Genomic DNA, 56117 nt, shown 5'->3' with positions numbered 1-56117 from the left:
GGCGACTTACTGGGCCATCCCGTCAGGATTCCTCACCGGGCGTGCCGCCGCGGGCGGCCTCGCGCTGATCGTGTCGGTCGGCAATCTCGGCGGCTTCGTCGGGCCGTCGATGATCGGCGCGCTCAAGCAATTCTCCGGTGGCTTCACCGCGCCGCTCATCGCCGTGTCGGGTGTGCTGCTGCTCGGCGCACTGACCATCGCATGGCTCGGCGATCCGGGCTCGGGCGCCGGCGAAGCGCCCGCAGCCCGCCAGCCGTGAATTTTTCTTCGTAAGACCAACCCACAAAAAACAGTTTGGAGACTCCATGTTGTTGAATCAGCCCAGCCAGAATGCCCGTCCGACATCCCGCCTCGTGCTCGGCGCCGTCACCGTCGCGAGCGCGACCTTGGGATGCGGTGCCGCGCATGCGCAAAGCAGCGTCACGCTGTACGGCATTGCCGACGTCGGCATCGAACACATCAACAATGCGAGTAGCGGCGGCGCGCAGACGCGCGAAGCGTCGGGCAATCTGTCCGGTTCGCGCTGGGGACTGAAGGGCGTCGAGGATCTCGGCGGCGGCATGAAGGCCATTTTCCAGCTGGAAAGCGGCTTCAACATCAATGACGGCACGACTGCGCAGTCGACGAAGGGCCTCGGTGCGAACGCCGCCACGACGTCGCGAATTTTCGGCCGGCAGGCGTGGGTCGGGCTGTCGTACCGAGGTCAGCAGCTGACCTTCGGCCGCCAGAACTCGCTCTTCTACGAACAGGCCGTGGCGTTCGACCCGATGGGCGCGTCGTCGCGATACTCGGTGCTGTCGCTCGACTACGCGGCGGCCGCGCGTATCGACAATGCCGCGAAGTACACCGGCGTGTTCGGTCCGCTGACGGCGCAGGCGATGTATAGCACGCGCTACGACACCGGGTACGGCACTGAGGTGCCGGGCGCGCAACTCACCGGGCGCTTTTTCAGCGGGGCGCTGACTTTCGCGCAAGGACCGTTCGCCGCAAGCGTGTCGTACGAGCAGCGCAACAGCAACACCGTCGCGACCAACACGGGCACCGAGCGGCGCGCCACGGCCGCCGCGTCGTATGCGATCGGACCGGTGAAGGGGTTCGCCGGTTATCGCTATCTTCACGCGTCGAACGCGTTCCTGCCGGCAAACCCGATCCGCATCGCGAACGGCTCCGAAGCCAGCGCGGCGAACCTGTACTGGGCCGGCGCGCAATACGCGGTGTCGCCGGCGTTCGTGGTCACGGCAACGGCCTATTACCAGGACGTGCATTCCACCAGTGCCGATCCGTGGCTCGCCGTGCTGTGCGCGGACTATCTGCTGTCGAAGCGCACCGATATCTACGCGACGGCGGGGTTCGCGCGCAACAAGGGCGGCTCCGCGCTCGGCGTGAACGGCTATGGCACGGTCGCACCCGATCACAACCAGACGGGCGTGGTGATCGGCATGCGCCAGAAGTTCTGACGGCGAGCGCGATGCAGACCGTTCACGCGCCCCATCTGCCCGTCAGGCCCGAGTGGCTCGCGTTGCGCGACGAGCCGGTGCTCGAACCCGAGCTTGCGATCGTCGACGCCCATCACCACCTGTGGGACCGACAGACCGGGCGCTATCTCGCCGACGAGTTCGGCGCGGACGTGCGCAGCGGGCATCGGGTCGTGTCGACGGTCTACGTGCAGTGTCGCTCGATGTTGCGTGCAAGCGGGCCGGAGGCGTTCAAGCCGGTCGGCGAAGTGGAATTCGCGAGCGGCGTCGCCGCGATGTTCGCAAGCGGCGCATACGGGCCCGCGCGGTGCTGCGAGGCCATCGTCGGCGGCGCCGATCTGTCGCTCGGCGCGGAACTCGATGCGGTGCTCGACGCGATGCTGCAGGTGTCCGGCGGGCGGCTGCGCGGAATCCGCAATCCGCTCGCGTGGCATGCGAGCCCCGACGTGCGATCGAGCCCGGTGACGCCGCCGCGCGACCGGATGTCGGATCCGGCTTTCCGGCAGGGCGTGACGACGCTCGGCCGCTACGGGCTGTCGCTCGATGCGTGGGTCTATCACACGCAGCTCGACGACCTGTACGAGCTCGCGCGTGCATGCGAGGGCGTCACCATCGTCATCGACCATTTCGGCGGTCCGCTGGGCGTGGGCCCGCATGCCGGCCGGCGCGCGGAAGTGCATGCGCAATGGACGCGGCAACTCGCGCGTCTCGCCGCGTTGCCGAACACGCGCATGAAGCTCGGCGGCGCCGGCATGACCGTGTTCGGTTTCGACTTCGCCGCGCGCGACCTGCCGCCGTCGTCGCCCGAACTGGCGGCGGCGTGGCAGCCGTATTTCGACGCTTGCGTCGAATGCTTCGGCGTCGATCGCTGCATGTTCGAAAGCAACTTCCCTGTCGACAAGGGGATGTTCAGCTATCGCGTGCTGTGGAACGCCTTCAAACGACTCGCGTTCGCGATGTCGGCCGACGAAAAGGCCGCGCTGTTCAGCCGGACGGCCGCATCGACGTATCGCATCGCGCTTCCCGGAGACAACCCATGAAGACGAGTGCAACCGTGGCGACGCAGGACCTGGAGTCCGCAGCCGCGCAAGAAGGGTCCACGCGTATGACCGGAATCGAGTGGCGATCGCTGTCGCTCGCGGGGCTCGGCTGGACGTTCGAGAGCTACGACTCGTTCCTGCTGTCGCTGCTGCTGCCGACGCTCGCGCTGCAGTTCGGGCTGAGCAAGGCGCAGCTCGGCATGTTCACGAGCGTCACGGCGGCCGGACAGATCATCGGCGGCATTCTGTTCGGCTTCGTGTCGGACCGGATCGGGCGCGTGCGCACCGCGCTGCTCTGCGTCGGCATCTACTCGCTGTTCTCCGGCCTGATCGCATTTGCGCCCGACGCGCACTCGTTTGCCGCGTTGCGCTTTTGCGGCGCGCTCGGCATGGGTGGAACCTGGACCGCCGGCGCGGCGCTCATCGCGGAGACCTGGCATCCGAGCCGGCGCGGCAAGGGCGGCGCGCTGATGCAGATGGGCTTGCCGATCGGCGCGATTCTCGCGATCGCGATCTCGGGCATCGTCAGTGCCGCGCATGGCGGATTGGGCGGCGACAGCTGGCGTCTGCTGTTCCTGATCGGTGCATCGCCGTTCTTCATTCTGTTCTGGGTCGCGCGCAAGACGCCGGAATCGCCGATCTGGCTCGAACGCCGGCACGCGAAGTCGCAGGCCCGCAAGCCGGACACGGCCAGTCACGAGAAGCTGAACGTGCGCGGCCTGCTCACCGCCTTCTGCTTCATCTTCTTTCTGCAGTACCTGTACTGGGGCGTATTCACGTGGACCCCGACGTTCCTCGTCACGGTGAAGCATCTCGACTTCGTGCATAGCCTGAAGTTCGTGCTGGCGCTGCAGTTCGGCGCGATCACCGGGTTTCTGCTGTTCTCCGCATGGGTCGACCGGCTCGGCCGGCGGCCGATGTTCCTGGCCTACCTGCTGGTCGGTGCGATGGCCGTCGGCGTGTACATCGTGTCGGCGAATCCGTTGCTGCTGATGACCGCGATCTTTCTGACCGGCTTCAGCGTGAACGGCATCTTCGCGGGTGCCGGGCCGTTCCTCGCGGAGATCATCGGCAACACGGCATCGCGCGGCTTCTTCATGGGCCTCGCGTACAACGGCGGCCGGCTCGGCGGCTTCATCGCGCCGTTGATCATCGGTGCGCTGGCGTCGACGTCGGGCGGCTTCGTGCTCGGGCTCGCGACGACGATCGTCGCGTTCATCGCCGCGGCCGTGGTCGTGCTGTTCGCGCCCGAAACGCGCGGAAAGGCGCTGTCATGAACGTCGCAACGCAAGCGGGGTGGGTGAGCAGGCTGTTTCCCGCGCTGTCGGAGGCATCGCTGCGGCGCTATCTGAGCGGGCAGGTCGCGTCGGTGCTCGGCAGCTGGACGCAGAACGTCACGCTGAATCTGCTGATCTATCACCTGTCCGGCTCGGCGGCGATCCTCGCGCTGCTCAACTTCCTGCTGTACGGGCCGCAGCTGATCGTCGCGCCGGTGGCGGGCTCCCGCATCGGCTCGGCCAACGCGCGCCGCGTGACGCTCTGCGTGCTGACGACGTCGCTGCTGCTGACGGGCAGCCTCTTCACGTTGTCGCTGCTCGGCCTGCTCGGCGTGAAGCTGATTCTCGCGCATGCGCTGGCGATCGGCGTGTCGAGCGCAGTGGAAACGCCGGCGCGGCAGGTGCTGCTGCTGACGAGCCTGCAGGAGGCGACGCACACGTCCAACGCGGTCGCGATGAACACGATGGTCTACAACGTCGGGCGCATGGTCGGCCCGACCATCGCCGGATTCGTCTATCCGACGCTCGGGCCCAGGACGTCGTTTGCGATCTATGCGCTCGCGCTGTGCTTCATGGCGGCGTGCGTGCGGTCGATCCGGACCGCGACGGCGAAGCGGCCGTCGCGCGCCGAGAGCGGCCTGCGCGACGCGGTCGGCTACGTGCTGTCCGATGCGTTCTCGGCCCGCTATCTGCCGATTCTCGCGTGCATCGGCCTGTTCGCCGGCAGCTACCAGACGCTCGTGCCGCTGCTCGCGGACCACGGCTTTCACGACGCGGCGCGCTTTACCGGCGTGTTCTTCGGGTGCGCCGGCGCCGGCTCGTTGAGCGCGGCGGTGCTGCTGTCGTCGGCGTTCGGGCCGCGCGCGTCGCGCCGGTTCATCGCGTACGCACCGTGGGCGGCAGTCGGCGCGCTGTCCGTGCTCGCCGCGACGACCGATGTGGCGGGATCGATCCCCGCGTTCTACGCGCTCGGTTTCAGCCTCACGTTCGCGGCCACGTCGACGAACGCGACCATTCAGCGCCAGTGCCCGGAACACGTGCGCGGCGGGCTCGTCGGCATGTACGGCATGGCCTACAACGGCACGATGCCGTTCGGTTACCTGCTCGTCGGCAGCGCATCCGAGGCGCTCGGCGTGCGACACACCTTCGCCGCCATGGCCGCCGTGCTCGCGTGCGGCGTCATTGCGGTCATCGCGTGGCAACGGTTCACAAGTTCGCGCTCAGGCGCACAATAAACGGAGACAACATGCAAACGGGTTTCATGGAAGCGTCCGCGATCGAGCGCCGGACCATACGAAAGGTCGTCTGGCGACTCATTCCCTTTTTGATGATCTGCTACCTCCTTGCCTTCATCGATCGGGGCAACGTGGGGATGGCGTCGCTGCAGATGAACGAGGACCTCGGGATGTCCGCGAAGGTCTTCGGCTTCGGCAGCAGCCTGTTCTTCATTTCGTACTTCTTTTGCGAAGTGCCGAGCAACCTCGCGCTGCAGAAATACGGCGCGCGGATCTGGATCGCCCGGATCATGATCACGTGGGGCATCGTGTCGGCGGCGACCGCGCTGGTGCACAACGCGACGACGTTCTACGTGCTGCGCTTCCTGCTGGGCGCGGCCGAGGCCGGCTTCTTCCCCGGCGTGCTGCTTTATTTGTCGTACTGGATTCCCGCGCAGTATCGTGCGCGGATCGTCGCGACGTTCATGGTCGCGATTCCGGCCGCGAGCTTCATCGGCTCGCCGATCTCCGCGCTGCTGTTGCAGATGGACGGCTTCTGGGGCCTGCGTGGATGGCACTGGCTGTTCATTCTCGAAGGCGTTCCGACCGTGCTGCTCGGCATCGCGTGCCTGTTCATGCTGACGAACAAGCCGGAACACGCGAAGTGGCTCGACGACGACGAGCGCGCGTGGCTCACGAGCGCGCTTGCCGCCGGCCACAAGACCCACAAGAAGGTGCCGTCGTTGCCGCTCACGCAACTGTTCCGCAACCGGTACGTGCTGTGCCTTGCGCTCGTCGACACGTGTGCTTCCGCGGCAGGCAGCACGCTGTCCGTGTGGCAGCCGCAGCTGCTGAAGTCGTTCGGCTTGACCGTCATGCAGACCGGCCTGCTGAATTCGGTGCCGTACGCGGTGGCTTCCGTCCTGATGGTCTACTGGGGCCGGCGCTCGGACCGCGTCGGCGAACGGCGCTGGCACACGGTCGTGCCGATGCTGCTGATCGGCGTGGGCCTGTTCGCGACGTCGCTGAGCGGATCGCTGCTGCCGACGATCTGCATGCTCTGCGCGGTGCTGGTCGGCGCGTATTCGTTCAAGGGCCCGTTCTGGGCGCTCGCGACCGACATGCTGTCCAACAGCACCGTGGCGGCCGGACTCGCGACGGTCAATGCGATCGCGAACCTGCTCGGCGGCGGGCTGATGGTGAACGTGTACGGGTGGGTGAAGGCGGCGACGGGCAGCTACGCGCTCGCGTTGATGCCGCTCGCGATCCTCACGCTCGTGAGCGTCGCGACGCTGCTGCTGCTCACGCGCAATCATGCGGCCGGCAAGCTGGTCGGCAAGACGGGGGCCATCTGATCATGGCGCGGATGGCAAGACGCGGGTTCCTCCGGATCGCCGGTGCGACGCTGGCTTCGGCTGTATTGCCGAGGCCGGCCGCTGCCGAGGAAACGTGGTCGAGCGGTATCGCGCGGCCGGTGTTTCGGCTGCCCGAAGGGGCGATCGACTGTCACATGCATATCTACGACGACCGGTTCCCGGTCGCGCCGGGCACGACGCTGCGCCCGCCGAATGCGACCGTCGCGCAATATCGGAGCGTGCAGACGCGCATCGGTGTGAAGCGCAACGTGGTCGTGACGCCGTCGACGTACGGGACGGACAACCGCTGCACGCTGGCCGCGCTCGCGCAGTTCGGCGACGCCGCGCGCGGCGTGGCCGTCGTCGACAGCACCGTGAGCGACGACGAACTTCGGGCGCTCGATCGCGGCGGCATCCGTGCGATCCGGTTCAACCTGAGCTATCCGGGCGCGACGACGCTCGACATGCTCGCGCCGCTCGCCGCGCGTATCGCGAACCTCGGATGGCATATCGAGTTGGTGGTGCAGGGCGCGCGCCTGCCGGAGCTGGAGCGCCATCTTGCGGTGCTGCCTTGTCCGCTCGTCATCGACCATATCGCGCATGTGCCGCAGCCCGGCGGGCTGTCGTCGGCCGCGTTTCGTAGCGCGCAACGCCTCGTTGAAAAAGGCAATACGTGGATCACGTTGTCGGGCCCGTACGTCGACAGCAAGACGGGGGCGCCCGCCTACGACGACGTCGCGCCGGTCGCGAAGGCGCTGATCGACATCGCGCCGGAGCGCATGCTGTGGGGCACCGACTGGCCGCACCCGACGCAGAAGACGGACAAGCCGGACGACGCAAGCATGCTGGATGTGATCGCCGGCTGGATCGGGCGTCCGGACTGGCAGCGGCTGATATTCGTTGCCAACCCCGCGAAGGTGTACGGGTTTGCGTAGCGCAGGCAGGGTGTCGCGAAAGGACGTCATCCCGTGCAGTCTTGTCTAACTGGCCGACGGGCACTAGCCTGGTCAGTAAGCGTCGGCTCGGATCGCGTCGCCCCGATGTCGGGACGCAAACGGGGCGAGCCCGGATGGAGGCATGACATGGAACAAGACGAATTCAGTGTCTTTGAGCGTCGGGGGTGGGAAACAGTCGCGCAGCCATATCACTCGTATTTTGGCGAACTGACGACGCAGTCCAATGATGCGCTGCTCGATGCGCTTGACGTCCGTGCCAACGTGCGGTTCCTTGATGTCGCGTCGGGCCCTGGCTATCTAGCGGCAGCGGCGGCGCGTCGCGGGGCCGATGTAGTTGGCGTCGATTTCGCGGACGCAATGGTCCAGCAAGCGAGACGGCTTTTTCCCGCCCTCACGTTCCGTGCAGGGGGCGCCGAAGACCTGCCTTTTGAGGACATGAGTTTTGACGCAGTCGGTATCAGCTTCGGAATGCTCCATTTTGCTCGTCCCGAGGCTGCGCTCACCGAAGCGTTTCGCGTGCTGCGCCCGGGCGGCAAAATCGCTTTTACTGTTTGGGCACCGCCGGACCAGTCCGTTGGATTCCGGATGGTGCTCAAGGCCATTGAGAAGCACGGTCGTACGGAGGTCCAACTACCAGCTGGGCCTCCGTTCTTTCGCTTCAGCGATTCGCACGAGTCGGAACGCGCGCTGCTTGAAGCGGGCTTCGTTGAGCCTCGCATTCAGGAAGTCAATCAGACGTTGCGTATTCGCGCACCCGAAACACCTTTCGACGTCCTGATGCGCGGTGGCGTGCGCGTCGCCGCGATCTTGAGGGCACAGTCACCAGAGGCGCTGGCCGCGATCCAGCAAGCCGTGTCCGACGATGCGGCACCGTATACGAACGACGGTGACGTGCGAGTCCCGATGCCGTGTGTACTTGCATCTGCCAGAAAGCCCTGAGCAGCCGTCGGCAACAGCCACAGAGGCGAATCGGAAGCCGGTAACCAGCGGTTACGTCCGACCGTGTAGCATTGCGTCTTGGAAGCGATCGTCGCAGCGGTGGAGGCGCGAATGATGGCAGTGGGCCGGCTTCTGCCAACCGCGTCGGGCGTCGTGCGGCCAAGCTTCGGCCGCTTGCAGCCGCTCTCGGACGGACATTCATGCGGCCGATGCGCTCAAACAATCAGCAAGTCCTCGATGCCCGGCATGATGTTCGGAAACGCGTCGCGACCACGGCACCGCTGCCGTCGCAGCAACGCCGCCGCGATCCGCTTTCACTTCACCGACCTCGTCACCGATCGCGCGGATGTGGGGTTCCGTGTTGGATCGCCCCCTTCCGAAGGCGCGATTGCCCGGCGCCTGCTCCCGATTCAACTGATCGTATGCGCAGCGCCAGCCTACATCGAGCAGCATGGCAAGCCGAAAACCATCGACGACCACGATGCCCATCGCTGCTCGGGGTACCGACGCGCGAACATGGGTAAGCAGGCGCCGTGGGAGTTTCTGATCGGTAGCGAGATCGTGTATCGGGAGATCGCAGCGTCGCTGTGCGCGAACGATATCGACGCGGAAACGGAAGCTGTCGTGGCCGGCCTCGCGATCGGTCAGCTCGGCAGCTTTTCGGCGGTTTCCCACATTCGCGCTGGGCGGCTCGTACCGCTGCTCACGCAATATATGACCGAGCGCGAGTCAATTTACATCTACTACCGTCATCGAACCGAGCAACCGGTGCGTGTGAGAACGTTTATCGACTTCATGATCGCGCGACTCGCAGACAACCGTGAATTCTTCCTCACGGCGCCGTAGAGGTACCACGGAGTCAAGGTCCGGAGCGGGTCGATGCCGGCCGTCGACTTCGCGCGCAAGCGCCTCGTTCGATGCGCGTCGCGGACGAAGCCGCATCGATAGACACCAGACTTGAATCCCGATCTTGGTCGAAACGGCGGCCGTCTAGTCGTGGAGTAGTATTCCCCCATGTCCAGGTGATTGCCGGGCCTCTACGGCGCACAGCCGACCCTCCGTGACGGCGGCCGCAAGCTCGTCAAAGAGTTTGGAAACTGCTTCAGCGATACGTGTGGTGGCGTCGGCCGTAACGACGGCATTGATGGGAATGCATCATGTCAACCGAGTGGAAGCACCGCGTCAGACTGTTTGTCCAGCGTTTCTGGCAGCCGACCAGTGCGTGCATGACATGCATGCCGGGGAGCTGGGGAAATATCATGAGCATTGCCCACTGGACTATCGCATTTCAGACGGGCGTGCTTACAGGACTCCTGGCTGTACTTTTGACTTTCACGCCTGTGGAGAAACTCTACGCGCATCGATACGGCAATGCGCTCGTCGTTGGCGTGCTGACGACGGTGGGCGACGCCTACTCGCACACGAGTCATTACCGTATCCCCTATGTCGAGCACATCTTGACGGGTGTAATCTCAGGTGTCTTGACGCTTGCGGCCTCATACCTCCTCGAAGACCGCGCGCGACGCCTTCGGGCGGTGTGGGCTCGGGTTTTCGGACAGCTAATTCGCTGACTTTCCGAGCAACGTGTCGATAAGTGACCACGCGGGGGCGGAAGGCGACGTCCACGGAAATCTGCGAAGAATTTTTATTGCTGCGTGCGTCGCAACTAACGGTCAATTCCGCCCGGCACCTTCCGATGGTGCGGCGGCGTCCTGCCGCACGCACCGTCTGCTTATCCACGCGCCTTCTTCCCGATCTTCACGTTCGCGTACAACTGGTCGTTCGACAGCGTGTTCGGGTTGCCGGATGCGGTGACGCGCAAGGCGGAACCCGCTGCATGATGTAGACGGATGCGAAACGATGCGAGGATCCGCGCCGTTTCGTTTCGGCAGGAGAGGGAGAAGCCGGGCGGCGTATACCGCCCGTGAGCGTTACGCTGCGATGAACTCGTGCACGTAACGGTTGAACACCGCGGGGCTTGCCGCGTTCATTCCGTGCGATGCGCCGGCGACGGTCTGTCGTTGCGCATTGCCGATCCACTGCGACAGCGTGTCGACGTTGTTGCGGAACATCTTCGGGCTGCGCTGGCCGTCGATCAGCAGCGTGCGGCATCCGATATCGCCGGCCGTGTGCGCCGAATACGCGGGCAGCGGATCGCGCAGCTGCTTCGGCAGCGTGCTTGCGTTGTCGATCGCCATCGTGCGGAAGCGCGACGTGCTCTTCTTCCATGCGCCGGGCAGGCTCACCGAATCGACGAACATCTCGAGGCCGGCTTCGACGTCGCCTTGCTCGATCAGGTTCACGGCCTTCGTGCGCAGCGCGATCGCGGCGGCCGGCAGCGCGGCTTCGCGCACGCCCGGCTGTTGCAGCGGGCCGCCCGGATCGGCGAGGGTGAGCGTGTCGACGAGATGCGGATGCTGGCGCGCGACGTTGAACGCGACGCTGCCGCCACGCGAGTGGCCGACGAGATGCACGGGGCCGAGATCGAGCGCGTCGATGAACTCGGCGAGCTCGTCGACGTGGTTCTGCCAGCTGAATTCGTCCTGAATGCCTGCTTCGACGGCCGGCCAGTAGTGGCTGAGGCTCGGCGCGATGCAGCGGTAGTCGGACGACAGCGATGCGAGTTGCGGATCCCAGTAGCGGTAGTCGCACAACGATCCGTGTACGAAGACCATCGGCGCGCCGCTGCCCCGCTCGACATACGGCAGGCTGATGCCTGACGAAAGCGTCGCAAATTGCAGGTCGGGGTTCGCGAGCACGGACGGCTCGATTCGCATGTTCATGACTAAAGACTCAAAGGTGCGTCAACACGACGCAACTATGCATCACGGCGACCTGCAAGGAAAACGCATAATTTTCATCGTGACGATCAATTTTATTGATGGATCGGCTGAAAACCCTTGTCGTAGCGTGGTCGATATGTCGAATCCTTCAATCGTCTGACGGTTTGTTTGGCGATTGAAAGCATGGGTGAGCGCCTGCGCACGTGCGCCGCGCAGCGGGAAAGAGGGAAAAAGGCCGCTGGATGCGGCCTGCGCATCAGCGCACCGGGCGCGCGGGCGTGACCTGAAGATTGCGTTACCGACGCCCCGTCAACTCGGCAGCGGTTCGGACGCCCGTGTTGCACGAGACTTTCATCAGCAACGCGGCAAGTTGCGCGCGCTCTTTTGCTGTCAGGTTGGCAAACAAGCCGCCGATCCACCGGCTGTGCTGATCAAATATCTTCGTGGCGAGCCGTTTGCCTTTGCGCGTTAGACGAATCAGAAGCGCACGGCGATCCGTTGGGTCAGCCGTGCGCTCGATCAACGCGTCATTCTCCAACCCGTCAAGCAAACCGGTCACGGTCGCGCGCGTGACTCCGGCCTGTTCGGCCAGCACGTTGGGTGCCAGCCCATCCCCGGCCGCGTCAAGCAAGAAGAGGATGACAAAACGACCTTCGGAAAGACCATGCGGCGCGAGCAGCGACGCGCAGTCACGATCGATGGCCGAGGACAGAGAAAGCACCTCGAAGCACAAGCGAATCCCGTCAAGGTTCGGGACATTGCGGCGTGTCGCTTCATGCAGCAGCGCCAGATATTTCTGTTCCATATACACGATGGTGAAGCCCCTTATTAGATGGCGCCAAACTGTAGAGAGTGTGATGCAGGTGGTCAAGTTGTAAGCGGCACGTGCGCGGTGATTTGAGGCCGCCGAAACAGTCTCTGACATTTGACGAATATCCGCTCTCATGTGGGCATTCCCTGAAGACGCCCGCCTCGTCTTGTGGAGTCCGAGTCGATCGTCAATAAACCACGCGCTTGACAAGATTCAGTACCGTTGAGAATGTGATTAGGCGCCGTACAATTTGTTGACGAACTATACCCTCGTAGAAAACATGGTGATGCGATTCGCCTTCGTCTCTTTCCACCGCGCGATGGGAGCCGGCGGCCGAATGGTGTCGCTACACCACTAGCACGATAGAAATGGAGTGATGCTGTGTCCGGTTTAGTACTGAGAGAAAAGCCGCACTGAATAGCGGGCTGGCTGCGACGACGAATTTGACTGAATGCCTGGCGGTCGACCAAGCGGCGCTGGCGGCAGCGGTGCTGCCTTCGATGGGGCTCGACGTAGCGCTTGACAGCGTTCTCATCGCGCAGAAGAAAGTCGCTTCCAAGGGGATCAGCCATCAGATGGCGGCTATCGGGTCGGCGATTGGTGATGCCGTTCTCAATATGCCGGCACGGAAGGCGACAGTCGCACGTGACGGTCTTCGTCATCACATCTCGGACACCGTGAGATCGTGGGCGGCATTCGCGGTCACACGCGCGGCCGCTGACTTGGGGCTCCGCGCACGATTGGACGCTGTCCGGCCGTACGCGGCGGACAGTCACTTTGGCGTGCGAGAATGGGCGTGGATCGCTGTTCGCCCGTACGTCGCTACGGACGTGCAAGGTGCCATCTTCATATTGCACGCTTGGACGGCGTCGCCGGATCCGAACGTTCGGCGGTTCGCATCGGAGAGCATTCGACCACGCGGGGTTTGGTGCGAGCATATCCCGCTGCTCAAGACCCATCCGGAAATTGCGGAGTCGCTACTTGAAGCACTCAAGGCGGACGATGCGCGATATGTTCAGGATTCGGTCGCCAATTGGTTGAACGATGCCAGCAAGACCTCGCCCGAATGGGTGCTTGAACTTTGCGAACGGTGGGGACGTGACTGCATACCTGCTACTGATCGCATAGTCAGTAGAGCCCTAAGGACTCTGCGGAAGGAAGGTCGCGTTGTCAGCGGCGTTGAACATAAGCGTTAGCCAGTTATCGAGGAGATTCTCATCATGTCACTGTCGGCTCAAATCGATGCGCTCAAGGCCGGAATCGCCGATCAGGTGCCAGCCGAGGCACTGCAGGAAATGAATAAGGCGGCTGCGGATCTTGCAGCCTCTGGAATTGTGGAAACGGCATTGAAGGCAGGCGCTCGCGCCCCGGTCTTTGAACTGCCCAATGCCGAAGGTCGCCCGGTGCGGTTGAACGAATTGCTCGAGACGGGCCCGGTCGTCCTGGCCTTCTATCGGGGACAGTGGTGTCCGTTCTGCAACCTGACCTTAGCGGCGCTTCAGCGTGCGCTCCCGAAAATCCGGGAGGCAGGCGCAACCCTGGTGACCGTTTCGCCGCAGACCGTGCAGTCGACGGCGGCCACGGTGAAGGCAGGCGCGCTCGACTTTCCTGTGCTGAGCGATACGGGGAACCACGTAGCACGATCCTTCGGCCTTGTGTTTTCCTTGGCCGCCGACATGCGGCCGATTTATCGGGACCTTGGCGTCGATCTGCCGGAATTCAATGGCGATGTGAGCTACGAGCTGCCACTCGCCGCGACGTATGTCATCGGCAAGGACGGACGCGTCGCGTATGCCTTTGTCGACAGCGACTATACGCGCCGACTGGAACCTGAAGAGATCGTGCGTATCGTCGAAGTGCTCTAATCGAGCGAGGGGAGACGCGTTCGATATCACCATCGAGTCGGCCGTCGAGTTGCCTACTCATTTTTTCAAGGGGCTGGGACTGTCCCAGCTCCTTGAATAGCGCCAGCACCACAAGTACCGGTCGACTTACTACTTCAAGAGCGTGTGACGGGCTAACGGCCCCGCAACTCAATCGCGTTGGAGTTTCCAAGCCGCCGCACGCCTGCACATCAACCCACCGTCAACGCCGGCGCCGCCTGAAGCTCGACCGGAAGATCATTGTCGGCCGCGAACTGCATCGCGAACTCGAATGCATCGGCGCACACGTCCCGCAATTCATCCGACACGACAAGGCATTTGACGCCACCGTCGACGACCGGCATCGCCAGCCGCGACAGCGCGCACGGATAACCGGGCCGTCGTTCGCCGACGAACAGTGTGATGACGCCCGCGAGCCGCTCGGGCCAGTCGCTCGGTCGGAAGGTTTTCTGCGCGCGGGTGACCCCGCGTATCAGATGGCCACCGGGCCGGCCAGTGACGCGCCCGTGTGCGGCGATATCGATGATGCGATCCATACTGTTGTGCGTATCCTCGTTCGCGTCATTCGCCGCCGTCGGCCGCCGCGTCGCCGCGCGCGGGAATCCGCAGGTTGCGCAGCTTGTGATAAAGCGTTTTCTTCGGCATCCCAAGCGACTCGCTTGCGTCCGCAACGTTGCCGTTGTGACGCCGCAGCATGTCCTCGATCAGCATCCGCTCGAAATACGCGAGCTGTTCCGCGAGCGTGCCGCCTGCCGTCGGCGTGCCGCCGGACGACAGCAGGCTGTCGCCGGTCAGCCCGAGCACGAAGCGATCGGCGACGTTCTGCAGCTCGCGCACGTTGCCGGGCCACGCGTGCGTCATCAGTTCGGACACCTGCGCAGCGGTGACGACGGGCGCCGGCTGCCCGAAGCGCCGCGCGGCCGCGAGCACGAAATGCTCGAACAGCAGCGGCACGTCCTCGCGTCGCTCGCGCAGCGGCGGCAGCTCGATCTGCGCGACGTTCAGGCGATACAGCAAGTCCGCGCGGAAGCGTCCGTCGGCCGCGAGTTCGGCGAGATCGGCCTTCGACGCGGCGATCACACGGCAGTCGACCGGGATCAGCTCGTTCGCGCCGAGCCGCTCGACCACGCGCTCCTGCAGCACGCGCAGCATCTTGATCTGCAGCGGAATCGGCATCGTCTCGATCTCGTCGAGGAACAGCGTGCCGCCGTGCGCCCATTCGATCTTGCCGATGCGCTTCTTGATCGCGCCGGTGAACGCGCCGGCTTCATGCCCGAACAGCTCGCTCTCGAAAATCTGCTCGGGCAGGCCGCCGCAGTTCAACGCGACGAAATGCGCATCGCGCCGCCCGCCGAAGTCATGCAGGCTGCGCGCGATCAGCTCCTTGCCGGTGCCCGTCTCGCCGGTGATCAGCACCGACACCGACGTATCGGCGAGGCGCAGGATCTTCTTGCGCACGTCGGCCATCGCGGGCGACTTGCCGAGCACGAACGCCTCGATGCCGTGCCAGTTGTTCAGCGCCGCGCGCAAGCCCTGCACCTCGAGCGTCAGGCGACGCTTCTCGACCGCGCGCGCGACGCGCCCGGCGATCACGTCCGACGAAAACGGCTTCTCGATGAAGTCGTACGCGCCGTCCTGCATCGCGCCGACGGCCGTCGAAATGTCGGCGTGGCCGCTGATCAGCACGACCGGAATCTGCGCATCGACGGCCATCACGCGCTCGAGCAGCTGCAGCCCGTCGATGCCCGGCATCCGCACGTCCGACACGATCACGACGGGGGCGCCGGGGGCGACGTGCGCGAGCGCGTCGGCCGCCGACGCGAACGCGTCGACGGGGAACCCGGCGAGCTCGACTGCCTGCTCGACGCCGATGCGGACGTTTTCATCGTCCTCGACAACCAGCACCCGAATCTCATCTTCCATGCTCTGTCCTCAGTTGCGGCGTGGCCGCCGCGAATTCGATGGTGAACTGTGCGCCGCCTTCGTCGCGGTTCGTCGCGGCGATCTTCGCGCCGAACGCCTCGACGATGCGCGACGTGATCGCGAGCCCGAGCCCGAGGCCCTGGCCGCGCGGCTTGGTGGTGACGAACGGCTCGAACAGGTGCGGCAGCACCTCGGGCGCGATGCCCGCGCCGCTGTCGGCGATCGTGAAGTGCACGCGGCCGTCGTCGTCGGGCCCGGCCGCGTCGATGACGATGCGGCGCACCGGTGCGTCGTGCACGGCGTCGAGCGCGTTGCCGAGCAGGTTCACGATCACCTGCTGCAACTGGCTCGATTCGGCGGACACGGCCGTGCCGGGCGCGATGTTCACGTCGAGCTGCACGCCTTCGTCGCGGATCCGCGCATCGTAGATGAGCCGCGCATGCGCGACGGCCTCGTTCAGCGACACGGCGACGCGCTCGACGTCGGGCTTGCGCGCGAAGGTCTTCAGCTCGCCGGTGAGCACGGCCATGCTGTCGACGAGCTTGCCGATCCGTTCGAGATTGGCGTAGGCCGGTGCCGGCTGGCCGCGCTCGAAGAACGTGCGCGCGTTGTCGCACAGCGTGCGGATCGCGACGAGCGGCTGGTTCAGCTCGTGCGTGAGGCCGGCGGCCATCTGCCCGAGCACCGCGAGCTTGCCCGCGTGCACCACTTCCTGCTGCGAATCGCGCAGCCGCTGCTCGGTGCGCTCGCGTTCGACGATCTCGCGCTGCATGCGTTCGTTCGCGGCCGTCAGCGCGGCGGTGCGCTGCGCGACGGTCAGTTCGAGCCGGTCGTTCGCGCGGCGCAGCGCGTCCTGCGCGTTCAGCCGCGCGACGATCGCCCGGCGCCGCTGGATCGCATAGCCGGCGAGCAGCGCGACGATCAGGAATGCGCCGGTGACGAACACGAACGCGGTCTGCTGCTGGCGGCGCGCGCCGGCGATGTCGAGCAGCACCATCAGCGAATCGCCGGCCTGCGGCGCGGGGCGCGACATCACGAGATAGCGCGTGTTGCGGCCAGGGCGGCGCGGATCGGGAAACGTGCCGAACCACGCGGCCGTGCTGCGATCGCCGATGCGGCGGTACGGCAGCGCGTCGACCGTGCGGCCCGCGTACTGCCGCGACGCCTGGATGTCGCGCTGCTGCTGCGCGGTGATCGGGCGCAGCGCGGTGAATTTCCACGCCGGTTCGGTCGAGATCACGACCACGCCGTTGCTGTCGACCACCATCGCGGCGACGCCCGGCGCGCGCCACGCGGATTCGAGCGAGTCGACGCTGATCTTCACCGCGGCCGCGCCGATCGGCACGCCGCCGTCGCGCACCGCGCTCGCGAAATAGACGCCCGGCACGCCGGTGTTGGTGCCGATCCCGAAGAAGCGGCCGCTGCCGTGCGCGAGGGCGTCCTTGAAGTACGGCCGGTACGACACGTTCGTGCCGACGAAGCTGACCGTCTCGTTCCAGTTGCTGGCGGCGATCACTTCGCCGTGCAGATCGATCACGTCGACCGCGCCGCTGCCCGCGTCGCGGTTCACGGCTTCGAGGTAGGTGTCGACGGTGCGCACGAGCGGCGGCGCGTCGTGCGGTGCGGCCTTCAGCATCGCGCGCACGCTGTCCTGGCGCGCGACGAGGCCCGGCAGGATCTCGAAGCGGCCGAGTTCGCTCTTCAGGCTCGACGCATACAGGTCGAGCCGGTGCGCGCCGGTTTCCTCGAGCGCGTCGATCGCGCGTTCCCACGCGAAATCGACGACCGCGCCCGTCACGCCGACATACAGCGCGGCGGCCGACGCCCAGCCCCACCACGGGATTCCCTTGAAGCTCTTCTGCACGTTCGTCCTCATCGAAGCCCGCCATCGGGGCCTGTTGCCAGCGCTCAGCGTGAACAGGCCCGGGCCCGGAACGACGCGCGCCGCGCGCCGGCAGAGCCGGCGGCGGCGCGTGCGAAGCAGCCTGCGCGACGGTGCGCGCGGCCGCGCATCATCCGAAGTGCGCGACCAGGATCAGCGTCACCGTGACGACGATCGCACCGCCGATGCGGGTGGCGATCTGCGCGAACGGCATCAGCTGCATCCGGTTCGCGGCGGTCAGGATCGCGACGTCGCCGGTGCCGCCTTGCCCGCTGTGGCAGGCGTTCACGATTGCGGTGTCGATAGGGTACATCTTCAGCAGGCGGCCGACCACGAAACCGGTGCCCATCAGCGTCGCGACGGTCGACACGATCGTGACCACGTTGACGATCGTGAACGCGGCGGTCAGCTTGTCCCACGGCGTCATCGCGACGCCGATCGCGAACAGCAGCGGATACGTGACGGCGGTCGAGAAGAACTTGTAGACGACGAACGCGCCCTCCTGCAACGGCGGCGACACCGCGCGCGCGAGCTTCACCAGCACCGCGAGGAACAGCATCGCGACCGGCGCGGGCAGGCCGAACAGCTTGTGCGCCATCAGGCCGACGAGGTACAGCGTGATCGCGGTGATGCCGGCGCCCGCGATGTGCGTGACGTCGACGTGCCCGCGGATCTCTTCGTTTTCCGGCGTCATGTCGCCGCTTTCGCCGACCTGCAGGCGGCCGTTGCCGGTCAGGTGCGGGAGGCGCTTGCCGAGCATGTCGAGCGCGCCCGACAGGATGATCGCGGTCAGGCTGCCGAGCATCACCGGCGGCAGCACCATCGCGAACATCTCGCCTTGCGGCAGGTGCATCAGTTCCGAATAGCCGATCGACAGCGGAATCGCGCCTTCGCCGACACCGCCCGCCATGATCGGCACGACGATGTACAACAGCGTGTGGCGCGCGCCGAGGCCGAGCGCGGTGCCGACCGCCGTGCCGACGATCGCCGCGGCGACCGAACCGGCCGCGAGCGGGATGAAGATCTTCACGAAGCCCTGGATCAGCACGCGGCGATCCATGCTCAGGATGCTGCCGACGATGATCGACGCGATGAACAGGTACAGGAAGTTGGTCGACTTCGTGAATTCGACCGTCAGGTTCAGCACCGGCTTCGGCAGCACGTGGTAGTACGTGAGCGCCGACGGCACGAAGGTCGCGAAGATCGCGGCCGCGCCGATGTTGCGCAGGAGCGGCAGGCGCTTGCCGAGTTCCGCGCAGGTGAAGCCGAAGAACGCGAGGACGGCGATCGCCATCGAGATTTCGCCGGGCACCTTGCCCGTCACCGCAAAGCCGACGATCAGCGCGAACAGGATCACGTAGACGGGCAGCGGGATGATGCCGATGCGGATTTCCATCAGCTTCCACCAGCCTTCAGGCCAGAAGCGCTCGCGCGTGGCGGGACCGGTTGCGGCAATCGGCTCGGGATGGGACGGGGTTTGGATAGAGGTCTGCAAGACGTGTCTCCTGATGTTTGGAATGCCTGCATTGCTTCGCGGCATCGTGTGGCGTCTATTACGCAACCCCCGTGCCAGAATTTCCGGCCCGCCGTAATGTTTCTAATTAATTGATTCATAACGGATTTATTTCGTCTGCGGAAAGGTACGTCGCCGCGCCCTGGCTGAGATCTCGGAATCGGCCCGGCGCCCAGGCCGAGATTTCGGCCAGATGGCCGGCCGGGCGCCCCCATGGAGCGTGATCACGCCCCGGTCGTCCGCCGATCGCGCGTCGATTTGCGCGCCATATCGCCGCGCGCGATTTTCTTCGCACAATCGCTTCGTAGACCGCCCTCCCGCCGCTCTCTATCATCGGCTGATCCTTTTCCGATGCGACGACGACAGTCCGGAGAACGCCCGCGCGTTCGCCGCGGCGTCGCTCATCCGTCGATACCGTCTTTGCACAGGAGAGTGGTTCCATGCTGCATCCCGTTTTTACCGCCCGCTTTTCCTCCGGCCGCATTGCACGACTGACCCGGCCGGCCCGTCTGCTGGCGGCCGCATTGCTCGCCGTGTCGTTCGGCTTCGTGCTGCCGAACGGCGCGCGCGCCGACACCGCGCCGCTGAAGGTCGGCATCTCGACCAGCCCGCAGATCGACGCGCTGAAGATCGCCGCGAAGGAGGCGAAGGAGCAGGGCCTCGACGTGAAGATCGTCGAATTCACCGACTGGAATACGCCGAACGCGGCGCTCGCGAACAAGGACATCGACGTCAACTACTTCCAGCACATCCCGTTTCTCGAGAACGCGAAGAAGCAGGGCGGCTACAACTTCATCTCGATCGCGCCCGGCACGATCATGAAGATCGGCCTCTATTCGAAGAAGGTGAAGAGCTTCGCCGAGCTGAAGGACGGCGCGCGCGTCGCGATCGCGAACGATCCGGTGAACGGCGGGCGCGGGCTGTTGCTGCTGCAGCGCGCGGGGCTCATCACGCTGAAGCCGGGCGCCGACTACCGTGCGACCACGCATGACATCGTGTCGAACCCGAAGCACCTGAAGATCATCCCGCTCGAAGCGTCGCAGCTCGCGCGTTCGCTCGACGACGTCGATCTCGCGCAGGGCTACCCGAGCTTCATCAAGCTCGCCGGCACGACGGACCCGAACAGCGCGCTGCTGTTCGACGGCACCGAGAACAAGAACTTCGCGATCCAGTGGGTCGTGCGGCCCGAGAGCGCGAACGATCCGCGCATCCGCAAGTTCATCTCGATCTACCAGCACTCGCCGGCCGTGCGCCGTGCGCTCGACAACGCGTTCGGCTCGCTGTATGCGATCGCGTGGTGACGGAGGCGGCATGACGACGGCGAACCGCAAGAAGATCCTGCTCAACGCGTTCAACATGAACTGCGTCGGGCACATCAACCACGGGCTGTGGACGCATCCGCGCGACCGCTCCGCGCACTACACCGATCTCGACTACTGGGCCGATCTCGCGCGGACGCTCGAACGCGGCAAGTTCGACGGGATCTTTCTCGCGGACATCGTCGGCGTGTACGACGTGTTCGGCGGCGGCCCCGACGCCGCGCTGCGCGAGTCGGTGCAGGTGCCGGTCAACGATCCGCTGCTGCTCGTGCCGGCAATGGCGCAGGTCACGCGGCATCTCGGCTTCGGCGTGACCGCGAACCTGACCTACGAGCCGCCGTACCTGTTCGCGCGCCGCATGTCGACGCTCGATCATCTGACGAAAGGGCGCGTGGGCTGGAACATCGTGACCGGCTACCTCGACAGCGCCGCGCGCGGGATGGGCCTCGCGCAGCAGATCGGCCACGACGACCGCTACGAGCGCGCCGACGACTACATGGACGTCGTCTACAAGCTGTGGGAACAGAGCTGGGACGACGATGCGGTGATCCGCGACGCGCAGGCGCGCGTGTTCGCGCAGCCGGGCAAGGTGCGGCGCGTGAAGCACGACGGGCCGTTCTATTCGATCGATGCGATCCATCTGAGCGAACCGTCGCTGCAACGCACGCCGGTGTTGTACCAGGCCGGCTCGTCCGCGCGCGGCGTCGAGTTCGCGGGCCGTCACGCGGAATGCGTGTTCGTGAACGGGCAGAGCAAGGCCGCGGCGCGCGCGGCGGCGCTCGACATTCGCGCGGCGGCCGCGCGGCAGGGGCGCGACCCGGCGTCGATCAAGATCTTTGCCGGCGTGAGCGTCGTGACGGCCGAGACCGAATTGCTCGCGCGCGAGAAGTTCGACGAGTACCGGCGCTACGCGAGCCCCGAAGCCGGCCTCGCGCATTTCGCGAGCTCGACCGGCATCGACTTCGCGAAGTACGGCCTCGACGAGCCGATCTCGTACGTGAAGACCGATTCGATCCAGTCGGCCGTCGACGCGATCTCGCGCAAGAGCACGACCGGCACGTGGACCGTGCGCCGCATGCTCGAACAGATGTCGCTCGGCGGCCGCTATGCGCCGATCGTCGGTTCGCCGTCGCAGGTCGCGGACGAACTGCAGGCGTGGATCGACGAGACCGGGATCGACGGCTTCAACCTGACGCGCACCGTGATGCCCGAGTCGTTCGAGGATTTCGTCGACTGGGTCGTGCCGGAACTGCAGAACCGCGGCGTCTACAAGGAAGACTACGATCCGGCGCCGACGCTGCGCGAGAAGCTGTTCGGCGGCGGCGCGCGACTGCCCGCGTGGCATACGGGCGCGCAGTACCGGACGGCCGCCTCGCCGCAGGCCGAACCCGCGCATCCCGCGCATGCCTGAACGTGACGGAGCGAAGCGATGGCGCAATTGTTCGATACGCTGGGTTTCATCGAGGCATCGGCCGTGCGGGCCGGTGCCGGTTTGAGCGCGGACGCGCATGAGCAAGCGCACGCGCCGGCCGACGGCGCGGCCGTGTCGCTTGCGCACGTCGGCAAGGTGTTCGCGACGCCGCGCGGCCACGCTGCCGCGTTGCGCGACGTGACGCTCGACGTGCGGCGCGGCGAGGTGTTCGGCATCATCGGCCGCAGCGGCGCCGGCAAGTCGACGCTGCTGCGGCTCGTGAACGGGCTCGAACGCCCGAGTTCGGGCAGCGTGCGCGTGCAGGGCGTCGACGTCGGCGCGCTCGACGAGGATGGCCTCGTCGCGTTGCGGCGCCGCACCGGGATGGTGTTCCAGCATTTCAACCTGCTGTCCGCGAAGACGGTGTTCGAGAACGTCGCGCTGCCGCTGAAGATCGCCGGCGTGCCGAAGGCCGAGCGCATGCGCAAGGTCGAGGCGCTGCTTGACCTCGTCGGGCTCGCCGCGAAGCGCGACGCGTATCCGGCGAGCCTGTCGGGCGGCCAGAAGCAGCGCGTCGGCATCGCGCGGGCGCTCGTGCACGATCCGGAGGTGCTGTTGTGCGACGAAGCGACGTCGGCGCTCGATCCGGAGACGACGCAATCGATCCTCGCGCTGCTCGCCGACATCAACCGCCGTCTCGGGCTGACGATCGTGCTGATCACGCACGAGATGGAAGTGATCCGCGCGGTGTGCGACACGGTCGCGGTGATCGAACAGGGCGAGGTCGTCGAAATCGGCCCCGTGTGGCGCGTGTTCGGCGATCCGCAGCATGGCGCGACGCGCGCGCTGCTTAGCACGTTGCAGCACGACTTGCCGGCCGAACTGGCGGCGCGCGTGCAGCCGTTGCCCGACCCGGCCGCGCTGCCCGACGGCGCGCAGGTCGTGCTCGACGTCCGCTATACGGGCGAGAGCGGCGGCGAGCCCGATGTCGGCGCGCTCGCGGTGGCGCTCGGCGGCTCGGTGCGTTTCCTGCACGGCGGGATCGAGCGGATCCAGGGGCATGCGCAGGGGCGTCTGGTGATCGCGGCGTCGCCGCGCGCGGACGAAGCGGGCCCGTCGGCGGCACGCGGCGGCGCGGTCGCCGCGCTGCTCGAGCGCGCGCGCCGCCACGCGAATCACGCGGAGGTGCTCGGCTATGTTTGACCTCTGGTGGCCCGAACTGCTCGACGCGATCCGCGACACGCTGTCGATGGTCGCCGCGTCGGCCGCGATCGCCGCGCTGCTCGGCATTCCGCTCGCGGTGATCCTCGTGACCACCGCGCCCGGCGGCATCTACGCGCGGCGCTGCGTGAACGCGGTGCTCGGCGCGCTCGTCAACGTGTTCCGCTCGACGCCGTTCATCATCCTGCTGGTCGCGCTGCTGCCGTTCACGCGCGTGCTGATCGGCACGACGATCGGCGTGTGGGCGGCCGTCGTGCCGCTGTCGATCGCCGCGATTCCGTTCTTCGCGCGGATCGCCGAAGTGAGCCTGCGCGAAGTCGATCGCGGGCTGATCGAGGCCGCGCTCGCGATGGGCGCGAAGCGCCGCCACATCGTATGGCACGTGCTGTTGCCCGAAGCGCTGCCCGGCATGCTCGGCGGCTTCACGATCACCGTCGTCGCGCTGATCGGCTCGACCGCGATGGCGGGCGCCGTCGGCGCGGGCGGCCTCGGCGATCTCGCGATCCGCTACGGCTATCAACGTTTCGACACGAGCGTGATGGCGACCGTGATCGTGATCCTGATCGCCCTCGTTTCCGCCGTGCAAATCACCGGCGACCGCCTGGTCCGACACGTGACCCGGCGTACCTGAGCGGCGCCACGAGCGCCGGCTCTTTTCATCGAAGACCCTGAGAGAACGATACCCATGACCTTACCCATCGGCGCGCCGCGCGAGTGGAGCGGACAATTCGAGGAAACGCTGTTTCTGGAGGTCGCGCGACGCCATCGTCCCGACTTCCCGGACAAGCTCGCCACGCCGCCGCGCGAGCCGCGCAACGACGCCGAGCTGGCTGCCGTCGCCGACTACTACACGAAGATGGCGTCGCACGACCTGTTTATCGTGCAGGTCGTCGCGAAGGCGATCGACACGCTGTTTCGCGACGATCCGCATTTCCAGCTGATCCTGTCGCGCCAGCTCGGCGACGACGGCGCACACGCGGTGATCGGCCGCGAGCGCGTGACCGAGCTGACGGGCCGCGATCCGCTGCCGGAAGTCGAGCGGCTCGTCGCCGCGCACTGGGAACGCATCGGCGACATCGCGGTGCGCGACGTGGCCGGCTTTCTCGCGTTCGAATGGCATTACGAGCTGCACATCCTCGCGAAGCTGTGGATCCAGCGCAAGACCGGCCGCATCGCCGACGGCGCGATGCGCGAGCACGGCGAGAACCGGATCCGGCCGGACGAGGAGTGGCATCGCGTGCAGATCGTGCAGTGGTGGTTCGACACGTTGAACGCGCTGCCGGCCGCGGAACGCGATGCGCTGATCGACCGCGTGATCGCCGCCGACGAGGAAACGCAGGCGCGGCTCGACGGCTATCTGCACGACGAATACGCGCATACTGCGCAGGTGTTCGGCGCGGATATCGCCGAATATCGCGCGATCTACGACGACTGGCGGCGCGAGATCCTGGCGCGGCTGACCGGCCGCCGCGTCGACGCGCTCGTGCCGCTGTCACCCGCGGTCGTTGCGCACGAAACCATCGAACAGGAACCTGTCGCATGAACGATCCACGTGGCCCGGCAACGCTTGCGCCGGATACCGGGGCGCACGGCGTCGATGCCGCGGCGCTGGCGCGTGCCATCGACGCGCTGCGCGTGACGGCCGCCGAGCGCGATCGCGCGGGCGGCCACGCGGCCGACGAGAAACAGTGGCTCGCCGACGCGGGCCTGCTGACGCTCGCCGTGCCGCGCGAATTCGGCGGACAGGAAGCCGCGTGGCCCGAGATCTACGACACGATCCGGCGGATCGCGCGCGTCGACAGCGCGCTCGCGCACCTGGTCGGGTTCCAGATCCTGCAGGTCGTGAGCGTCGACGTGTGGGGCAGCGCGGCACAGCGCGAACGGTATCTGCGCGGCACGGTCGAGCATCGCTGGTGGTGGGGCAATGCGGTCAATCCGCTCGACACGCGGCTCGTCGCCACCGCGACGCCGGACGGCGGCTACCGGCTCGACGGCGTGAAGGGCTTCTGCTCCGGCACACGCGGTTCGCAGCGGATGACGGTGTCCGCGCACGATCCTGCAACCGGCCGCTCCGTGTTCGGCGTGGTGCCGACCGATCGCGACGGGATCGCCGTCAACCAAGACTGGGATCCGATCGGCCAGCGCCAGACCGACAGCGGCAGCGTGCGCTTCGACGGCGTGACGCTCGCGCCGGACGAAGTGCTGCATCGCTCCGAAGCGCCGCCGACGCCGCGCGCGACGCTGCGCACGCTGGTGTCGCAGCTCGTGCTGACGAACCTGTTCGTCGGGCTCGCGGAAGGCGCGCTCGCCGAGGCGCGCGACTACGTGCAGCAGCAGGGCCGGCCGTGGATACATTCGGGCGTCGCACAGGCGAGCGACGATCCCTATACGCTGCAGCGCTTCGGCGACATGCGCGTGCAGGCCGTGGCCGCCGCGTCGCTGGCCGATCGCGCGGCAATCGCGTTGCAGCACGCGTGGGCGCGGCAGGATGCGTTGACGGCCGACGAACGCGCCGAAGTTGCGCTCGCCGTGTCGGAAGCGAAGATCGTCGCGCAGCGCGCGGCGCTCGAGAATGGCGAGGCGTTGTTCGATGCGTGCGGCGCGCGTGCGACGGCCGCGACGCTCGGCCTCGACCGCTTCTGGCGGAATGCGCGCACGCATACGCTGCACGATCCGCTCGACTATCGGCTGCGCGACGTCGGGCGGTATGCGCTGACGGGCGAGTTGCCGGCGGCGTCGCTCTATACGTGAGTGAGCACGCGCTCCGTCATTGATCGCCGGGCGGCGGGCCGTCCGGCGCGACGGAGGCGGGCGCAGGGCCGCCGGCCAACGGTGCGCTGCGGTCCGTCCCGGAGCGCTTGTACGATTGCGCGCACGAACAATACGCTGGTGGTCGGCTACAAGCAGATACAGAACGAGTTCTGATCGATGGCCGAGCGCATTCGACAGCAAGCCGGCGGCGATGTCGGTCACGGTGACGCATTCGACGCGGCAGCGCGGCGGCATGCGGAGTTGCTCGTTCACGGCGGCACGGTGCTACTCGCGCTGCGCGTGAAGCCGGCGCTCGAGCGCCGCTGATCGTCCTTACTTCGCCGGCAACGCGTCCGCCAGCGCGCGCATCGCATCCGCCGTCTGCGGGTTCGCCGGGAAAAACGCCTCGATCGCCAGTTCCGACAGCGTGACGTCGACGGGCGTGCCGAACACTGTCGTCGTGCTGAAGAACGTCAGCTCGCCGGCCGCCGTGCGTAGCCGCAGCGGCACGGCGATATCCGCGAAATCGGTGCGCGCGTGCGAATCATCGGGCTGCCCGGCCGGCGCCGGGTACGCGGCGAGTTCGTCGCGCAGCGTATGCAGCGTGCGGTCGCCGCTCGCGTCGATCTGCCGTTGCAGCCGATGCAGGATATGCGTGCGCCATTCGTGCCAGTTGACGATCTGCGACGCGAGGCCGTCCGGATGCAGGCTCAGGCGCAGCACGTTGACGGGCGGCTGCAGCAGCGCCGGATCGGCCTGCGCGACCAGCGCGCCCAGCATCCGGTTCGCGGCGAGCAGCGTCCAGTGGCGGTCCACCGCGAGCGCCGGATAGGGCTCATGGCCGCGCAGCACCGCTTCGACCGCGCCGCGTGCCGCCTCGAGCTGCGGATCCGAAAACGGCCGCTCGCGAAAGAGCGGCGCATAGCCGGCCGCGACGAGCAGCGCGTTGCGCTCGCGCAGCGGCACGTCGAGGCGCTCCGCGAGATGCAGCACCATGTCGCGGCTCGGCTGCGCACGCCCCGATTCGACGAAGCTCAGGTGCCGCGCGGACACGCCCGCTTCGAGCGCAAGTGCCATCTGGCTCAGGCGCCGGCGTTGACGCCACGTGCGCAGCAGCGGGCCGATGCCGGACGCGCGGCCGGCGGACGGGGGAACGGAGTGAAGGGCGGTGGTCGAGTTCATGCCCACGATGATAGGCAATCCTGCGCACGCCGGGCATTACCTGCGAGGTAAGCATTCCGGTCCGGCCGGCGCCGCCCAGCGTGCCGGCGCGTGCCGCGCGTGTGTCCCGCTTCCAGGCCGTCCCCGGCGCTGCGCTACATCACCCCCGTGCCATCCCGACACATCCCGCCAGGCGGCGCCGGACCCGCCGCGCGCACGACATGCCGCGCGTTGCGCATTCGGTGCCCTGATCGATGCAAGAACGGCGGCCGCGCTCATGCGCGGCTCCCGTCGTCTTCTTCCCTTTCCCGCCGACACTCACGCGTCGCGATGACGCAGCTCGACGCGCTTGATGTCCTTCACGATCACGAGATAGCTGAACACCGTGACGAGCGCGTTCAGCCCGACGAACACGAGTGCGCCGTTGAACGAGCCGCTCGCGCCGACCAGGTAGCCGATCGCGATCGGCGCGACGATGCCGGCCGTGTTGCCGAACATGTTGAAGAGGCTGCCCGACAGGCCGATCGCCTCCTTCGGCGCGGTGTCCGCGACGACCGCCCAGCCGAGCGAGCCGATCCCCTTGCCGAAGAACGACACGGCCATCAGCACGATCACGAGCACTTCGCTGTCGACGTAGTTGCAGCCGATGATGACCATCGACAGCAGCATTCCGCCGACGATCGGGATCTTGCGCGCGAGCGTCAGCGACACGCCGCGACGGATCAGCGTATCCGACAGCATCCCGCCGAGCACGCCGCCGAGGAACCCGCAGATCGCCGGCAGCGACGTCATGAAGCCGGCCTTCAGCAGCGACATCCCGCGCGCCTGCACGAGGTAGATCGGGAACCACGTGAGGAAGAAGTAGGTGAGCACGTTCACGCAGTACTGGCCGAGATAGACGCCGAGCAGCATCCGGTTCGACAGCAGCTGGCGCACGTAGTACCAGCCCGCGACACGACTGCCCGCGGACGCCGTGCTGTTGCTGCGCGCCGCGGCCGGCCGGCTCGTCGTGCGCACGAGGCCGCCGCCCTGCTCGATATGCTCGAGTTCCGCGCGGTTCACGGCCGGATGGTCGGCCGGATCCTTCATCACGCGCAACCACAGGAATGCGAGCGCGATGCCGGCGAGGCCGAGCCACAGATACACCTGATGCCAGCCGTATGCATGCGTGAGCCACGCCATCAGCGGCGAGAACACCACGGCCGCGAAATACTGCGCGGCGTTGAAGATCGCCGACGCCGTGCCGCGCTCGGCGGTCGGGAACCAGCTCGCGACGACCTTCGCGTTCGCGGGAAACGCGGGCGCTTCGGCGATGCCGACCGCGAAGCGCATCACGAACAGCGCCGTTACCGCGAACGCCGCGCTGCCGCCGAGACCGATCGTGCTCTGCAGCAGCGTGAACGCCGACCACAGGAAGATGCTCGTCGCATACACGCGCCGCGCGCCGAAGCGGTCGAGCAGCCAGCCGCTCGGCAATTGCGCGAGCACGTACGCCCAGCTGAACGCGGAGAAGATGTAGCCCATCGTCACCGGATCGATGCCGAATGCCTTGCGGATCGGCGTTCCGGTGATCGACAGCGTTGCGCGGTCCGCATAGTTGAGCGTCGTGACGATGAACAGCATCGCCAGGATCCAGTACCGCACGGCGGTGCGGCGCGCGGTGCCGGCGAGATCGATCGGGAGATCGCGAGGGGTGGTTTGATTGGGCACTTTAATGTACGTCGTCATATAACATAACTGCGATTCTATGAGCAGCGCCCGGATGCAGAAACCTCGGGTTTTCCCTTTGGAGGATGACGCAAAAAGGGAAGAAAAGCGCGGCTACACCGGACATACAAGGCTTCCGCGGGTGGCGATGCCAGGTTCGGCGCACCGCGCGAATATCGAAATAGCGTCGGCAGACATCGTATCTGTTGAGCTACAATGAGCCCATCATTCCCGAACCACGGAGCACACCCCATGCAACTGACTGGAGAGATGCTGATCGGCGCCGACGCGGTGGCCGGCTCGGCCGGTACCTTGCGCGCGTTCGACCCGACGAAGGGCGCGCCGATCGACGCGCCGGCGTTCGGCGTCGCGACGCAGGCCGACGTCGAGCGCGCGTGCGCGCTCGCGCGCGACGCCTTCGACGCCTACCGCGCGCAGCCGCTCGCGGCCCGCGCGGCGTTTCTCGAAGCGATCGCCGACGAAATCGTCGCGCTCGGCGACGCGCTGATCGAGCGTGCACACGCCGAAACGGGCCTGCCCGTCGCACGCCTGCAGGGCGAGCGCGGCCGCACCGTCGGCCAGCTCCGGCTGTTCGCGCGCGTCGTGCGCGACGGGCGTTTCCTCGCCGCGTCGGTCGATCCCGCGCTGCCCGCGCGCACGCCGCTGCCGCGCTCCGACCTGCGGCTGCAGAAGGTCGGGCTCGGGCCCGTCGTCGTGTTCGGCGCGAGCAACTTCCCGCTGGCGTTCTCGGTGGCCGGCGGCGACACCGCGTCGGCGCTGGCGGCCGGCTGCCCGGTGATCGTCAAGGCGCACGAGGCGCACCTCGGCACGTCCGAACTGGTCGGCCGCGCGATCCGCGCCGCCGTCGCGAAATGCGGGATGCCGGCCGGCGTGTTCTCGCTGCTGATCGGCTCCGGCCGCGTGATCGGCGCGGCACTCGTCAGCCATCCGGCGATCCAGGCCGTCGGCTTCACCGGGTCGCGCCAGGGCGGCATGGCGCTCGTGCAGCTCGCGAACGCGCGCCCGCAGCCGATTCCCGTCTATGCGGAAATGAGCAGCATCAATCCGGTCGTGTTGTTCCCGTCCGCGCTGGCCGCGCGCGGCGACGCGATCGCAACCGGCTTCGTCGATTCGCTGACGCAGGGCGTCGGCCAGTTCTGTACGAACCCCGGCCTCGTGCTCGCGATCGATGGCCCCGATCTCGACCGGTTCGAATCCGTCGCCGCGCAGGCGCTCGCGAAGAAGCCGGCCGGCGTGATGCTCACGCGCGGCATCGCCGACGCGTATCGCAACGGCCGCGGCAAGCTGGCCGAACTGCCGGGCGTGCGCGAAATCGGCGCGGGCGAAGCGGCGCAGACGGAATGCCAGGCGGGCGGCGCGCTGTACGAGGTCGCCGCAGCGGCGTTCCTGGCCGAGCCGGCGTTCAGCCACGAAGTGTTCGGGCCGGCATCGCTGATCGTGCGCTGCCGCGATCTCGACGAAGTCGCGCGCGTGCTTGAAGCGCTGGAAGGCCAGCTGACGGCCACGCTGCAGATCGACGCCGACGACAAGCCGCTCGCGCGCCGTCTGCTGCCGATCCTCGAACGCAAGGCCGGGCGTCTGCTCGTCAACGGCTACCCGACGGGCGTCGAGGTGTGCGACGCGATGGTGCACGGCGGGCCGTTCCCGGCCACGTCGAACCCGGCCGTCACGTCGGTCGGCGCGACCGCGATCGCGCGTTTCCTGCGGCCGGTGTGCTACCAGGACTTCCCGGACGATCTGCTGCCCGACGGGCTGCAGGAAAGCAATCCGCTCGCGATTCCGCGTCTGCGGGACGGCAAGGCGGAGTGAGCGTGCGGCGGCTCGCGGCGCAAGCCCGGGCCGCTTGGCGGATCAGTGAAAGCGGAGGTGGCCGGGTGGCTTCCTCCGCTTTTTGCATTGATGGCCGGCTTGCACGCCGCTGGTCTCGCGCGGTCAGTGAGCGGGATGGGCGACGAGTTGCAGGCGTTCGGCTGCGGCCAGCAAGCGCCGGTCGCGTGTCCACAGCTTGCTGCCGGCGGTCAGTCTGACCGAGGCAAGCAGATGGGCGTCGACGTAACCGATGCCGAGTCCGTGAAGCGGCACGACATCGATCATGCGCTGGACTTCGTCGTCGTTTGCGGGTGCCGCGGTGGGAAGGTCCCGCAGCGCATCCAGTACGGTGTGGCGATTGCGCATGCTGCCGAGCGCGAGCTCGCCGATGATGAATGGATGGATCAACACCCGTTCAGCTTCCAGCAATGTCGTGAGCGTTGCATCGCCGGCCCGCAGGTGGTCGATCCACACTGAAGTGTCGACAAGAATCATGCGGGCTCCGATGGGCGGCGTGGAACGGATTCAAGGCCGGGCTCGGTGCCGCCGAGGCGGGCGAGTCGTCGTGCGCTTTCGCGCGCGATCAACGCGCGCAGCGCTTCTCTCACCAGCGCCGATTTTTCGGTGACGCCGGTTAATTGCTGCGCTTTGGCGAGCAGTGCGTCGTCGAGGGACAAGGTGGTACGCATGAGCAACTCCCCAGAAAGTCAATGCATCAATTATCGCATCAAATGATGCATTCGATGATGTGCCCTCCTTGGCGGGGTGGGCGCCGGCTTCCGCCTCCCCGCAATTTCTCCTACAGTAGCGAAGCCTCGGGCCGGCCGGCCCGCGGCCGAGCCTGAGAGCCTGGCACAAGACCAACAAGGAGCCACCCGATGAACATCAGCAAGCGCGGCGATCACCTGTTCGCCGCAGGATTATGGAAGGCGATCGGCGACGTCGCGCAGTCCGTGCGCAGCCGGATCGGCCAGTACAGCGAAGGGCGCGTGCTCGCGAATGCGCTGCTGGAATTCCAGCGCGACCTGGGCGGCAGCGAATTCGACGTGACGATCAACCAGGGGCGGCCTGTGACGGGCTCGGACGCGCATTCGCTGATGTTCGGCCTCGCCGTGCGCCGTTTCAGGCAGGACATGGAAGCGCTGGTGTTCGCGCTCGAGTATCGCCGCGGCATCGACGAGCGCGACCAGAATCTGCGCACCGAAGCGCTGATGCAGGCCAACGGCCAGCTCACCACCGCGAAGCAGTCCGCGACGATCACGGTCGGCCGGTTCTTCGATGCGGTCGTCGATCGCGACGTGCTGGGGCAGATTCTCGGCGCCGAGTCGAATGCACGTGCGCGTGCGGATGTGCAGGGACAGATCGAAGCGACCGGGATCCGGCTCGGCAACGTGCGTCACCGGATCATCGGCGTCATCGCGCAGATGTGAATTGAATGGCGCGCGGCACTGCGCGGCCGGGCGCGTCGCGCGACTGTCGCCACAAACGCGCGCGGCCGGCAAAAAGCCGGCCGCGATGCAAAACAGGCAACCCGATAGCCGGCCGCGCCGCCACAGAGGGCGCCGCGCCGGCCATGCCTGCTTACTGCGGGCCCATCTTCTTGATCAGCACGTCCAGCTCGGCCACTTCGGCGTCGGTCAGGTCGACGAGCGGTGCGCGCACCGGGCCCGCGTCGTGGCCGACCAGCTTCGCGCCCGCCTTCACGATGCTGACCGCGTAGCCCGCGCGGCGGTTGCGGATCTTCAGGTACGGCAGGAAGAACTCGTCGATCAGGCGGCCGACCGTTGCGTGGTCGTCCTTCGCGATCGCTTCGTAGAATGCCATCGCCGTCTTCGGGATGAAGTTGAACACCGCCGACGAGTACACCGGCACGCCGAGCGCCTTGTACGCGGCTGCGTAGACTTCGGCCGTCGGCAGGCCGCCGAGGTACGCGAAGCGGTCGCCGAGGCGGCGGCGGATCGTGACCATGCTCTCGATTTCGCCGACGCCGTCCTTGAAGCCGATCAGGTTCGGGCAACGGTCGGCCAGGCGCTCGAGCATGTCGGCGTTCAGCTTCGAATTCGCGCGGTTGTACACCACGACGCCGATCTTCAGCGCACGGCAGACCTGCTCGACGTGCTCGGCGATCCCTTCCTGGCTCGCTTCGGTCAGGTAGTGCGGCATCAGCAGCACGCCGCTCGCGCCGAGGCGCTCGGCTTCCTGCGCATATTCGATCGCGACGCGCGTCGCGCCGCCCGCGCCGGCGAGGATCGGCACCTTGCCCTTGCAGGTCTCGGTCGCGACGCGGATCACGTCCGAATATTCGCGCTGCGTGAGCGAAAAGAATTCACCCGTGCCGCCGGCCGCGAACAGCGCGGACGCACCGTACGGTGCGAGCCATTCGAGGCGTTCGGCATAGGTGGTCGGGCGGAAGCTGCCGTCCGCGTCGAAGTCCGTCAGCGGAAACGACAGCAGGCCGTGGGAGATGATCTGTTTGAGTTCTTGCGGTGAGGTCATGGTTGGTCGTCCGTCTAGCGCGAGTGCTGGGTTCGTCGGGAACGGCATACGAGCCACATTGGCGATGTCGTTGTATGTCATCGTACAACGAGGGGAAGCGTGACGCAAGCGGGTTGCAGGCGGATTGCGGGTAGGGGTCTTTCCGGATAAGGGTTTACGTACTACCCTGCATAGGTGTTGAATGTCGTATGATGACTAACGATATCACCGGTAGCTTCCAGGAATTCCGATGACTGCTTCCCCTCTCTATATCCGCGTGCACCCGGACGACAACGTCGCGATCGTCGTGAATGACGGCGGTTTGCCCGAAGGGGCGACATTCGCCGACGGGCTCACGCTGCGCGAAGGCGTGCCGCAAGGGCACAAGGTCGCGCTCGCCGATCTCGCGGCCGGCGACCCGATCGTCCGCTACAACGTCGTGATCGGCTACGCGCTCACCGAGCTGCGCCGCGGCAGCTGGGTCAATGAACGCACGATGCGCATGCCCGAGCCGCCGGGGCTCGACGATCTGCCGCTCGCGACGCGCGCCGCGCCGCCGCTCGAGCCGCTCGAAGGCTATACGTTTGAGGGCTTCCGCAATCCCGACGGCTCGGTCGGCACGCGCAACATCCTCGCGATCACGACCACCGTGCAGTGCGTGTCGGGCGTCGTCGAGCATGCGGTGAAGCGGATCAAGGAAGAACTGCTGCCGCGTTACCCGAACGTCGACGACGTGGTCGGGCTCGAGCATACGTACGGCTGCGGCGTCGCGATCGATGCGCCCGACGCCGACATTCCGATCCGCACGCTGCGCAACATCAGCCTGAACCCGAACTTCGGCGGCGAGGTGATGACCGTCAGCCTCGGCTGCGAGAAGCTGCAGCCCGAGCGCCTGCTGCCGCCCGGCTCGATTCCGGTCGCGGCGGACGGCGCGACGGACAACGGTGGCGTCGTGTGCCTGCAGGACGCCGCGCACGTCGGCTTCAACTCGATGATCGAGTCGATCATGACGATGGCCGAATCGCACCTCGAGCGGCTGAACCGCCGCCGTCGCGAAACCTGCCCGGCGTCGGATCTCGTCGTCGGCGTGCAGTGCGGCGGCAGCGATGCGTTCTCCGGGCTCACCGCGAACCCGGCGGTCGGCTTCGCGGCCGATCTGCTCGTGCGGGCCGGCGCGACGATCATGTTCTCCGAAGTGACCGAAGTGCGCGACGGTGTCGCGCAGCTCACGTCGCGCGCGGCGAACGAAGAGGTGGCGCGCGAGATCATCCGCGAGATGGACTGGTACGACCGCTACCTGCAGCGCGGCCGCGTCGACCGCAGCGCGAACACGACGCCTGGCAACAAGAAGGGCGGCCTGTCGAACATCGTCGAGAAGGCGATGGGCTCGATCGTGAAGTCGGGCAGCGCGCCGATCGCCGGCGTCGTGCGTCCGGGCGACCGCGCGCGGCAGAAGGGGCTGCTGTACGCGGCGACGCCCGCGAGCGACTTCATCTGCGGCACGCTGCAGCTCGCGGCCGGGATGAACCTGCACATTTTCACGACCGGCCGCGGCACGCCGTACGGTCTCGCGCAGGTGCCGGTGATCAAGGTTGCGACGCGCAGCGATCTCGCGCGCCGCTGGCACGACCTGATGGATCTCGACGCGGGGCAGATCGCGACCGGCGCGGCCACGATCGAGGACGTGGGTTGGGAACTGTTCCGGCTGATGCTCGACGTCGCGAGCGGCAAGCGCCGCACGTGGGCCGAGCAATGGAAGCTTGCGAACGCGCTGACGCTGTTCAACCCGGCGCCGGTGACCTGATACGCGCGGCGGGCATGGCTGACGATGCGGGCGCCTTCGGGCGCCCGTTTTGCATTGGCGTGGCCGGCGCGTTACGGCGATGCGTCGTCGGCCGGCAGGTCGAACAACGCGTGCGCATACTCGACGCGGCCGAAGTGATGTTGCCACAGGCGCACGCCGAGTGCGCCGCTGCGATCGAGCGACGAGCCGACCGTGAGATCCGCGAGCAGCGTCGGCTGCAGCCCCGCGTCGAACAGCGCGAAGCCGGCCGCGAGCACGCACGTATCGGTCTGAATGCCGCAGACGAGCACGCGTTCCGGCGCGAGCGCACGCAAGTGCTCGACGACTTCGGCGGGCAACCCGTAGCCGTGCTTGACGAAGATGCGATCGGCGGCGATCAGGCTGTCGTCGTCGCGGGACGGGCGCCAGCCGAGCTGGCGCTCGAACGGCACGCGCGATTCGTCGTGACGCTCGACGGTCGCGACGGTCGGCAGGCGGCCGACGAGCGCGCGCACGCTGGACACGAGCCGTTCGGGTGGCGCAAACGTCGGCTGGATGTCGACGATCAGGAGGGCTTGCTGCATGGCGAATGATGTCCGGAGACCAGGCACGCCGATTCTAGCGCGCGACGCGGCAGCGCGATTTCTCGTTACCTCGCACGTAATCGACCGTCCGCACGAGGCCGGCGACGATAGCGGCACGCGGACACGAAAGGTTCGCGACATCGTCACTCACCGACTCAAGGAGCCTCGCCATGAACACCGCCCAAACCGCCCAGTCCGCTCATGCCGACCTGATCGACCGCTACATCGATGCATGGAACGAATCCGACGTCGCGCGCCGTCGCGCGCTGATCGATGCGACCTACGCGAGCGACGCGGCGTATCGCGATCCGCTGATGGCCGGCGACGGCCACGCGGGCATCGACACGATGATCGCGGCCGTGCAGGAACGTTTCCCCGCGTACCGCTTTCATCTCACGACCGACGTCGACGGGTTCGGCCAGCACCTGCGATTCTCGTGGGCGCTCGTGTCGCCCGACGGCGCGGCGATCGTGAAGGGTTCGGATTTCGGCATCGTCGATGCGTCCGGGCGGCTGAAGTCGGTCACGGGTTTCATCGACGAAATGCCGGCCGCGGCGTCGTGACGCGAACGACGACGCCCGGCCGCCACCGGGATCGGGTAACGTTATGCGATTCGTTCCCGATCCCGGAGACTTGCCGACATGCTGAAGAATCTCGATCCGTTGTTGCACGCCGACATCCTGCACGCGCTGCGCGCGATGGGCCACGGAGATGAAGTCGCGATCTGCGATGCGAACTTTCCGGCCGAATCGGTCGCGCAGCACACCGTCGTGGGTCGCGCGCTGCGCATCGACGGCGCGGATTCGGCGCGCGTCGCGCGCGCGGTGCTGTCGGTGCTACCGCTCGACACGTTCGTCGACACGCCCGCATGGCGGATGGAAGTCGTCGGCGATCCGGGCGCGGTGCCGCCCGTGCAGCGCGAGGTGCAGGCCGAGATCGACCGCGCGGAAGGCCGCGCGGTGCCGCTCGCCGGCATCGACCGGTTCGCGTTCTACGAGCGCGCGCAGCAGGCGTATGCGGTGATCGTCACTGGCGAGTTGCGCGGCTACGGCTGCTTCATTTTCAAGAAAGGCGTGCTGTTGAGCGACGCAAGCTAAACGCTTTTTTCGTCGCGCCGCCAGCCCGCCGCCCGCGCCGCGGTGTAAAGATTTGCTACAACCTTTTTCTTGGACACCGCGGGGAAGACCCTCTATGCTGGCCCATTTGCCGCGGGCCCGGCAGGGTTGCGCGGCCCGCACCGCGCGAGCACGCACCGTGCGGCGGCCGAATTGCATACGAGGAGAAAGGCATGACGCGTACCGTCGATTCCGGCGTCATTTTTTTCGCACGCCTGGCACTGGCGGCGTTGTTCTTGTGGGGCGGCATCATGAAGCTGCTCGGCTACAGCGACTTCGTTGCGTATCTGCATGCGATGAACGTGCCGTATCAACAAGTCGTCGCGCCGATCGTCGTCGCGATCGAGGGGCTGGGCGGCCTGCTGCTGATCGTCGGCTACAAGGTGCGGCCGCTCGCGCTGCTGCTGGCGGTCTACACGATCGCGACCGCAATGGTCGGACACAATTTCTGGGACGCGACCAACGCTGCCGTCCAGCACGACATGGTGATCCACTTCTGGAAGAACGTCGCGATCTCCGGCGGCTTCCTGCTGCTGTTCGTCACGGGCGCCGGCGGTGCGAGCATCGATGCCCTGCGCCGTCCGAGTTCGTCGTACGGCGTGCTGCGTTGAGCTGAGCCGATTCGCGCTGTCGCGCTGAAGCAAATCAAAAGGGCCGAATCCCGCACGCCGCGGGATTCGGCCCTTTGTTCATGAAGCGGCGCGTGCGCGCCGGCGTTCAGCGTGCGTCCTTCAGGTCCTTCGCATCCTTCGAGAACTGCACGGCGATGCCGCCGAGCACGCAGATCACGGCGACGTACACCACCGGCGCGAGCGGATTCGACTTCATCATCAGCGACACGATCACGGGCGTGAGGCCGCCGAAGATCGCATACGCGACGTTGTACGAGAACGAGATGCCCGAGAAACGCACGACTGCGGGGAAGCTGCGCACCATCACGAACGGCACTGCGCCGATCGTGCCGACCATGAAGCCGGCGATCCCGTAGTACAGCGGCAGCGTCGACGCGTCGGCCGCGACCCGCACGAACAGCAGGTAATAGCACGCGGCCAGCACGATGCCGCCGATGCCGAGCACGCGCTTCGCGCCGATCCGGCCCGCGAGCGAGCCGGCGGTGATGCAGCCGGCCGTCAGGCACAGCGTCGCGATGCTGTTCGCGAACAGCGTGGTCGCGGGCGCCAGGTGGAACTGCTTCTGCAGCAGCGCGGGCGTCATCAGGATCACGACGACGATCGCCGCCGACAGCATCCACGTGAGCAGCATCGACACGATCACCGCGCGGCCGTGGTCGCGCAACACCGCCTTCAGCGGGATCTCGGCTGCGAGTGCCTTCTTCGCCTTCATCTCGGCGAACACCGGCGTTTCGTGCAGCCAGCGGCGCAGATACACGGAGAACAGGCCGAACACGCCGCCGAGCAGGAACGGAAGACGCCATGCGAACGCGGTGACTTCGGCGCCCGAATAGCGGCTGTTGACGCCTGCGGCGACGAGCGAGCCGAGCAGGATGCCGGCCGTGAGGCCCGCGGTCAGCGTGCCGCACGCATAGCCGATGTGGCGCGACGGCACGTGTTCGGACACGAACACCCACGCGCCCGGCACTTCGCCGCCGACCGCCGCGCCCTGCAGCACGCGGAACAGCAGCAGCAACACCGGCGCGAGGATGCCGATCGTGTCGTAGGTCGGCAGCAGGCCCATCAGCAGCGTCGGCACCGACATCATCAGCACGCTCAGCGTGAACATCCGCTTGCGGCCGAACAGGTCGCCGAAGTGCGCCATGATCACGCCGCCGAGCGGGCGCGCGAGATAGCCGGCCGCGAAGATGCCGAACGTCTGCAACTGGCGCAGCCAGTCGGGAATGTCGTGCGGGAAGAACAGCTGCCCGATCGCGGGCGCGAAGAACACGAAGATGATGAAGTCGTAGAACTCGAGCGCGCCGCCGAGTGCGGCAAGGCCAAGGGTTTTGTAGTCGCTGCGCGTGAGCGCGCGTTCGGCGGCGCGAGGCACGCCGCTCAATTCGGAAGCTTGCATGGTCAGGACGATCGGTATTCGAATGTTGTTGTCGGTGCTGCGTCTCCAGGGCCCGCTATTGGCTGGACTGGCTAGGCGCGCCTGCCTCGTCGAAACTGTGCCGGGCGCCGGATAGGGCACGCGACACGCGCCGTTGCACCGGGATGGGGCGCAACGAAGACGAAGCGTGAAAGCGGGTGGGGGGATTCTACAGGAGCGCGAAATACGCGCGCGCGGGGCTGCGCCGAGGAACGCTTCGGACTTTGCCGAACCTGAAATGCACGCGGCGCGGCACGCGGATGAACCGCTTGCCGCGCCGTGCTGGGCTGGGTAGAAGCCGGGCGATCAGTTGCCGCCGATCAGTTGCCGGCGATCGTGTCGACCGGCTTGAACGTGCCGTGCTCGACCTTGTAGATCGTGACCGGCGCATCCTTCAGGTCGCCCTTCGCGTCGTACGCGATGCTCGGCGCCGACACGCCCTTGACCGACAGCTTGCCGAGATACGGCGCATAGACTTTCGGGTCGGTCGAGTTCGCGTTCTTCATCGCGGTGAGCAGCGCGATCGTGCCGTCGTACGAGTAGGGCGAGTAGGTGATCACGTCTTCGTTGAAGCGTGCCTTGTAGCGTGCCGCGTAGCCGGCAAAGCCCGGCATCTTCTCCTTCGGCAGCCCGCCCATGTAGACGATCGCGCCTTCGGCAGCTTCGCCGCCGACCTTCAGGAAGGTCGGCGAGCGCGACATCTCGCCGGTCACGAACGCCGACTTCATGCCGAGCTGGCGCATCTTGCGGATCATCGGCGACGATTGCGCATCGCCGCCGCCGTAGAAGATCGCGTCGGGGTTCATGCCCTTCAGGTTGGTCAGGATCGCCGAGAAATCGAGCGCCTTGTCGTTCGTGAAGTCGCGCTTGACGATCGTGCCGCCGGCCGCTTCGACGGCCTTCGCGAATTCGTCGGCGATGCCCTGGCCGTAGGCCGTGCGGTCGTCGATGATCGCGACGCGCTTGAAGTGCAGCGTCTTCACTGCATACGTGCCGACGATGCGGCCGGCCTGTGCGTCGCTCGTCAGCAGCCGGAAGGTCGTCTTGTAGCCGCGCGCCGTGTATTGCGGCGACGTCGCCATCGAGATCTGCGGCAGCCCTGCGCGATCGTACAGATCGGATGCAGGAATGCTCGTGCCCGAGTTGAAGTGGCCGATGATCCCGCTGACGTTGTCGTCGATCAGCCGCTGCGCGACGGTGGTGCCGGTGCGCGGGTCGGCCTGATCGTCCTGCGAGTCGAGCTGGAACGTGACCGGCTTGCCGCCGATCGTCGGATGCGTTGCATTGAAGTCGGCGATTGCGAGTTGCACGCCCTTCTGCATGTCGGCGCCGTAGTTCGACTGCGGCCCCGTCAGCGGTGCGGCGAAACCGATCTTGACGACGTCGGCGGCGATGGCGTGTGCGCCCGACAGTGCGCAGGCAGCAGCCAGCGCGACGTGCGATACCTTCAGCTTCACTTTCACTTCCCCTTGATGGCATGGTTGGGCCGCTGCCGGCTGGCGGGCCGGTGCGGTAAGCCGGGCGAGACGCATCGGTTCGCCGGCTTGGGTGAATGCCGTGCGGGTTCGCCGGGCGCTGCGCGCTGTGCCGGAATCGGCGTGCGCGGCGGCGGCGGGATGTCGTCTCGTGACCGTTGAGCGAAGTCTAGGTAGCGAAAATACGCGCGTCTTGCGCGTTCCGTGCGCGGCCGGCGACGATTTCGGCATATCGTCGAATACCCTGATATGTGCTGAAATCGTCATCCATGATGCGCAAACGCGCCAAGACGCGACGCGCCCGCGTTTTTAGGATGGCGGGTTCGGGCGCGTGCGGCCGAAGTGCCGCTGCGGTTCGCACCGGCACCGCGGCGCAGAGGCGGTGCGATGCGGCGAAACGTGCGAAAGGTGCGAAACGTGCGGAATATGCGAAACGTGCATAAGCGAGCATCGAAGCGCGGCGCCACACGCGGCACGGTCGTTGCGCACACAACTGCATGACGCACCACGCCGCGTCGGCCGTCGCCGGCCGACGACTGCCCGCCGCACTCCGCCGTGCGCGCGCATGGCACTGCCGCCCGGGAACGCCGCCACGCGTTCGAGGGTCGCTCCTATAATCGACGCCATCAGCCACTCGCTTTGCAGATGCCGGGATGACGAACTTGCTTGCCGTACCGCCCATGAGCCTGTCCGACACGTTGCGCTACCAGCCCGACAATGCCGATTTCGGCGCGATGCTCGCGCACTTCCGCCTGCTCGAGCCGGTGTTCGATGCGCTGCCCGACGTCGCGTTCTTCGTGAAGGACGCGAACGGACGCTACGCGCTCGTCAATCGCACGCTCGCGATGCGCTGCGGTTACAAGGACAAGCGCGACCTGCTCGGCAAGACGACCGACGAAGTGTTTCCGCGCCGCTTCGGCCGCACCTATTTCGAGCAGGACATGGCGACGATCAATGCCGGCCAGCAACTGATGGACCAGCTCGAGCTGCATCTGTATCCGGGGCGCCAGCCGGGCTGGTGCCTGACCTGCAAGGAGCCGCTGCGCGACGCGGCCGGCAAGGTGGTGGGGCTTGCGGGCATCTCGCGCGACCTGAAGGCGCACGAGGGCTCGCACCCGGCGTACAGCAAGCTCGCCGACGTGGTCCAGCACATCCAGGATCACTATGTGCAGCCGCTTAACCTGAAGCAGCTCGCGCAGATGGCCGGGATGTCGGTCGCGCAGCTGGAGCGCTACTTCCACAAGGTGTTTCACCTGACGCCGCGCCAGGTGCTGTTGAAAACGCGGCTCGACGCGGCCACGGCGCTGCTCGTCACGCACGACAAGGTGACGGATGTCGCGGCGTTATGCGGCTATACGGATCACAGCGCGTTCACGCGCCAGTTCAAGGCGACGGTCGGCGTGACGCCGACCGAATACCGGTTGATGCTGCAGGATCGGGCAGGATGACGCGACGCGCCGGCATGGCGGGCGCGTCGCAGGAATCGGGGTAAGGCGGGTAAGGCGTGTAAGGCTGGGAAGCGGGCGGAAAACCGGCTCGAAGGCGGGCGGAGAAGTGGAAAGCGGTGAAAGTGGCGGCTCAGCGGTAGCCGAGCCCTTTCAGGACGGCCGTGCCGTCTTCGGTCAGCCGGAAGCTCGGCGCCGTGTCAGGGTCGAGCTTGACCATCTCGACGAGGCCGGCTTCCTGCAGCGCAGGCAGTTCGGCTTTGGCGTTCGCACTGATCGGTGCGTGCAGCAGCACGAGCAGCGTCGCGATTTCATGATGGCTGAGCAGACGACGCAGCATCGTCTTCTTTGCAGGGGGTGCGGCCGGACGGCCCGCGGGTGCTTCTACGGCGCTCATCGCTGTCCTCCATTTCGGGATAACCATCGGGTACTGGTTCCGGATGGTGCCGACGAAGACTTAAGCGATTCTTAAAAGCGCGGTGCCGCCGCGGATGCTGCACTGCGGCGCGCGTTACCGGATGTAACCCCCGCCGGGCGGCCGTGCCCGGCCGCGAGCGGGGCCCCTTGCCCCGCGGGCGAAGCCCCGGCATTCACCATCATGGTGCGCGGGGCGACGTGCGTCGCCACGCCGCACCGGTTTTTCAGCCGGTTCGGCGCCAAAACGACACCGAATGCGTTCCTTCATTTCCTGCGCTGGGCCTGCGCGGCAAGTCGCACGGCCGCATTCGCCGCGCCGTAACCATCGTAGCCGCCGCGCCGCTCGACGATTTCGAGCGAGAAGCGGTTGTCGACCAGTTCCGTGTACGCATGCAGGAATTCGCCGCCGTGCTCGTCGCGGTCGTACAGCAGGTGGTGGGCGCTCAGCGTGTCGATCAGTTCGTCCGACAGCGCGTAGCGCGCGGCGAGATCGTCGTAGTAGTTCGCCGGAATCCGCAGGAACGGCACGCCGTCGGCGGCGAACGCGGCAATCGTGTTCACGATGTCTTCGGTCCGGAACGCGACGTGGTTCAGCCCCGTCCCGTGATAACGGTCGAGCGATTCGGCGACGGCCGTATGGCGGTCGACCGACGCATTCAGCGCGATCCGCACCGAGCCGTCGGCGCTGCGCACCGCGCGGCTGCGCATCAGCCCGTACGGGTCGGGCACCAGCCAGCTGCGCTCTGCCTCGAAGCCGAAGGCCGTCTTGAAGAAGAGGATCCACGTGTCGAGCGCGTCGGCCGGCAGCGCGAGGCACACGTGGTCGATACCCGTCAGCAGGCCGACCTCGCCCGGGCCGTCGATGTCCGTCAGCACGAAGTCCGATTCATAGAGCGTCGGCGTGTTCGGCGCCTCGTCGACGAAATACTCGAGGCTGCCGTCCGGCGCCTTCACGCTCGGCAGCACGCGCTCGTTCGGCCCGACCCGGCCGGAGAACGGCGCATAGCCGTAGCCGGCCGCGCGTTCGAACGCCACTTTCGCGTCGTCGACGCGGAACGCGGACGCGCACAGCGACAGCCCATGCTGCTGGAAGAACGCGTCGGCGAACGAGTCGCGCTCGGCGTTCAGCACGATCGATGCGGCGCCGTGCTGGAACAGCGTCACGTCCTTCGACCGATGGCGGCCCGCGAGCCGGAAGCGCATCCGGCCGAGCCATTCGCCGACGGTGGCCGCCGCCTGCGCGTTCACCGCGAATTCGATGAACTGGAAGCCGACGTGTGCAGGCGGCGCCGGCGGCGCGAACAGCGGCTGGCTGGGCGCCGGGGCGCGGCCGTCCTGCGCGAGCCGCGTGCGCGTCAGCTCTTCCAGATAGAGCAGCGAACGATGGCCGTCGGCGGCCGTGATCGCGGTCGGCGCGGCGCGGAACCCGTCGTTGAAGATCTCGAGCGACAGCGGCCCCGTATAGCCGGACTCGATCACGCGGGCCGTAAAGCGCGCGAGATCGAAGTCGCCCTGGCCGGGGAACGAGCGGTAGTGGCGGCTCCATTCGAGCACGTCCATGGCCAGTATCGGCGCATCGGCGATCTGAACGAACGCGATCCGGTCGCCGGGAATGTCGGCGATCGCGTCGGGCGAGTCGTCGAGCGACAACGTATGGAAGCTGTCGAGTGCGAGCCCGAGGTGCGGACTGTTCACCGCGTTCACGAGCTGCCATGCGTGGCCGTACCGCTTCACGACGCGGCCCCACGCGAGCGCCTCGTACGCGACGATCACGCCGGCCTCGCGCGCCGCCTCGGCCAGCGCGCCGAGCTGGTCGACCAGCACCGCATCGTCGGCGATGGTGTCGGGCGACACGTTGCTGCACACCAGGATGCGGTCGGTGCCGAGCGCGTGCATCACGTCGAACTTGCGCCGGACGCGGTCCAGGTTGCGGGCGAGCTGGGCGGCGCTCACGCCTTCGAAGTCGCGAAACGGCTGGAACAGCACGATGTCGAGGCCGAGATCGGCGGCCATGCGGCGGACGTCGGCGGGTGATCCGTCGAAGTAGACGAGGTCGTTCTCGAAGATTTCGACGCCATCGAAACCGGCTGCGTGGACGGCGGCGAGCTTTTCGGCGAGCGTGCCGGACAGTGACACGGTGGCGATCGAGCGCTGCATGGGCGAATCCTGCGGATGAGCGGGATGTGGCGCCGGCCGGACCGGACCGGAATGAACCAGTCGTTGAGTTCCGAATGTGCGCCATATCCCTAATTTACTAGGGAAGTGAGACGAATTATACAAACTAACTAGATGGTACAAATTAGCGAAAACCCGAAAAGACAGCGTGCGCGCGCCGGCGCACACTAGCCGCCTACTGATGTTACCGGGCTGAACCGATCTTTGTTCAGCCCCTGTTTTGGAGCAGAATCGTCATGAGCAAGCACAAGGTGCTGGTGCTGAACGGCCCGAACCTGAATCTCCTGGGGACCCGCGAGCCCCATATCTACGGCGCGGAAACGCTCGCCGACGTCGAGCAGCGCTGCCATGCGGCGGCAGAGGGGCTCGGGCTGGAGGTCGACTTCCGTCAGTCGAACGCCGAGCATCAACTGATCGACTGGCTGCATGCCGCGCGCCACGACACCCACGGCATCGTGATCAACCCGGCTGCCTACACGCACACGTCGGTCGCGCTGGCCGACGCGCTGTCCGCGATCGCGAAGCCCGTGATCGAGGTGCATATCTCGAACGTGCATCGCCGCGAGGCATTCCGTCACCACTCGTATGTATCGGCGGTCGCCGAAGGCGTGATCTGCGGCTGCGGTACCGATGGCTACCTGTTTGCGCTGCAGCGCCTGTCGACCCTGTTTGCCCGAGGCGCCGCACGATGAGCCGTCCGTCGTTTCTGATCGGCCTGATCGGCCAGGGTATCGGCGCCTCGCTGTCGCCCGCGATGCACGAGGAAGAAGGTTTCCAGCAGGGATTCGGCTATGTATACCGGCGCATCGATCTCGACGCGCTCGGCGTGACCGTCGACGCGTTGCCGCAATTGCTCGATGCCGCGCAGCGGATGGGCTACAACGGGCTGAACATCACGCATCCGTGCAAGCAGCGCGTGATCGAGCATCTCGACGCGTTGTCGGACGACGCGCGCGCGCTCGGCGCGGTGAATACCGTGCTGTTCAAGGACGGCAAGCGGATCGGCCACAACACCGACTGGTCCGGCTTCGCGAAATCGTTCCGCCGCGGGCTGCCCGACGCGTCGCTCGAACGCGTGGTCCAGCTCGGCGCGGGCGGCGCGGGTGCGGCCGTCGCGCATGCCGCGCTGCAGATGGGCGCGGCCGAACTGACGATTTTCGACGTCGACGGTACGCGCGCGTCCGGCCTCGCGGCCGAACTGCAGCAGCGCTTTCCCGCGGCGCGCGTCACGCCCGGCAGCGATCTCGCGGCCGCGATGCAGGCGGCCACGGGCCTGATCCACGCGACGCCGACCGGCATGGTCAAGCACCCGGGCCTGCCGCTGCCGGCCGAGCTGCTCCACGCGGGGATGTGGGTGGCCGACATCGTGTATTTCCCGCTCGAAACCGAACTGCTTCACGCCGCGCGCGCGGCCGGTTGCGCCACGCTGCCCGGCGGCGGAATGGCCGTGTATCAGGCGGTCGACGCATTCGAGATCTTTACCGGACGCACGCCGGACGCCGAGCGGATGTTCGAGCACTTTCAGTCGCTCGTCGCGCGCTGACCCCATCGATACGCAAAGAAAGACCAGGAGACGACCATGCAGCACACCACTCACTCGAACGCGCCGCCCGCGCAGGCGGCCGGCACGGTCCGGCGAACGTCGGCGCGCTACAAGATTCTCGCGCTGCTCGCGATCGGCACGATGATCAACTATCTCGACCGGACCGTGCTGGGAGTCGCTGCGCCGCAGCTCACCAAGGAGCTCGGCATCAACGCGGCGGTGATGGGCATCATGTTCTCCGCGTTCTCGTGGACGTATGTCGCGGCGCAGGTGCCGGGCGGTCTCTTTCTCGATCGGCTGGGCAGCAAGGTCACGTATTACTGGTCGATGACGCTGTGGTCGCTGTGCACGTTCCTGCAGGGCTTCGTGCCGGGCGTCGGGACGCTGCTCGCGTGCCGCCTCGGTCTCGGCATCGCGGAAGCGCCGTGCTTCCCGACCAACAGCCGCGTCGTCGCGACGTGGTTCCCGCAGAGCGAGCGCGCGATGGCGACCGGCACTTATACCGTCGGCGAGTACATCGGCCTCGCGTTCTTCAGCCCCGTACTGTTCGCGCTGATGGGCGCGTTCGGCTGGCGTTCGCTGTTCTGGGTCGTCGGCGCGATCGGCATTGCGTTCGGCCTGGTCTGGTGGAAGTTCTACCACGAGCCGCGCAACCATCCGGGCGCGAACGCCGAGGAGCTCGCATACATCGAGGCGGGCGGCGGTCTCGTGCATGGCGCGCGCAAGGGCGGCGCGGCTGAAAAGGGCGGCAAGGGCGAGCAGAAGCAGTTCAGCTGGGCGATGGCCGGCCGGCTGCTGAAAAAGCGCCAGCTGGCGGGCATCTGCCTCGGCCAGTTCGCCGGCAACTCGACGCTCGTGTTCTTCCTGACCTGGTTTCCGACCTATCTCGCAACCGAACGCCACATGGGCTGGCTGAAGATCGGCTTCTTCGCGGTGATGCCGTTCATCGCCGCGTCGGTCGGCGTGATGTTCGGCGGGATCTTCTCCGACTGGCTGCTGCGTCGCGGCAAGTCGGCGAACCTCGCGCGCAAGCTGCCGATCATCGCGGGCCTGCTGCTGGCTTCGACGATCATTCTCGCCAACTACGTGCAGAGCAACGAGGCCGTGATCGCGATCATGTCGGTCGCGTTCTTCGCGCAGGGGATGGCCGCGCTCGGCTGGACGCTCGTGTCCGACATCGCGCCGGACGGCCTGCTCGGCGTGACCGGCGGCATCTTCAACTTCGCGGCGAACCTCGCGGGCATCGTGACGCCGCTCGTCGTCGGCTTCATCGTCGCATCGACCGGGTCGTTCGTCGGCGCGCTCGTGTTCATTGGCGTGATCGCGCTGATCGGCGCGCTGTCGTACATCTTCGTCGTCGGCGACATCAAGCGGATCGAACTGTAAGTACCGGCTCCACGCACTGTCGGTGCGTTCGCCCGGCGGCCCGAAAGGCCGCCGGGCGTTTTTGTCTGCGCGCCCGGCTGGCGCGATCATCACGCACGATCGTCACGCGCGCTGCACGGCAATCCCGAGCGATTCGACCGCCTGCCCGATCGCCGCGACCGCGCGCCGGATGTCGTCGGCGTCGATCGCGCCGATGCAGCCGACGCGGAACGTCTCGCGCTGCGTCAGCTTCCCCGGGTACAGGACGAAGCCCGCGTCGCGCACCGTGTCGTAGAAGCGGCGGAAATCGTAGGCCGGATGGTCGGGCGCGTGGAACGTGACGATCACGGGCGCCTGCACGCTCGCGTCGAGGAACGGCACGAAGCCGAGCGCGCGCATCGATTCGACCAGCGTCCGGCAGTTCTGCGCATAGCGCGCGCCGCGCGCCGGCTGGCCGCCTTCGGCGAGGTACTGGTCGAGCGCGGCGCGCAGCGCGGCGATCACATGCGTCGGCGGCGTGAAGCGCCACTGGCCCGTCTTGCGCAGATACGCGTACTGATCGTGCAGATCGAGCGCGAGCGACGGCGAGTTGCCGGCGCACGCGTCGAGCGCGTCGCGCCGCACGATCGCGAACCCCATTCCCGGCACGCCTTCCAGGCATTTGCCGCTCGCCGAGATCAGCGCGTCGATCCCGCTGTCCGCCAGCGCGATCGGCAGCGCGCCGAACGAACTCATCGCGTCGACGATCAGCCGCTTGCCGTGCCGCCGGCACACCGCCGCGATCGCGTCGAGCGGATTCAGGATCCCGGCGCTCGTTTCCAGATGCACCAGTGCGACGTGCGTGATGCGCGGCTCGCGCGCGAACGCCGCTTCGACCGTGGCCGGATCGACGGCCGCGTCCTCGCCGAGCGGCAACGCGACGGCTTCGATGCCGAGCCGGCCGAGGATCTTCAGGATGCGCGCGCAATACGCGCCGTTGTCGGGCACGAGCACGACACCGTCGCGCGGCACCAGCGTGCCGAGCGCGGCCTCGACCGAGAACGTGCCGCTGCCCTGCATCGGCACGCACACGTACGCGTCGCCGCCGCGCGCGATCGCGACGAGATCCGCGCAGACGCTGGCGGTCAACGCGTTGAATGCGGCGTCCCACGAGCCCCAGTCATGTTGCATTGCGTGGCGCGTTGCGGCGGAGGTGGTGAGCGGGCCGGGCGTCAGCAGAATCGGTTCGGACATGGTTTTTCTCCAGCAATGGTCGGACGAAACGCCGGTCGGCATTTCTGAATGACTTGCATGATATTGGCAAAATGTGTCATTTTTTGGAAATTGTGGCAGTCGTCACGGGTTTGTCATCGAACGCTGTGATCCTTCGGTTGCCGCGCGAAACCACCTGCAGCGCGGCAGCGAGGCAGGCCGGTTGTCGGTCTGCCCGACTGAAAGAGCCGGATCGTGCCCCGGCCGCTTGGTGTTCCGCCTACGGAGAAGTGAGATGACACTGCAGAATTCCTCGCGCGCCGCTGCCGGCGCGTTCCGCAAGCTCGCGCTGGCCGCCTGCGCCGCCGGTCTGTTGCAAGGCGTGGCGATGCCCGCGCATGCGGCGAACGCGGTCGTGCTGTATACGGCGGACGGTCTCGAGAACCTGTATCGCGACGTGCTGCCGGCGTTCGAGAAGAAGGAAGGCGTCAAGGTCAACATCGTGACGGCGGGCAGCGGCGAGGTCGTCAACCGCGCGAACATCGAAAAGAATTCGCCGAAGGCGGACGTGATCGTCACGCTGCCGCCGTTCATCCAGCAAGCCGGCCAGATGGGCCTGCTCCAGGCGTACCAGAGCGTCAACTACAAGAACGTGCCCGCGATCGCGAAGGCGGAAGACGGTACCTGGGCGACGTTCGTGAACAACTACTTCTCGTTCGCGATCAATCCTGACGTCGTGAAGAACCAGCCGAAGACGTTCGCCGACCTGCTGTCGCCGAGCTATGCCGGCAAGGTCGCGTACTCGAACCCGGCCACGGCCGGCGACGGGATGGCCGTGCTGATCCTGACGACGTCGCTGATGGGCGAGGACAAGGCGTTCGACTACCTCGCGAAGCTGTCGCAGAGCGTGAAGTTCCACACGAAGGGCACGGGCTACCTGAACGTGCTGCTGTCGCGCAACGAGATCAGCGTCGCGAACGGCGACCTGCAGATGGACCTCGACGACGCCGAGCACGGCGCGCTGTCCGTCAAGCCGATCTTCCTGTCGGCGAAGGCCGGCGACCAGCCGACCACGTTCCAGCTGCCGTACGGCATCGGCCTGATCAAGAGCGGCCCGAACCAGGACGCCGGCAAGAAGCTGATCGACTACCTGATGTCGACGGACGTGCAGTCGAAGGTGCCGGACATGTACGGCATCCCGGGCCGCACCGACGTGCCGCTGACCGGCAAGAACGGCGAAGCGGTCAAGAAGGCGATCGCGGGCGTGAAGCTGATCCCGGTCGACTGGAACCAGGTGATGGCGAAGAAGCCGGAATGGATCGAGCGCTGGAAGAAGGACGTGATCGGCAGCTCGGGCAAGCAGCTCGACGTCGTCAAGCCGAAGTGATCGGCGCACGCCGCCTGTATTCGTGAGCGAGAGGATGAACCCGGTGGAAACCGTCCTGACCCATCCCGGCGCATTCGGCGCCGCCGAGCCGCGCGCCACGCTGCGGTCCGGCGCGCCGGGCGGCGTGCGGATCGAACACCTGAGCGTGCGCTACGGCGCACGCACGGTGCTGGAAGATCTGTCGCTGTCGATCGGCGCCGGTGAATTTTTGACCGTGCTCGGCAAGAGCGGCTGCGGCAAGACCACGCTGCTGCGCTTCATCGCCGGGTTCGTGAAGGCCGACGGCCTGACCGGCACGCTGACCGTGGCCGGACGCGACCTGACCTATGCGCCGCCGCACAAGCGCAACCTCGGTCTGTTGTTCCAGAATTACGCGCTGTTCCCGCACCTGTCGGTGTTCGAGAACGTCGCATTCGGGCTGCGCGCCCGCAGGATGGCGTCGTCGGAAGTGACGCGCCGCGTCGCCGATGCGCTGAAGCTCGTGCAGCTCGGCGACGCCGGCCACCACCTGCCCGCGCAGCTCTCGGGCGGGATGCAGCAGCGTGTCGCGCTGGCGCGCGCGCTCGTGATCGAGCCGGACGTGCTGCTGCTCGACGAACCGCTGTCGGCGCTCGATGCCAACCTGCGCGCATCCGTGCGCAGCGAACTGAAGGCGCTGCACGAGCGGCTGCCGAACCTGACCGTCGTTTGCGTGACGCACGACCGCGACGACGCGCTCGTGCTGTCCGACCGCGCGCTGCTGATGCGTGACGGCCACATCGCGCAACTCGGCACGCCGCAGCAGTTGTACGACGCGCCGCAGGACGGCTATGTCGCGCGCTATCTCGGCCCGGCGAACCTGCTGCCGCCGCGCGTGATCTTCCCGCTCGGCGATCCGCGCCACGACGTGCGCGACAAGGTCGCCTGCGTGCGCCCCGAGCGGCTGACCGTGATGCCGCTCGCGGCCGGCGGCCTGCACGGCACGGTGTCGTCCGTCGAATGGCAGGGCGCGGATCTGTCGATCGCGGTCGTGATCGACGCGGCGCCCGATGAACCCGTGCGCGTGACGATGCAACGCGGCCGCGGCGCGGCCCCCGAGCGCGGTGCGCGCGTGTCCCTGCATTGCGAGGCTGACGATGTCGTCCTTATCGAGCCCTGAAGCCGGCCTGCCGCCGCACGTGCTCGCGTCGGCCGCGGCACACGCTGCCGTCGCGCGGCGCCGCAAGCGCATGGGCGACTTGCACCTGGCCGCACTCGCGATCGTCGTGCTGGGGCCGCTCGTCGTCTATCCGCTCGTGCGGCTCGTGCTGCTGAGCGTGTCCGGCGATCACGGGCTGAGCTTCGCCGCGTACCGGACGTTCTTCGGCAACCCCGATACGCGCAACGTGCTGCTGACGACGCTCGGCGTGCTGTTCGCGAGCGCGGGCACGGCGTCCGTGCTCGGCGTGCTGCTCGCCGCGCTGCTGTTCTTCAAGCCGTTCCCTGGCGCGGCGCTCGTCACGCGCTTCCTCGAGCTGTACGTCGCGTTCCCGTCGTTCCTCGTCGCGTTCACGCTGATCTTCCTGTACGGCTCGCAAGGCTCGATCAGCATCGGGCTGCAGCATCTGTTCCATCTCGAGAATCCGCCGCTCGACTTTCTGTTCGGCATCGGCGGCGTGATCCTCGCGCAGACCGTGTTCTACACGCCGTTCGTCGTGCGGCCGACGCTCGCGTCGTTCGCGACGCTGGACCTGCGGCTGATCGAAGCGGCGCGCAGCCTCGGCGCATCCGGCTGGATGCTCGCGCGCCGCGTCGTGCTGCCGATCGCGTGGCCGGGCATCGCCGCCGGCACCGTGCTGTGCTTCCTGCTGACGCTCAACGAGTTCGGGATTCTGCTGGTGCTCGGCAGCGCGCGGCTCGTCACGCTGCCGGTCGCGATCTACAGCAGCGCGACCGTCGACCTCGACCTGCCGACCGCGTCGGCCGGCGCCGTGGTGATGCTGGCATTGTCGCTGGCGCTGTATGCGGTTTATCGCCGGGTGAACCGGCGTGCGACGGGAGGGAACGATGTCCGCTGAATTCCGTATCGGGCAAGCGGTGCCGCGCCACCAGATCGGCTGGGGCGACACGCTGCTCAAGCATGCGTCGCGCGCGGCGCTCGCGCTCGCCGCGTTCGCGTGCTTCTGGCTGTTCGTGCTGCCGGTGATCGTCGTCGCGCTGTCGAGCGTGTCGACGCAGTGGTCGGGCACGATTCTGCCGGCCGGCTACAGCCTGCGCTGGTTCGAACGGCTCGGGTCGCCGGAATACGACGCGCTGCTGACGAGCCTCGAAATCGGCTTCGGCGTGTCGGCGATCGGCACGATCCTCGGGCTGTGGCTCGCGCTTGCGCTCGAAGGGCGCGACCGGCGCGGCCTTGGCGCGGTCGTCGACGCGCTCGTGATGGTGCCGAACGGCGTGCCGAGCGTCGTGCTCGGGCTCGCGGTGTTGATCGCGTATCACCAGAAGCCGCTCGACCTGTCGAGCTCGGCCGCGATCGTCGTGCTCGTGCAGCTCGCGCTGATCTTGCCGTTCTGCTATCGGTGCGCGGCCGCCGCGCTGCGTCCCGAGCTGACCGTGCTGCGCGAAGCCGCGGCGAGCCTCGGTGCGCCGCCCGCGATGGTGCTGCGCCGCGTGCTGCTGCCGCAGCTCGTGCCCGCGCTGCGCGCGAGCCTCGCGCTCGGTTTCGCGTTGTCGCTCGGCGAGCTCGGTGCGACGCTGACCGTCTATCCGCCCGGTTTCGCGACCGTGCCGATCGTCGTGATCGGCCAGGTGGAGCGCGGCTATTACCTGCCGGCATCGGCGCTGTCGTTGCTGATGCTCGGCGCGTCGCTCGCGGCGCTGCTGTTGATCGCCGCGCGCGTGCCGCGCGGCAAGCGGGCGGCATCATGAACGCCGCGTTCGCGTTGCGGCAGCCCGGCGAGCAAGCGGCTACGGGCAACGTGTCGACGGATCTCGCGGGACGCTCGATCGACGTCAACGGCCGGCGCTACCGGCTGCCGGTCGAGCCGACCGTCGTCGTATGCGTCGACGGCTGCGAGTACGACTATCTCGAACGCGCGGTGGCAGCAGGCGTCGCGCCATTCATCGGCCGGATGATCGCGCAAGGCACTGCGTGGCGCGCGGACTGCGTCGTGCCGACCTTCACCAACCCGAACAACCTGTCGATCGTGTGCGGCGTGCCGCCGTCGGTCCACGGGATCTGCGGCAACTACTTCTGGGACCCGGCCGCCGACGGCGGTCGCGGCGCCGAAGTGATGATGAACGACCCGGCCTACCTGCGCGCCGGCACGCTGCTCGCGGCGGCGTCCGACGCGGGTGCGCGGGTGGCCGTCGTCACCGCCAAGGACAAGCTGCGCCGGCTGCTCGGCTGGCAGATGAAAGGCATCTGCTTCTCCGCGGAGAAGGCGGCGCAGGCCAATCTCGCGGAAAACGGCATCGTCGACGTGCTCGACTGGGTCGGGCTGCCATCGCCCGACGTATACAGCGCGGTGTTGTCCGAATTCGTGTTCGCGGCCGGCGTGCGGCTTGCGCAGACGCGTCAGGTCGACTTGATGTACCTGTCGACCACCGACTACGTGCAGCACAAGTGCGAACCGGGCAGCGCCGGCGCGAATGCGTTTTACGCGATGATGGACGGTTATCTCGCGCAGCTCGACGCGCTCGGCTGGGCGATCGGGCTCACTGCCGACCACGGGATGAACGCGAAGCATGATCCGGCTACCGGCCGCCCGAACGTGATCTATCTGCAGGATGCGTTCGACGGCTGGTTCGGCACGCATGCCGCGCGCGTGATCCTGCCGATCACCGACCCGTACGTCGTGCACCACGGCGCGCTCGGCTCGTTCGCGACGGTGTATCTGGCACCCGGCGTCGACCGGACCGACGCGATGTGGCGCGTGGGCGGCCTCGACGGCGTCGAGCTCGTGCTCGACAACGCCGAAGCTGCCGCGCGCTTCGAGCTGCCGGCAGACCGGATTGGCGACCTCGTCGTGATCGCACGACGCGACATGACGCTCGGCACGCGCGAGCGCGAGCATGACCTGTCGGGTCTCACGGTCCCGCTGCGTTCGCACGGCGGCGTGTCCGAGCAGGAAGTGCCGTTGCTGTTCAATCGTCGGATCGAGCGGGATGACGCTGCACGTCGTCCGCGCAACTTCGACGTGTTCGCTTTCGTGCTGAACCGGATCCCATCATGATGGCTCATCCCCGACAGGATCACCCCGCGTTTCGCGCCGAGGCGCTGCGCTGGTGCGGTACGCGCGCGGCGCGCGAGCGCGCGTTCGATGTCACCGATCCGTATACCGGCACGCGTGTCGGGACGGCGCCGCTGGCGAGCGTTGACGATGTGCGCGCCGCGTTCGACTACGCGATGGCGTACCGGCCGACGCTCACGCGCTACGAGCGTTCGCAGATCCTCGAGCGCGCGGCCGCGCTGCTGCGCGAGCGCACCGAGGAAGCGTCGGACCTGATTACGCTCGAGTCGGGATTGTCGAAACGGGATTCGCGCTACGAAATCGGCCGCGTCGCCGACGTGCTGAAGTTCGCGTCGGTCGAAGCGCTGCGTGACGACGCGCAGAGCTTCTCGTGCGACCTGACGCCTCATGGCAAGGCGCGCCGCGTGTTCTCGCAGCGGCAGCCGCTCGATGGTGTGATCGTCGCGATCACGCCGTTCAATCATCCGATGAATCAGGTCGCGCACAAGATTGCGCCGGCGATCGCGACCAACAACCGCGTGATCGTGAAGCCGTCCGAGAAGGTGCCGCTGTCGGCGTTCTATCTGGCGGACCTGCTCTACGAGGCCGGCCTGCCCGAACCGATGCTGCAGGTGCTGACCGGCGACCCGCGCGAGATCGCGGACGAACTCGTCACGCATCCGCATGCATCGCTGATTACGTTCACGGGCGGAGTATCGATCGGCAAGGCGATCGCGGCGCGGGCCGGCTACCGGCGCATCGTGCTCGAGCTGGGCGGCAACGATCCGCTGATCGTGCTCGACGACGCCGATCTCGAGCGGGCAACGTCGCTGGCCGTGCTGGGTTCGTACCGGAATTCGGGCCAGCGCTGCACGGCCGTCAAGCGGATGCTGGTGCAGCGCTCGATTGCGCCGGCATTCACCGAGTTGCTCGTCGAGAAGACGCGCGCGTGGACGTACGGCGATCCGTTCGATCCCGCCAACGAGATGGGCACGGTGATCGACGACGCGGCGGCGCGGCTGTTCGAGGCACGGGTGAGCGAGGCCGTCGCGCAGGGCGCGCGCCTGCTGACCGGCAACGTGCGGCGTGGCGCGCTGTATGCGCCGACCGTGCTCGACAACGTCGATCCGACGATGACGATCGTGCGCGAGGAGACCTTCGGCCCGGTATCGCCCGTGATCGCGTTTGACACGATCGACGACGCGATCCGGATCAGCAACGGGACGGCATTCGGGCTGTCGTCGGGCCTCTGCACGGACAGTACGGCCGCGGTCGTGCGCTTCGTGAACGAGCTGAACGTCGGCACGGTGAATGTGTGGGAAGTGCCCGGATATCGGATCGAGCTGTCGCCGTTCGGCGGGATCAAGGATTCGGGGCTTGGCTATAAGGAAGGCGTTCAGGAAGCGATGAAGAGCTTCACGAACCTGAAGACGTTTTCGCTGCCTTGGGAGTGAGCGGATGGCACTGACTGTCGTAGAGATTCACGGGTTGTATCGCGAGCATGGCCATGTCGCGTACAGCGGCGAACCGGTCACGCAACTGGAGCATGCGCTGCAGAGCGGTTCGCTGGCGGAAGAGGCGGGCGCCGACGAGGCGCTGGTCGCGGCGGCGTTCCTGCACGATCTCGGGCATCTGCTGAATCGGCAGGGCGAGACGCCGAGCGCGCGCGGGATCGACGATCTGCATCAGTATTACGTGTTGCCGTTCCTGCGGCCGTTGTTCAACGACGCGGTGCTGGAGCCGATCCGGCTGCACGTCGACGCGAAGCGCTGCCTGTGCCGGACGGATGTTGGCTACTTCGAGAGCTTGTCGCCGGACTCGGTGCGCAGCCTCGCGCTGCAGGGCGGTATCTTCAGTGAAGACGAGACGGCCGCGTTCCTGCAGCGCCCGTTCGCGGAGGACGCGCTGCGTCTGCGCCGCTGGGACGATACGGCCAAGGAAGAAGGCAAGGCGACGCCGAGTCTCGATCACTATATGGAGATAGTCGCGCGCCAGGTGCGCGTGGCCTGACGATTCGATTCGGTTGCCTCTATATTTGAGGCCCCGCGCGCGGCAGCGTGCGGGGCCTCAAATATTTTCGCGAAACCCCTTGCGCGATCAGCGGGCGGTGCTTAGAATCACGCCTCTTTCGCGCTAACGGAAACGCAGCGCGGGAGACAAGAAGGGAAGCGGTGCGGTCGAGGTTGCTGTCGAGCCTTGGCGCACAAGGAGTTGAACCCCAACCGTCGCAACGAAGTAGTTAAAAAAGTTGTTGACGAGTTGAAAAGGGCGGTTCATAATCTCGCTTCTCTGCTGCTGAAAACGCAGCGCTGCTGAGAAACACGAAGTTCCTCGCAGACATGCTATGCTCTTTAAAAATTAACAGCCGATAAGTGTGGGCGCTTGATGGCAGCGAGCTGATCCTCGGATCAGATAGCGAAAGTATCAAGAGTCTCACACTAAAGTAAGTCAGGTTTATGAAGTGATTCATATTCC

At 66.9% G+C, this 56117-nt stretch carries 53 protein-coding genes and 1 pseudogene (1 of these 54 running past the window's edge); 37 read left to right on the top strand and 17 right to left on the bottom strand.

Features of this window, described 5'->3' with window-relative positions; all coding sequences use genetic code 11:
- From O1Q03_RS16535 to O1Q03_RS40195, 11 genes and pseudogenes are all read left to right on the top strand, one after another.
- Positions 1–259, top strand: partial view of an MFS transporter gene (locus tag O1Q03_RS16535; RefSeq protein ID WP_269504758.1) — the final stretch only. 1121 nt of this gene lie to the left of the window's left edge; the window shows 259 of its 1380 coding nt (coding positions 1122–1380); its start codon lies off the left edge, out of view; its stop codon occupies positions 257–259.
- A gap of 46 nt (positions 260–305) precedes the next feature.
- The gene (locus O1Q03_RS16530; protein WP_269504756.1) at positions 306–1457 is read left to right on the top strand and encodes a porin; all 1152 of its coding nucleotides are present in this window, start codon (positions 306–308) and stop codon (positions 1455–1457) included.
- Between the two features lie 11 nt (positions 1458–1468).
- Positions 1469–2515, top strand: a complete 1047-nt coding sequence (locus tag O1Q03_RS16525; protein WP_269504755.1) for an amidohydrolase family protein — start codon at positions 1469–1471, stop codon at positions 2513–2515.
- The gene (locus tag O1Q03_RS16520; protein ID WP_269504754.1) at positions 2512–3792 is read left to right on the top strand and encodes an MFS transporter; all 1281 of its coding nucleotides are present in this window, start codon (positions 2512–2514) and stop codon (positions 3790–3792) included. Before O1Q03_RS16525 ends, O1Q03_RS16520 begins: the two co-directional genes overlap by 4 nt.
- Positions 3789–5027: an MFS transporter gene (locus O1Q03_RS16515; protein ID WP_269504753.1), complete on the top strand. Its 1239-nt coding sequence runs from the start codon at positions 3789–3791 to the stop codon at positions 5025–5027. Before O1Q03_RS16520 ends, O1Q03_RS16515 begins: the two co-directional genes overlap by 4 nt.
- A gap of 11 nt (positions 5028–5038) precedes the next feature.
- Positions 5039–6361 carry an MFS transporter gene (locus tag O1Q03_RS16510; RefSeq protein WP_269504751.1) on the top strand — a complete coding sequence of 441 codons (1323 nt, stop codon included), beginning with the start codon at positions 5039–5041 and terminating at the stop codon, positions 6359–6361.
- A gap of 2 nt (positions 6362–6363) precedes the next feature.
- Positions 6364–7296, top strand: a complete 933-nt coding sequence (locus O1Q03_RS16505; RefSeq protein ID WP_269504750.1) for an amidohydrolase family protein — start codon at positions 6364–6366, stop codon at positions 7294–7296.
- A gap of 147 nt (positions 7297–7443) precedes the next feature.
- Entirely contained in the window at positions 7444–8256 is an 813-nt protein-coding gene (locus O1Q03_RS16500) for a class I SAM-dependent methyltransferase (protein WP_269504748.1), read from the top strand.
- A gap of 78 nt (positions 8257–8334) precedes the next feature.
- Positions 8335–9102: a substrate binding domain-containing protein gene (locus O1Q03_RS16495; RefSeq protein ID WP_269504747.1), complete on the top strand. Its 768-nt coding sequence runs from the start codon at positions 8335–8337 to the stop codon at positions 9100–9102.
- 311 nt (positions 9103–9413) lie between these two features.
- Positions 9414–9827 (top strand): hypothetical protein, encoded by a 414-nt coding sequence (locus O1Q03_RS16490; RefSeq protein WP_269504746.1) that lies wholly within the window; start codon positions 9414–9416, stop codon positions 9825–9827.
- A 174-nt stretch (positions 9828–10001) separates the two neighbouring features.
- Positions 10002–10097 (top strand): annotated as a pseudogene (locus O1Q03_RS40195) (PACE efflux transporter); the annotation flags it as partial.
- Between the two features lie 90 nt (positions 10098–10187).
- Here the strand turns inward: O1Q03_RS40195 and O1Q03_RS16485 are convergent.
- Both O1Q03_RS16485 and O1Q03_RS16480 read right to left on the bottom strand, forming a co-directional pair.
- Entirely contained in the window at positions 10188–11039 is an 852-nt protein-coding gene (locus O1Q03_RS16485; protein WP_269504745.1) for an alpha/beta fold hydrolase, read from the bottom strand.
- Between the two features lie 295 nt (positions 11040–11334).
- Positions 11335–11850 carry a MarR family winged helix-turn-helix transcriptional regulator gene (locus O1Q03_RS16480; protein WP_269504845.1) on the bottom strand — a complete coding sequence of 172 codons (516 nt, stop codon included), beginning with the start codon at positions 11848–11850 and terminating at the stop codon, positions 11335–11337.
- A 443-nt stretch (positions 11851–12293) separates the two neighbouring features.
- On the opposite strand from O1Q03_RS16480, the gene O1Q03_RS16475 reads away from it, so the two are divergent.
- The gene (locus O1Q03_RS16475) at positions 12294–13046 is read left to right on the top strand and encodes a DNA alkylation repair protein (RefSeq protein WP_269504744.1); all 753 of its coding nucleotides are present in this window, start codon (positions 12294–12296) and stop codon (positions 13044–13046) included.
- A gap of 24 nt (positions 13047–13070) precedes the next feature.
- A complete protein-coding gene (locus tag O1Q03_RS16470; RefSeq protein ID WP_269504743.1) occupies positions 13071–13715 on the top strand; it encodes a peroxiredoxin-like family protein in 645 nt (214 codons plus the stop codon).
- A gap of 209 nt (positions 13716–13924) precedes the next feature.
- On the opposite strand, the gene O1Q03_RS16465 is transcribed toward O1Q03_RS16470, so the two are convergent.
- The 4 genes from O1Q03_RS16465 to O1Q03_RS16450 all read right to left on the bottom strand — a co-directional run bounded on the left by O1Q03_RS16465 (position 13925) and on the right by O1Q03_RS16450 (position 19033).
- Positions 13925–14269, bottom strand: coding sequence for a DUF3579 domain-containing protein (locus O1Q03_RS16465; RefSeq protein WP_269504742.1), 345 nt, complete (start codon positions 14267–14269; stop codon positions 13925–13927).
- Between the two features lie 25 nt (positions 14270–14294).
- Entirely contained in the window at positions 14295–15656 is a 1362-nt protein-coding gene (locus O1Q03_RS16460; protein ID WP_269504741.1) for a sigma-54-dependent transcriptional regulator, read from the bottom strand.
- The gene (locus O1Q03_RS16455) at positions 15646–17532 is read right to left on the bottom strand and encodes a sensor histidine kinase (RefSeq protein ID WP_269504740.1); all 1887 of its coding nucleotides are present in this window, start codon (positions 17530–17532) and stop codon (positions 15646–15648) included. Before O1Q03_RS16455 ends, O1Q03_RS16460 begins: the two co-directional genes overlap by 11 nt.
- Positions 17533–17668: 136 nt before the next feature.
- The gene (locus O1Q03_RS16450; protein ID WP_269504739.1) at positions 17669–19033 is read right to left on the bottom strand and encodes a 2-hydroxycarboxylate transporter family protein; all 1365 of its coding nucleotides are present in this window, start codon (positions 19031–19033) and stop codon (positions 17669–17671) included.
- A 458-nt stretch (positions 19034–19491) separates the two neighbouring features.
- Between O1Q03_RS16450 and O1Q03_RS16445 the strand changes: the two genes are divergently transcribed.
- The 7 genes from O1Q03_RS16445 to O1Q03_RS16415 all read left to right on the top strand — a co-directional run bounded on the left by O1Q03_RS16445 (position 19492) and on the right by O1Q03_RS16415 (position 26080).
- Entirely contained in the window at positions 19492–20352 is an 861-nt protein-coding gene (locus tag O1Q03_RS16445) for a MetQ/NlpA family ABC transporter substrate-binding protein (RefSeq protein WP_269504738.1), read from the top strand.
- A 10-nt stretch (positions 20353–20362) separates the two neighbouring features.
- Positions 20363–21781 (top strand): LLM class flavin-dependent oxidoreductase, encoded by a 1419-nt coding sequence (locus O1Q03_RS16440; protein WP_269504736.1) that lies wholly within the window; start codon positions 20363–20365, stop codon positions 21779–21781.
- 18 nt (positions 21782–21799) lie between these two features.
- A complete protein-coding gene (locus tag O1Q03_RS16435; RefSeq protein WP_269504735.1) occupies positions 21800–22984 on the top strand; it encodes a methionine ABC transporter ATP-binding protein in 1185 nt (394 codons plus the stop codon).
- A complete protein-coding gene (locus O1Q03_RS16430) occupies positions 22977–23633 on the top strand; it encodes a methionine ABC transporter permease (protein ID WP_269504734.1) in 657 nt (218 codons plus the stop codon). The genes O1Q03_RS16435 and O1Q03_RS16430 overlap by 8 nt, the downstream gene beginning before the upstream one ends.
- A gap of 54 nt (positions 23634–23687) precedes the next feature.
- Positions 23688–24545, top strand: a complete 858-nt coding sequence (locus tag O1Q03_RS16425; RefSeq protein ID WP_269504732.1) for a hypothetical protein — start codon at positions 23688–23690, stop codon at positions 24543–24545.
- Positions 24542–25753 (top strand): acyl-CoA dehydrogenase family protein, encoded by a 1212-nt coding sequence (locus O1Q03_RS16420; RefSeq protein WP_269504730.1) that lies wholly within the window; start codon positions 24542–24544, stop codon positions 25751–25753. Before O1Q03_RS16425 ends, O1Q03_RS16420 begins: the two co-directional genes overlap by 4 nt.
- A gap of 177 nt (positions 25754–25930) precedes the next feature.
- Positions 25931–26080 (top strand): hypothetical protein, encoded by a 150-nt coding sequence (locus O1Q03_RS16415; protein WP_269504729.1) that lies wholly within the window; start codon positions 25931–25933, stop codon positions 26078–26080.
- Between the two features lie 6 nt (positions 26081–26086).
- Here the strand turns inward: O1Q03_RS16415 and O1Q03_RS16410 are convergent, their stop codons facing one another.
- Together O1Q03_RS16410 and O1Q03_RS16405 are read right to left on the bottom strand one after the other, a co-directional pair.
- Positions 26087–26935: a helix-turn-helix domain-containing protein gene (locus O1Q03_RS16410; RefSeq protein ID WP_269504728.1), complete on the bottom strand. Its 849-nt coding sequence runs from the start codon at positions 26933–26935 to the stop codon at positions 26087–26089.
- A 297-nt stretch (positions 26936–27232) separates the two neighbouring features.
- Entirely contained in the window at positions 27233–28624 is a 1392-nt protein-coding gene (locus O1Q03_RS16405; protein ID WP_269504844.1) for an MFS transporter, read from the bottom strand.
- A gap of 249 nt (positions 28625–28873) precedes the next feature.
- On the opposite strand from O1Q03_RS16405, the gene O1Q03_RS16400 reads away from it, so the two are divergent.
- Complete coding sequence (locus O1Q03_RS16400; RefSeq protein ID WP_269504727.1) at positions 28874–30451, top strand: aldehyde dehydrogenase (NADP(+)); 1578 nt, start codon at positions 28874–28876, stop codon at positions 30449–30451.
- Between the two features lie 123 nt (positions 30452–30574).
- Here the strand turns inward: O1Q03_RS16400 and O1Q03_RS16395 are convergent, their stop codons facing one another.
- Positions 30575–30946, bottom strand: a complete 372-nt coding sequence (locus O1Q03_RS16395) for a type II toxin-antitoxin system VapC family toxin (RefSeq protein WP_269504726.1) — start codon at positions 30944–30946, stop codon at positions 30575–30577.
- On the bottom strand, positions 30943–31140 hold the full coding sequence (locus O1Q03_RS16390; protein WP_175835091.1) for a type II toxin-antitoxin system VapB family antitoxin: 198 nt from the start codon (positions 31138–31140) through the stop codon (positions 30943–30945). The genes O1Q03_RS16395 and O1Q03_RS16390 overlap by 4 nt, the downstream gene beginning before the upstream one ends.
- Positions 31141–31329: 189 nt before the next feature.
- Here O1Q03_RS16390 and O1Q03_RS16385 point away from each other — a divergent pair, with 189 nt between their 5' ends.
- Positions 31330–31881 (top strand): hypothetical protein, encoded by a 552-nt coding sequence (locus O1Q03_RS16385; protein WP_269504724.1) that lies wholly within the window; start codon positions 31330–31332, stop codon positions 31879–31881.
- A 151-nt stretch (positions 31882–32032) separates the two neighbouring features.
- On the opposite strand, the gene kdgD is transcribed toward O1Q03_RS16385, so the two are convergent.
- The gene (kdgD, locus tag O1Q03_RS16380) at positions 32033–32947 is read right to left on the bottom strand and encodes a 5-dehydro-4-deoxyglucarate dehydratase (RefSeq protein ID WP_269504723.1); all 915 of its coding nucleotides are present in this window, start codon (positions 32945–32947) and stop codon (positions 32033–32035) included.
- 229 nt (positions 32948–33176) lie between these two features.
- Here kdgD and garD point away from each other — a divergent pair, with 229 nt between their 5' ends.
- On the top strand, positions 33177–34730 hold the full coding sequence (gene garD, locus O1Q03_RS16375) for a galactarate dehydratase (RefSeq protein ID WP_269504722.1): 1554 nt from the start codon (positions 33177–33179) through the stop codon (positions 34728–34730).
- A 71-nt stretch (positions 34731–34801) separates the two neighbouring features.
- Here garD and O1Q03_RS16370 read toward each other — a convergent pair whose 3' ends face one another.
- Entirely contained in the window at positions 34802–35293 is a 492-nt protein-coding gene (locus O1Q03_RS16370) for a cysteine hydrolase family protein (protein ID WP_269504721.1), read from the bottom strand.
- A gap of 170 nt (positions 35294–35463) precedes the next feature.
- Between O1Q03_RS16370 and O1Q03_RS16365 the strand changes: the two genes are divergently transcribed.
- The 3 genes from O1Q03_RS16365 (at position 35464) to O1Q03_RS16355 (ending at position 37019) form a co-directional block, all read left to right on the top strand.
- Positions 35464–35856, top strand: a complete 393-nt coding sequence (locus O1Q03_RS16365; protein ID WP_269504720.1) for a nuclear transport factor 2 family protein — start codon at positions 35464–35466, stop codon at positions 35854–35856.
- A 78-nt stretch (positions 35857–35934) separates the two neighbouring features.
- A complete protein-coding gene (locus tag O1Q03_RS16360) occupies positions 35935–36390 on the top strand; it encodes an RbsD/FucU family protein (protein ID WP_269504719.1) in 456 nt (151 codons plus the stop codon).
- Positions 36391–36581: 191 nt separating this feature from the next.
- Positions 36582–37019 carry a DoxX family protein gene (locus O1Q03_RS16355; RefSeq protein ID WP_269504718.1) on the top strand — a complete coding sequence of 146 codons (438 nt, stop codon included), beginning with the start codon at positions 36582–36584 and terminating at the stop codon, positions 37017–37019.
- 106 nt (positions 37020–37125) lie between these two features.
- On the opposite strand, the gene O1Q03_RS16350 is transcribed toward O1Q03_RS16355, so the two are convergent.
- Both O1Q03_RS16350 and O1Q03_RS16345 read right to left on the bottom strand, forming a co-directional pair.
- Positions 37126–38436 (bottom strand): MFS transporter, encoded by a 1311-nt coding sequence (locus O1Q03_RS16350; RefSeq protein ID WP_269504717.1) that lies wholly within the window; start codon positions 38434–38436, stop codon positions 37126–37128.
- Positions 38437–38774: 338 nt separating this feature from the next.
- Positions 38775–39911: a branched-chain amino acid ABC transporter substrate-binding protein gene (locus tag O1Q03_RS16345; RefSeq protein ID WP_269504716.1), complete on the bottom strand. Its 1137-nt coding sequence runs from the start codon at positions 39909–39911 to the stop codon at positions 38775–38777.
- 671 nt (positions 39912–40582) lie between these two features.
- Here O1Q03_RS16345 and O1Q03_RS16340 point away from each other — a divergent pair.
- Positions 40583–41377 (top strand): AraC family transcriptional regulator, encoded by a 795-nt coding sequence (locus O1Q03_RS16340; protein ID WP_269504715.1) that lies wholly within the window; start codon positions 40583–40585, stop codon positions 41375–41377.
- A 130-nt stretch (positions 41378–41507) separates the two neighbouring features.
- Here the strand turns inward: O1Q03_RS16340 and O1Q03_RS16335 are convergent, their stop codons facing one another.
- Both O1Q03_RS16335 and O1Q03_RS16330 read right to left on the bottom strand, forming a co-directional pair.
- Entirely contained in the window at positions 41508–41771 is a 264-nt protein-coding gene (locus O1Q03_RS16335) for a hypothetical protein (RefSeq protein WP_269504714.1), read from the bottom strand.
- 284 nt (positions 41772–42055) lie between these two features.
- On the bottom strand, positions 42056–43948 hold the full coding sequence (locus O1Q03_RS16330) for a bifunctional sugar phosphate isomerase/epimerase/4-hydroxyphenylpyruvate dioxygenase family protein (protein WP_269504713.1): 1893 nt from the start codon (positions 43946–43948) through the stop codon (positions 42056–42058).
- A gap of 254 nt (positions 43949–44202) precedes the next feature.
- Here O1Q03_RS16330 and aroQ point away from each other — a divergent pair, with 254 nt between their 5' ends.
- The 3 genes from aroQ to O1Q03_RS16315 are packed head-to-tail and all read left to right on the top strand — an operon-like array spanning position 44203 to position 46895.
- Positions 44203–44658 (top strand): type II 3-dehydroquinate dehydratase, encoded by a 456-nt coding sequence (aroQ, locus tag O1Q03_RS16325; protein ID WP_269504712.1) that lies wholly within the window; start codon positions 44203–44205, stop codon positions 44656–44658.
- A complete protein-coding gene (locus O1Q03_RS16320; RefSeq protein ID WP_269504711.1) occupies positions 44655–45509 on the top strand; it encodes a shikimate dehydrogenase in 855 nt (284 codons plus the stop codon). Before aroQ ends, O1Q03_RS16320 begins: the two co-directional genes overlap by 4 nt.
- A gap of 36 nt (positions 45510–45545) precedes the next feature.
- A complete protein-coding gene (locus tag O1Q03_RS16315; RefSeq protein WP_269504709.1) occupies positions 45546–46895 on the top strand; it encodes an MFS transporter in 1350 nt (449 codons plus the stop codon).
- A gap of 102 nt (positions 46896–46997) precedes the next feature.
- Here O1Q03_RS16315 and O1Q03_RS16310 read toward each other — a convergent pair whose 3' ends face one another.
- Complete coding sequence (locus tag O1Q03_RS16310) at positions 46998–48107, bottom strand: 2-aminoethylphosphonate--pyruvate transaminase (RefSeq protein ID WP_269504707.1); 1110 nt, start codon at positions 48105–48107, stop codon at positions 46998–47000.
- 253 nt (positions 48108–48360) lie between these two features.
- On the opposite strand from O1Q03_RS16310, the gene phnS reads away from it, so the two are divergent.
- Genes phnS through O1Q03_RS16275 form a run of 7 tightly spaced genes read left to right on the top strand, consistent with a single transcriptional unit; the run spans position 48361 to position 55652 of the window.
- Positions 48361–49452 (top strand): 2-aminoethylphosphonate ABC transporter substrate-binding protein, encoded by a 1092-nt coding sequence (gene phnS, locus O1Q03_RS16305; RefSeq protein ID WP_269504705.1) that lies wholly within the window; start codon positions 48361–48363, stop codon positions 49450–49452.
- A 34-nt stretch (positions 49453–49486) separates the two neighbouring features.
- Positions 49487–50590 (top strand): 2-aminoethylphosphonate ABC transport system ATP-binding subunit PhnT, encoded by a 1104-nt coding sequence (gene phnT / locus O1Q03_RS16300; protein ID WP_269504703.1) that lies wholly within the window; start codon positions 49487–49489, stop codon positions 50588–50590.
- Positions 50568–51488 (top strand): 2-aminoethylphosphonate ABC transporter permease subunit, encoded by a 921-nt coding sequence (locus O1Q03_RS16295; protein WP_269504702.1) that lies wholly within the window; start codon positions 50568–50570, stop codon positions 51486–51488. Before phnT ends, O1Q03_RS16295 begins: the two co-directional genes overlap by 23 nt.
- The gene (phnV, locus tag O1Q03_RS16290) at positions 51478–52338 is read left to right on the top strand and encodes a 2-aminoethylphosphonate ABC transport system, membrane component PhnV (protein WP_124611544.1); all 861 of its coding nucleotides are present in this window, start codon (positions 51478–51480) and stop codon (positions 52336–52338) included. Before O1Q03_RS16295 ends, phnV begins: the two co-directional genes overlap by 11 nt.
- A complete protein-coding gene (gene phnA, locus O1Q03_RS16285; protein ID WP_269504700.1) occupies positions 52335–53645 on the top strand; it encodes a phosphonoacetate hydrolase in 1311 nt (436 codons plus the stop codon). The genes phnV and phnA overlap by 4 nt, the downstream gene beginning before the upstream one ends.
- Entirely contained in the window at positions 53642–55096 is a 1455-nt protein-coding gene (phnY, locus tag O1Q03_RS16280; RefSeq protein WP_269504699.1) for a phosphonoacetaldehyde dehydrogenase, read from the top strand. The genes phnA and phnY overlap by 4 nt, the downstream gene beginning before the upstream one ends.
- 4 nt (positions 55097–55100) lie before the next feature.
- Entirely contained in the window at positions 55101–55652 is a 552-nt protein-coding gene (locus O1Q03_RS16275) for a phosphonate degradation HD-domain oxygenase (RefSeq protein WP_269504698.1), read from the top strand.
- Positions 55653–56117: the final 465 nt, after the last annotated feature.

This window comes from Burkholderia sp. IMCC1007 (assembly GCF_027257875.1).
Lineage (GTDB): Bacteria > Pseudomonadota > Gammaproteobacteria > Burkholderiales > Burkholderiaceae > Burkholderia.
Note: the sequence above shows the minus strand (reverse complement) of the source record. Positions and strands in the feature narration are given on the sequence as shown.

Bases quoted from the DNA above. Each gene is read 5' to 3' on its own strand.
- O1Q03_RS16530 (WP_269504756.1), top strand. From the start codon at position 306: ATGTTGTTGAATCAGCCCAGCCAGAATGCCCGTCCGACATCCCGCCTC.
- O1Q03_RS16525 (WP_269504755.1), top strand. From the start codon at position 1,469: ATGCAGACCGTTCACGCGCCCCATCTGCCCGTCAGGCCCGAGTGGCTC.
- O1Q03_RS16520 (WP_269504754.1), top strand. From the start codon at position 2,512: ATGAAGACGAGTGCAACCGTGGCGACGCAGGACCTGGAGTCCGCAGCC.
- O1Q03_RS16515 (WP_269504753.1), top strand. From the start codon at position 3,789: ATGAACGTCGCAACGCAAGCGGGGTGGGTGAGCAGGCTGTTTCCCGCG.
- O1Q03_RS16510 (WP_269504751.1), top strand. From the start codon at position 5,039: ATGCAAACGGGTTTCATGGAAGCGTCCGCGATCGAGCGCCGGACCATA.
- O1Q03_RS16505 (WP_269504750.1), top strand. From the start codon at position 6,364: ATGGCGCGGATGGCAAGACGCGGGTTCCTCCGGATCGCCGGTGCGACG.
- O1Q03_RS16500 (WP_269504748.1), top strand. From the start codon at position 7,444: ATGGAACAAGACGAATTCAGTGTCTTTGAGCGTCGGGGGTGGGAAACA.
- O1Q03_RS16490 (WP_269504746.1), top strand. From the start codon at position 9,414: ATGTCAACCGAGTGGAAGCACCGCGTCAGACTGTTTGTCCAGCGTTTC.
- O1Q03_RS16485 (WP_269504745.1), bottom strand. From the start codon at position 11,039: ATGAACATGCGAATCGAGCCGTCCGTGCTCGCGAACCCCGACCTGCAA.
- O1Q03_RS16470 (WP_269504743.1), top strand. From the start codon at position 13,071: ATGTCACTGTCGGCTCAAATCGATGCGCTCAAGGCCGGAATCGCCGAT.
- O1Q03_RS16465 (WP_269504742.1), bottom strand. From the start codon at position 14,269: ATGGATCGCATCATCGATATCGCCGCACACGGGCGCGTCACTGGCCGG.
- O1Q03_RS16460 (WP_269504741.1), bottom strand. From the start codon at position 15,656: ATGGAAGATGAGATTCGGGTGCTGGTTGTCGAGGACGATGAAAACGTC.
- O1Q03_RS16455 (WP_269504740.1), bottom strand. From the start codon at position 17,532: ATGAGGACGAACGTGCAGAAGAGCTTCAAGGGAATCCCGTGGTGGGGC.
- O1Q03_RS16445 (WP_269504738.1), top strand. From the start codon at position 19,492: ATGCTGCATCCCGTTTTTACCGCCCGCTTTTCCTCCGGCCGCATTGCA.
- O1Q03_RS16440 (WP_269504736.1), top strand. From the start codon at position 20,363: ATGACGACGGCGAACCGCAAGAAGATCCTGCTCAACGCGTTCAACATG.
- O1Q03_RS16435 (WP_269504735.1), top strand. From the start codon at position 21,800: ATGGCGCAATTGTTCGATACGCTGGGTTTCATCGAGGCATCGGCCGTG.
- O1Q03_RS16430 (WP_269504734.1), top strand. From the start codon at position 22,977: ATGTTTGACCTCTGGTGGCCCGAACTGCTCGACGCGATCCGCGACACG.
- O1Q03_RS16425 (WP_269504732.1), top strand. From the start codon at position 23,688: ATGACCTTACCCATCGGCGCGCCGCGCGAGTGGAGCGGACAATTCGAG.
- O1Q03_RS16420 (WP_269504730.1), top strand. From the start codon at position 24,542: ATGAACGATCCACGTGGCCCGGCAACGCTTGCGCCGGATACCGGGGCG.
- O1Q03_RS16415 (WP_269504729.1), top strand. From the start codon at position 25,931: ATGGCCGAGCGCATTCGACAGCAAGCCGGCGGCGATGTCGGTCACGGT.
- O1Q03_RS16410 (WP_269504728.1), bottom strand. From the start codon at position 26,935: ATGAACTCGACCACCGCCCTTCACTCCGTTCCCCCGTCCGCCGGCCGC.
- O1Q03_RS16400 (WP_269504727.1), top strand. From the start codon at position 28,874: ATGCAACTGACTGGAGAGATGCTGATCGGCGCCGACGCGGTGGCCGGC.
- O1Q03_RS16395 (WP_269504726.1), bottom strand. From the start codon at position 30,946: ATGATTCTTGTCGACACTTCAGTGTGGATCGACCACCTGCGGGCCGGC.
- O1Q03_RS16390 (WP_175835091.1), bottom strand. From the start codon at position 31,140: ATGCGTACCACCTTGTCCCTCGACGACGCACTGCTCGCCAAAGCGCAG.
- O1Q03_RS16385 (WP_269504724.1), top strand. From the start codon at position 31,330: ATGAACATCAGCAAGCGCGGCGATCACCTGTTCGCCGCAGGATTATGG.
- kdgD (WP_269504723.1), bottom strand. From the start codon at position 32,947: ATGACCTCACCGCAAGAACTCAAACAGATCATCTCCCACGGCCTGCTG.
- garD (WP_269504722.1), top strand. From the start codon at position 33,177: ATGACTGCTTCCCCTCTCTATATCCGCGTGCACCCGGACGACAACGTC.
- O1Q03_RS16370 (WP_269504721.1), bottom strand. From the start codon at position 35,293: ATGCAGCAAGCCCTCCTGATCGTCGACATCCAGCCGACGTTTGCGCCA.
- O1Q03_RS16365 (WP_269504720.1), top strand. From the start codon at position 35,464: ATGAACACCGCCCAAACCGCCCAGTCCGCTCATGCCGACCTGATCGAC.
- O1Q03_RS16360 (WP_269504719.1), top strand. From the start codon at position 35,935: ATGCTGAAGAATCTCGATCCGTTGTTGCACGCCGACATCCTGCACGCG.
- O1Q03_RS16355 (WP_269504718.1), top strand. From the start codon at position 36,582: ATGACGCGTACCGTCGATTCCGGCGTCATTTTTTTCGCACGCCTGGCA.
- O1Q03_RS16350 (WP_269504717.1), bottom strand. From the start codon at position 38,436: ATGCAAGCTTCCGAATTGAGCGGCGTGCCTCGCGCCGCCGAACGCGCG.
- O1Q03_RS16340 (WP_269504715.1), top strand. From the start codon at position 40,583: ATGACGAACTTGCTTGCCGTACCGCCCATGAGCCTGTCCGACACGTTG.
- O1Q03_RS16335 (WP_269504714.1), bottom strand. From the start codon at position 41,771: ATGAGCGCCGTAGAAGCACCCGCGGGCCGTCCGGCCGCACCCCCTGCA.
- O1Q03_RS16330 (WP_269504713.1), bottom strand. From the start codon at position 43,948: ATGCAGCGCTCGATCGCCACCGTGTCACTGTCCGGCACGCTCGCCGAA.
- aroQ (WP_269504712.1), top strand. From the start codon at position 44,203: ATGAGCAAGCACAAGGTGCTGGTGCTGAACGGCCCGAACCTGAATCTC.
- O1Q03_RS16320 (WP_269504711.1), top strand. From the start codon at position 44,655: ATGAGCCGTCCGTCGTTTCTGATCGGCCTGATCGGCCAGGGTATCGGC.
- O1Q03_RS16315 (WP_269504709.1), top strand. From the start codon at position 45,546: ATGCAGCACACCACTCACTCGAACGCGCCGCCCGCGCAGGCGGCCGGC.
- O1Q03_RS16310 (WP_269504707.1), bottom strand. From the start codon at position 48,107: ATGTCCGAACCGATTCTGCTGACGCCCGGCCCGCTCACCACCTCCGCC.
- phnS (WP_269504705.1), top strand. From the start codon at position 48,361: ATGACACTGCAGAATTCCTCGCGCGCCGCTGCCGGCGCGTTCCGCAAG.
- phnT (WP_269504703.1), top strand. From the start codon at position 49,487: ATGAACCCGGTGGAAACCGTCCTGACCCATCCCGGCGCATTCGGCGCC.
- O1Q03_RS16295 (WP_269504702.1), top strand. From the start codon at position 50,568: ATGTCGTCCTTATCGAGCCCTGAAGCCGGCCTGCCGCCGCACGTGCTC.
- phnV (WP_124611544.1), top strand. From the start codon at position 51,478: ATGTCCGCTGAATTCCGTATCGGGCAAGCGGTGCCGCGCCACCAGATC.
- phnA (WP_269504700.1), top strand. From the start codon at position 52,335: ATGAACGCCGCGTTCGCGTTGCGGCAGCCCGGCGAGCAAGCGGCTACG.
- phnY (WP_269504699.1), top strand. From the start codon at position 53,642: ATGATGGCTCATCCCCGACAGGATCACCCCGCGTTTCGCGCCGAGGCG.
- O1Q03_RS16275 (WP_269504698.1), top strand. From the start codon at position 55,101: ATGGCACTGACTGTCGTAGAGATTCACGGGTTGTATCGCGAGCATGGC.